Annotated in this window: 31 protein-coding genes (2 of these 31 only partly in view); 6 read left to right on the plus strand and 25 right to left on the minus strand. The window is 44.0% G+C overall.

Annotation, left to right across the window (positions count from 1 at the left end):
- The 4 genes in view from DDR33_RS07970 to DDR33_RS07985 are tightly spaced (at most 49 nt apart) and all read left to right on the plus strand, a layout consistent with a single transcriptional unit that may run on beyond the window.
- Positions 1-895 carry the 3' end of an NPCBM/NEW2 domain-containing protein gene (locus DDR33_RS07970; protein WP_202913681.1) on the plus strand. Its footprint begins 1,133 nt before the window's first position, so the window shows 895 of its 2,028 coding nt (coding positions 1,134-2,028); its start codon lies beyond the left edge, outside the window; its stop codon occupies positions 893-895.
- An 11-nt stretch (positions 896-906) separates the two neighbouring features.
- Positions 907-3,516: a xylan 1,4-beta-xylosidase gene (xyl3A, locus tag DDR33_RS07975; protein WP_109415243.1), complete on the plus strand. Its 2,610-nt coding sequence runs from the start codon at positions 907-909 to the stop codon at positions 3,514-3,516.
- A gap of 49 nt (positions 3,517-3,565) precedes the next feature.
- Entirely contained in the window at positions 3,566-5,533 is a 1,968-nt protein-coding gene (locus DDR33_RS07980; protein WP_109415244.1) for a glycoside hydrolase family 97 protein, read from the plus strand.
- Positions 5,534-5,561: 28 nt separating this feature from the next.
- Positions 5,562-8,183 carry a glycoside hydrolase family 31 protein gene (locus DDR33_RS07985; RefSeq protein ID WP_238387714.1) on the plus strand — a complete coding sequence of 874 codons (2,622 nt, stop codon included), beginning with the start codon at positions 5,562-5,564 and terminating at the stop codon, positions 8,181-8,183.
- Between the two features lie 104 nt (positions 8,184-8,287).
- On the opposite strand, the gene DDR33_RS07990 is transcribed toward DDR33_RS07985, so the two are convergent.
- The 23 genes from DDR33_RS07990 to DDR33_RS08105 all read right to left on the minus strand — a co-directional run bounded on the left by DDR33_RS07990 (position 8,288) and on the right by DDR33_RS08105 (position 50,772).
- The gene (locus tag DDR33_RS07990; protein WP_109415245.1) at positions 8,288-9,895 is read right to left on the minus strand and encodes a RagB/SusD family nutrient uptake outer membrane protein; all 1,608 of its coding nucleotides are present in this window, start codon (positions 9,893-9,895) and stop codon (positions 8,288-8,290) included.
- 9 nt (positions 9,896-9,904) lie between these two features.
- Positions 9,905-12,991 carry a SusC/RagA family TonB-linked outer membrane protein gene (locus DDR33_RS07995; protein ID WP_109415246.1) on the minus strand — a complete coding sequence of 1,029 codons (3,087 nt, stop codon included), beginning with the start codon at positions 12,989-12,991 and terminating at the stop codon, positions 9,905-9,907.
- Positions 12,992-13,313: 322 nt separating this feature from the next.
- Positions 13,314-14,000 carry a hypothetical protein gene (locus DDR33_RS08000; RefSeq protein ID WP_109415247.1) on the minus strand — a complete coding sequence of 229 codons (687 nt, stop codon included), beginning with the start codon at positions 13,998-14,000 and terminating at the stop codon, positions 13,314-13,316.
- Positions 14,001-14,039: 39 nt separating this feature from the next.
- On the minus strand, positions 14,040-15,440 hold the full coding sequence (locus DDR33_RS08005; RefSeq protein ID WP_109415248.1) for a glycoside hydrolase family 43 protein: 1,401 nt from the start codon (positions 15,438-15,440) through the stop codon (positions 14,040-14,042).
- A gap of 299 nt (positions 15,441-15,739) precedes the next feature.
- Positions 15,740-16,153 carry a hypothetical protein gene (locus tag DDR33_RS08010; RefSeq protein ID WP_109415249.1) on the minus strand — a complete coding sequence of 138 codons (414 nt, stop codon included), beginning with the start codon at positions 16,151-16,153 and terminating at the stop codon, positions 15,740-15,742.
- 75 nt (positions 16,154-16,228) lie between these two features.
- Entirely contained in the window at positions 16,229-17,860 is a 1,632-nt protein-coding gene (locus tag DDR33_RS08015; RefSeq protein ID WP_109415250.1) for a peptidyl-prolyl cis-trans isomerase, read from the minus strand.
- Positions 17,861-18,113: 253 nt separating this feature from the next.
- Positions 18,114-19,148, minus strand: coding sequence for a DUF5627 domain-containing protein (locus DDR33_RS08020; protein ID WP_109415251.1), 1,035 nt, complete (start codon positions 19,146-19,148; stop codon positions 18,114-18,116).
- Positions 19,149-19,179: 31 nt separating this feature from the next.
- Entirely contained in the window at positions 19,180-20,955 is a 1,776-nt protein-coding gene (locus tag DDR33_RS08025; RefSeq protein WP_109415308.1) for a RagB/SusD family nutrient uptake outer membrane protein, read from the minus strand.
- A 23-nt stretch (positions 20,956-20,978) separates the two neighbouring features.
- On the minus strand, positions 20,979-23,846 hold the full coding sequence (locus DDR33_RS08030) for a SusC/RagA family TonB-linked outer membrane protein (protein ID WP_109415252.1): 2,868 nt from the start codon (positions 23,844-23,846) through the stop codon (positions 20,979-20,981).
- 16 nt (positions 23,847-23,862) lie between these two features.
- A complete protein-coding gene (locus tag DDR33_RS08035; protein ID WP_109415253.1) occupies positions 23,863-25,749 on the minus strand; it encodes a RagB/SusD family nutrient uptake outer membrane protein in 1,887 nt (628 codons plus the stop codon).
- Positions 25,750-25,759: 10 nt separating this feature from the next.
- Positions 25,760-28,894, minus strand: coding sequence for a SusC/RagA family TonB-linked outer membrane protein (locus tag DDR33_RS08040; protein WP_238387715.1), 3,135 nt, complete (start codon positions 28,892-28,894; stop codon positions 25,760-25,762).
- 863 nt (positions 28,895-29,757) lie between these two features.
- The gene (locus tag DDR33_RS08045; protein ID WP_109415255.1) at positions 29,758-30,093 is read right to left on the minus strand and encodes a hypothetical protein; all 336 of its coding nucleotides are present in this window, start codon (positions 30,091-30,093) and stop codon (positions 29,758-29,760) included.
- Between the two features lie 217 nt (positions 30,094-30,310).
- Complete coding sequence (locus tag DDR33_RS08050; RefSeq protein ID WP_109415256.1) at positions 30,311-30,703, minus strand: hypothetical protein; 393 nt, start codon at positions 30,701-30,703, stop codon at positions 30,311-30,313.
- 333 nt (positions 30,704-31,036) lie between these two features.
- Complete coding sequence (locus DDR33_RS08060) at positions 31,037-33,397, minus strand: TonB-dependent receptor plug domain-containing protein (protein WP_109415258.1); 2,361 nt, start codon at positions 33,395-33,397, stop codon at positions 31,037-31,039.
- 8 nt (positions 33,398-33,405) lie between these two features.
- Positions 33,406-34,557 (minus strand): DUF4249 domain-containing protein, encoded by a 1,152-nt coding sequence (locus DDR33_RS08065; protein WP_109415259.1) that lies wholly within the window; start codon positions 34,555-34,557, stop codon positions 33,406-33,408.
- Positions 34,554-37,316, minus strand: a complete 2,763-nt coding sequence (locus tag DDR33_RS08070; RefSeq protein WP_109415260.1) for a TonB-dependent receptor — start codon at positions 37,314-37,316, stop codon at positions 34,554-34,556. Before DDR33_RS08070 ends, DDR33_RS08065 begins: the two co-directional genes overlap by 4 nt.
- Positions 37,313-38,059, minus strand: coding sequence for a hypothetical protein (locus tag DDR33_RS08075; RefSeq protein ID WP_109415261.1), 747 nt, complete (start codon positions 38,057-38,059; stop codon positions 37,313-37,315). Before DDR33_RS08075 ends, DDR33_RS08070 begins: the two co-directional genes overlap by 4 nt.
- A gap of 164 nt (positions 38,060-38,223) precedes the next feature.
- Positions 38,224-39,909: an endo-1,4-beta-xylanase gene (locus tag DDR33_RS08080; RefSeq protein WP_109415262.1), complete on the minus strand. Its 1,686-nt coding sequence runs from the start codon at positions 39,907-39,909 to the stop codon at positions 38,224-38,226.
- A 21-nt stretch (positions 39,910-39,930) separates the two neighbouring features.
- Positions 39,931-40,899: a DUF5627 domain-containing protein gene (locus tag DDR33_RS08085; RefSeq protein WP_109415263.1), complete on the minus strand. Its 969-nt coding sequence runs from the start codon at positions 40,897-40,899 to the stop codon at positions 39,931-39,933.
- Between the two features lie 38 nt (positions 40,900-40,937).
- Positions 40,938-42,692 (minus strand): RagB/SusD family nutrient uptake outer membrane protein, encoded by a 1,755-nt coding sequence (locus tag DDR33_RS08090; RefSeq protein ID WP_109415264.1) that lies wholly within the window; start codon positions 42,690-42,692, stop codon positions 40,938-40,940.
- A 30-nt stretch (positions 42,693-42,722) separates the two neighbouring features.
- Positions 42,723-45,653, minus strand: a complete 2,931-nt coding sequence (locus tag DDR33_RS08095) for a SusC/RagA family TonB-linked outer membrane protein (RefSeq protein WP_109415265.1) — start codon at positions 45,651-45,653, stop codon at positions 42,723-42,725.
- A gap of 28 nt (positions 45,654-45,681) precedes the next feature.
- Positions 45,682-47,580 carry a RagB/SusD family nutrient uptake outer membrane protein gene (locus tag DDR33_RS08100; protein WP_109415266.1) on the minus strand — a complete coding sequence of 633 codons (1,899 nt, stop codon included), beginning with the start codon at positions 47,578-47,580 and terminating at the stop codon, positions 45,682-45,684.
- Positions 47,581-47,589: 9 nt separating this feature from the next.
- Positions 47,590-50,772: a SusC/RagA family TonB-linked outer membrane protein gene (locus DDR33_RS08105; RefSeq protein WP_109415267.1), complete on the minus strand. Its 3,183-nt coding sequence runs from the start codon at positions 50,770-50,772 to the stop codon at positions 47,590-47,592.
- 691 nt (positions 50,773-51,463) lie between these two features.
- On the opposite strand from DDR33_RS08105, the gene DDR33_RS08115 reads away from it, so the two are divergent.
- Positions 51,464-53,959 (plus strand): glycoside hydrolase family 95 protein, encoded by a 2,496-nt coding sequence (locus DDR33_RS08115; protein WP_109415309.1) that lies wholly within the window; start codon positions 51,464-51,466, stop codon positions 53,957-53,959.
- 41 nt (positions 53,960-54,000) lie between these two features.
- A complete protein-coding gene (locus DDR33_RS08120; RefSeq protein ID WP_109415269.1) occupies positions 54,001-55,911 on the plus strand; it encodes an alpha/beta hydrolase-fold protein in 1,911 nt (636 codons plus the stop codon).
- 135 nt (positions 55,912-56,046) lie between these two features.
- On the opposite strand, the gene DDR33_RS08125 is transcribed toward DDR33_RS08120, so the two are convergent.
- Positions 56,047-57,624: a glycoside hydrolase family 43 protein gene (locus DDR33_RS08125; protein ID WP_109415270.1), complete on the minus strand. Its 1,578-nt coding sequence runs from the start codon at positions 57,622-57,624 to the stop codon at positions 56,047-56,049.
- A gap of 25 nt (positions 57,625-57,649) precedes the next feature.
- On the minus strand, positions 57,650-57,671 hold the 3' end of the coding sequence (locus DDR33_RS08130; protein WP_109415271.1) for a sialate O-acetylesterase. It continues 848 nt past the right edge of the window; only the last 22 of its 870 coding nucleotides appear in the window; its start codon lies off the right edge, out of view; it ends in the stop codon at positions 57,650-57,652.

The raw sequence follows: 57,671 nt of genomic DNA on the forward strand, positions 1-57,671 counted from the left end.
TGGTTGTGCGGGTAGTTACGGGTATGAAAAACAGGATGCGGAAAGTTATGCCAAATGGGGATTTGATTACCTTAAGTATGACTGGTGCAGTTATGGTGGTGTTATCAACGGCATGCCGGATAATGATCCCTATAAAGTAGGCTCTTTATCGTATCAGGGCGGCGGCGATTTGCCAACCGCTGTTAAGCCCTTTAAGATAATGGGAGATTTTCTTCGTGACCAACCACGTGACATTATTTATAGTTTATGCCAGTATGGGATGTCGGATGTATGGAAATGGGGCGGTTCGGTTGGAGGGACTTCCTGGCGTACCACAAATGATATTACTGATACCTGGGTAAGTGTAAAGAATATTGCTCTGGACCAGGACAAGGCTGCAGCCTGGGCAAAGCCCGGAAACTGGAATGACCCCGATATGCTGGTGGTAGGTACGGTGGGTTGGGGAAATCCTCATCCCAGTCGCCTTAAGCCAGACGAACAGTATCTTCACATCAGCTTGTGGAGCCTGTTTTCGTCACCTCTTCTGATTGGCTGTGATATGGAAAAACTGGATGATTTTACGTTGAACCTGCTCACTAATGATGAAGTGATTGCAATCAACCAGGATCCGCTTGGCAGGCAAGCCACTTGTGTGTATACAGACGGAGACCTTCGCGTGTATGTGAAGGAACTGGAAGATGGCAGCCGTGTGGCTGGTTTCTGCAATTTTGGTCTGGAGAAAGTAAGTCTGTCGTTCCGCAATTTTGCGAAGCTGGGTATTTCAGGCCGGCAGAAAGTGCGCGATCTATGGAGGCAGAAAGATGTTGTCACCCTTGAAGACGGGCAAAGTGAGCTGTCGTTAAATATCCCTGTACACGGAGTTCTGTTATATAAGTTTACGTCTTCGAACAAGTAAAAATTATTGTCATGAAACCCGGAAATACGATTACAATATTTTGTTTTTTGCTGGTTATTTTGTCAGCAGGCAGGCTTTCCGGCCAGGTACTTCCATATAAAAATCCTTCCCTGTCTTCCGAAGAAAGGGCCAGGGATCTGATCTCCCGTCTGACGCTGGAGGAAAAGGCTTTACTAATGATGGATGAATCAAAGCCTGTCCCGAGGCTTGGTATCAAGAAGTTCAGTTGGTGGAGTGAGGCGCTCCACGGACTGGCTAACACGGATAGCGTGACCGTTTTTCCGGAACCTATAGGGATGGCGGCATCATTTAATGATTCCCTCGTCTACAGAATATTTGATGCTGCTTCAGACGAAGTACGCGCAAAATATCATGCGGCTCAGAGACGGGGGCAGGAGAGCCGGCGGTTCCTGGGGCTTTCTGTCTGGACACCCAACGTGAATATTTTCAGGGATCCGAGGTGGGGACGGGGACAGGAAACTTACGGAGAAGATCCTTACCTGACATCTCGCATGGGAGTGGCAGTGGTGAAGGGATTACAAGGCCCGGCAAATTCGAAGTACAGAAAACTTCTTGCATGCGCGAAGCACTATGCAGTGCATTCAGGCCCGGAATGGAGCCGTCATGAGCTGAACCTGAACAACGTTAGTCCCCGGGACTTGTGGGAGACTTATTTGCCGGCATTTAAGTCATTGGTGCAGGAAGCGGACGTAAGGCAGGTAATGTGTGCCTATCAGCGGCTCGATGACGAGCCTTGCTGCGGAAATAATCGTTTGTTACAGACAATTCTACGCGACGACTGGGGATTTAAACATCTTGTGGTATCCGACTGCGGGGCCATAACCGACTTCTTTACGAGCCACAAGGTTTCATCTGATTCCGTTCATGCTGCCGCAAAAGGTGTTATTGCAGGTACCGACGTTGAGTGCGTGTGGGACAGATATGCCTATGGAACATTGCCTGACGCGGTTAAGCGGGGCCTGATACCAGAGGATAAGATTGATAAAAGTTTACTCCGGGTTCTGACAGCCCGTTTCGATCTGGGTGAAATGGATGATGACTCACTGGTGCCATGGTCAAAAATTCCGGCATCGGTCATCAATAATGACGAACACAGGAGGCTGGCGTTGGAAATGTCACGTGAATCAATGACACTCCTGCAGAACCGGAACAGGCTGTTGCCTCTTTCAGTCAGAAAGAGAAAAATTGCGGTGATAGGTCCGAATGCAGATAACGAACCCATGTTATGGGGAAACTATAATGGTAAGCCAATAAGAACGATTACTATCCTGAAGGGGATTCAATCGAAGCTTGGAGATGGGAACGTGGTGTATGACAAGGCCTGTGATCTTGTTGAAAACAAAGTGATGGAGAGTTATTTCTCAAAGACCTCTGCCGGCGGCAAAACTGGATTTAAAGCGTCTTACTGGAATAACCGGGATATGAAGGGTGAGGTGGTTACCACGCGGCAGATCGGCGAGCCGGTAAAGTTAACAACTGCGGGTCAGCATGAGTTTGCCTCGGGGGTACGGCTGGAAGCCTTTTCAGCAAAGTACGAAACTGAGTTTCAAGCGCCGGAAACCGAAGAAATCGTGTTTAAATGCGGAGCCACAGGTTACTTTGAACTGCTCGTAAACGACAGCTCTCTTGTTAAATACAATAATTGGAGGACCCTGCCTTCCAGAGTTCCCTATAAAGTGGAGAAGGGTCGAAAGTATGCAATTGAAATCCGGTATGCCCAACTGAATAACTGGCAGGCAAACCTGGAGTTTGATTTTGGTAAGGAGCTGGATGTTGATTTTACAGGCTTGATCAATAAATTGAAAGGGATAGATGAGGTTGTGTTTGTGGGTGGGCTCTCTACACTTCTTGAGGGCGAAGAAATGCCGGTATCTTATCCTGGTTTTAAAGGAGGCGACCGCACAGATATAGAGTTGCCTGAAGTGCAGCGAAATTGCTTAAAAGCACTGAAGGCCGCCGGGAAGAAAGTCGTTTTCGTGAATTGCTCGGGTTCGCCCGTGGCGCTGGTTCCGGAGACCCAGACATGCGATGCTATTCTTCAGGCCTGGTATGGAGGAGAGTCGGGAGGGCTGGCTGTTGCCGATGTGCTGTTTGGAGATTATAATCCCTCCGGAAAACTGCCGGTTACATTTTACAAAAGTACGTCTCAGCTTGCGGGATTTGAAGACTACTCGATGAAGGGCCGCACGTACCGGTTTATGTCTGATCCACTCTTTTCGTTCGGGCACGGGCTTAGTTACACAACCTTCTCGATCGGCAATGCGCATATCAGCAAACAGATAATAGACAAGGGAGAAACAGTTACTCTGAACCTGCCTGTAAAAAACACGGGAAAGATGAATGGAACTGAAATCTTACAGGTATATGTGAGAAAGGGAAATGATCAGGGCGGACCTCTGAAGACTCTCAGGGGATTTAAAAGAGTGAGCGTTGCAGCCGGAAAGAGTGCCAGTGAAACGGTTGAACTCCCTTATTCTGCTTTTGAATTTTATAATGAGGAGAAACTAAAAATGGAGGTAACTCCGGGTGAGTACGAACTTTTGTATGGAAACAGTTCTGACGACCGGAGTTTGAAGAAGATTAAAGTGTCCGTATTGTAAACGTAGGATTGTGCCGCTGCACGTGAATATCAACAAGAATTGCCTGAATATGAGCTCAACTAACCAATATAATACTGCGACGAAGCTGCGGATTCTTACTGCACTGATCCTTTTACTGATTGCTTTCCCCGGTGTCGCACAGAAGATGAATGTGTCATCGCCTAACGGAAAAATAAAAGTCTCTTTGTATTCCGCAAGCGGAACAGATGCCGGAGCCTGGTATCTGAAAGTGTTTTATTCGGACAGCGGTAAGGTACAGGACGTTATCTCACGAATCGATCTTGGCCTGGTACGCAGTGACCAGGATTTTTCGAAGGAACTGCGTTTTGTAAAGGCAGGAAAACCGTTGGCAATAGAAGATCACTATGAAGTGACGCATGGCAAACGGAAAATCTGCGATAACAAAGGAAATGAGGTGACCGTTTCTTTTCTTAACCAGGCGAAGTCGCGTTTGAATATCATTGTCAGAGCTTACAACGATGGTATGGTATTCAGGTATGAATTTCCGGAAAAGGCCGGCACTTTCACTGTTAAGGACGAACTGACCTCTTATTCTGTGCATGATTCGGTTACACGATGGATGGAACGCTGGAACCCCGCAAACGAGGGACTGTATAATCAGATGAAGGGAGAGAATATTCAGCAGAGAGAGTGGTGTTATCCGGCTCTTTTCAATACTGCCGGTAAAAGTTGCTGGTTTCTGCTGCATGAAGCAGATGTGAACAGGGCTTATTGTGGATCCAAACTAAGCAATATGCAGGACAGGTCCGGGTATAAGATCACTTTTCCTGATCAGCGGGATGGCAATGGTATGGGATCTTCTTTACCTGTCATAAAACTTCCATGGAAATCACCCTGGAGGGTAGCGATCATTGGCAGCCTGGCAAAAGTCGCAGAATCGACCTTAGTGCAGGATGTTTCTCCGGCATCCGTGCTAAAAAATACAAACTGGATCAAGCCAGGACTGGTTTCCTGGAATTACTGGTCTGACAACCACGGAACAAAAGATTATAAGACAGTATGTGCGTTTGCTGATCTTGCCGCGCGCATGAACTGGCCATACACCTTGCTTGACTGGGAATGGGATGCCATGGCTAATGGAGGGAACCTGGAAGACGCAGTCAGATATATTTTGTCCAAAGGCGTGAAGCCCCTGATCTGGTATAACTCGGGGGGAAAGCACACTTATGTACCCGCAACACCAAGAGACCGGATGCTGACACATGAGAATCGTGTGGAAGAATTTACAAAGCTAAAGAAGATGGGCTTTGCCGGAGTGAAAGTAGATTTTTTTGAAAGTGAGAAGCAGGATATGATCAATTATTACCTGGATATCCTGGAAGATGCAGCAAAATTTGAAATGATGGTGTATTTTCATGGGTGTATAGTTCCGAGGGGCTGGGAGAGAACGTATCCTAATCTCATGACATCTGAAGCAGTGCGAGGGGCGGAGTGGTACAATAACGGGCCGGAGTTTACCAACACAGCTCCCGAGCATAACTGCATCTTACCCTTTACCCGGAATGTTGTGGGACCGATGGATTATACGCCTGTTACCTTTACGAATTCTCAATTTCCTCATCTTACTTCCTACGGACATGAACTGGCTTTAAGCGTTTTGTTTGAATCAGGATTACAACATTTTGCCGATCGCCCGGAGGGCTATGACGCCCTGCCTGATGCTGCGAGAGCATTCCTTAAGGATGTTCCCAATGCCTGGGATGATATCAGGCTGCTGGACGGTTACCCCGGGAAAGATGCCATCGTAGCACGCCGGAAAGGGAATAAGTGGTACATCGGCGGTATTAATTCGGAGCTTAGGGAAAAAAGGAAAACCTTAAAGCTTGATTTTTTACCCGAAGGTGTTCGTTTTAAACTGACGCTCATAGCGGATGGAAAGCACGATAAAGTTTTGGATACCCAATATATGGTGACTGACAGCAAAGGATCTCTGGACGTGAAAATGCTTCGGAGAGGAGGTTTTGCAGCCGTATTGATACCAATGAACGAAGGTTAAAGACTTTAGTTATTTCTCTTTCTTAAACATGATGAAGAGCAGGATTAAAAATTCCATTTTTATGCTCCTGATGCCTCTTATGGGCATGGGGCAATCTTATACAGGACACCGTTTGCAAACCGACCGTCTATCCATCAGCCTCACTGACGGGGTGATGGATGTTATTCCCTTGTCTGACAAGGCGGTAAGAATTCAATGGCATAAGGGGCAATTGAGGGAGGAACGGGAGCTGATCTTTACGGAAAATGTCTCTCATCCTGTATTTAAGGTTGATGAAACTGGTTCAAAGCTTGTTCTCCGGCTAAAGGATATGTCCGTGTTTTTTGATAAAAAGAGTGGTGCAATCGACTACAGGGATGCAGGAGGGAAGATATTTCTGAGCGAGAAGGCGGGAGGTCGGAAGCTTACAGAATCTTCAGTCGCAGGGGAACCTTGTCTGGTGGCGGAGCAGCGGTTTAATTCTCCTGCCGGCGAACATCTCTTTGGGCTTGGCCAGTTCCAGGACGGCCAGTTTAACCTCCGCAATATAAGCCGGAAACTGATCCAGGTGAATAGTCAGATTGCTATTCCATTTTTGTATTCCAGCAAAGGTTATGGGATCCTTTGGCATCAATATGGTCTCACTTATTTCAACCCTGCGGATAATATTGTGCCGCTTGAGAAACAGAGTAGTGCAACAGGTGAAAATAAGGAGGTTGAGGTGACCACTACTTCAGGAACTCAACGGGTATCGCAACAGCAATCGTTATATACAGGTAAGTTTAAAGTTGAAAGGGATGGCGAGTACTCTTTTATGCTTGACCTGGGAGATATGGCCAGCCGTCATCTGCTGATTATTGATGGAGTCAGCTGTATTGATCAGTCTAACCTGTGGCTGCCTCCTGCTGCAGGAATGCTCACTCGCCTGAAGGCAGGAGAGCACACGGTGCAGGTTGTTTGCAGGGCTTCTAATAAACCGGTATTGTCCTGGAATATGGCGGAAAATGAGACGACTTTCCGGTCGCCGAACGCCCGTGCTCTGGATTATGTTGTGTTTCATGGCAAGAACGCCGACGAGGTGATTGCCGCTTACCGGAATTTGTCGGGAAATGTGCCGATGCTGCCTTTATGGGCTTATGGCTTTTGGCAGTGCCGGGAACGGTATACCTCGGGTAAGCATCTGGTTAGTACGGTTGAAGAGTTCCGGAAGAGAAAATTGCCGGTAGATGTGATTGTACAGGACTGGCAATACTGGGGGAAGCACGGTTGGGGAGTGCCGCAATTTGACACGGCTAACTATCCCAATCCGGCAGGATTTATCAGGCAACTGCATGACCTGAACGCCCGTTTTTCCATTTCTGTATGGGAAAACCTGGATAAGAAATCGGAAGTAGCAAAGGATTACATTTCCGCAAACCTTTACATCCCCAATAGTCCCTGGATTGATATCTTTAATCCGGCCACTCAAAAGACTCATTGGAATGCGCTGGATAAAAATCTTTTTAGCTTAGGCGTTGATTCCTGGTGGATGGATGCTACAGAACCGGAAAATGATGCACTCGCGGGAAAACAGACCTGGTTTGGTACCGGTGAGTTTTACAGGCTGACGTACCCGCTTTTTGTAAGTAAGGCAGTGTATGAAGGGCAAAGGGCAACGAATGATCAGAAGCGGGTAACTATACTCACGCGCTCAGCTTTTGCAGGGCAGCAGCGTTTCGGGACGATTAACTGGTCGGGCGATATAGGCTGGAACTGGGATACTTTCAGAAGGCAGATTAAGGCCGGACTTAATTTTTCGCTTACCGGTATGCCGTTCTGGACTACAGATATTGGTGGGTTTTTCCGTCCGGGAGCTACTCAGTACACCGATGAAAAGTATCATGAAATTCTTACCAGATGGTTTCAGTGGGGGGCGTTTAACCCGGTTTTCCGGATACACGGTTATCAGACGGAAACAGAACCCTGGAAGTATGGGGAGAAGGTGGAATCCGATATGCGAAAAATGCTGAATCTTCGTTACAGGCTGTTGCCTTATATCTATTCAGAAGGGTGGCAGGTTTCAAGCAAGGGAAGTACGATGATGCGGCCTCTTGTGATGGATTTCAGCGAGGATTCACGGGCTTTAGCCCAACCATATGAATACATGTTTGGAAGAGCTTTCCTTGTGGCCCCGGTTACAGAAGCAGGAATAAAAGAGAGTTCCGTTTATTTGCCCGGAGGTAATGATTGGTATGACTTCTGGACAGGATCACGGCTGAAGGGCGGACAGACCGTTAAAGCAAATACTCCGGCAGATCAGATTCCCCTTTTTGTGAAAGCCGGTTCGATCTTGCCTCTTGGAAAGGTGACACAGTATGCCACGGTGAAGGCAATGGATTCACTGGAGATAAGAGTTTACAGGGGAGCTAACGGGAAATTTACGCTTTATGCGGATGAAGGCGATAATTACAATTATGAAAAGGGAAAATACAGGCTTATTCCTTTTACCTGGAACGAGCAGAAGAATACCCTGACGATAGATGCGATGAAAGGGGACTATCCCGGAGCCCCAGGGAGATATGTTTTTGATGTTGTCTGGGTTAGCCCGTCGGCGGGAAAAGGAGATAGTTTTCCAGTAAGGAAAGAGCGGGTGATTTATAATGGAGCCAGAATACAAGTGAAAAGAAACTAGATTTCCGGGCTTCGCTTTCGGAGAAAGAAAAAGCCTTGCAGGGTACTTCTATATAAGTAATGAAGTATCCCGCAAGGCTTTTTTATGTCCGTTCGGCAAAACATTTAATTGTTCATTGCATTCCCTCTCAGGTTTTTATTATTATCCAGTTCTGCCTGTGGAAATGGATAGTAAGTAGCGCGTTCGGTCCAGCCCAGTTGTTTTAGAGGTTCAAGCCATTTCGGATCGGCGCTTCCCCAGCGAAGTAAGTCGAAATAACGGAGATATTCTCCTGTGAATTCTACATATCGTTCATGGGCGATGACGTTTTTGATGTTATTCAGCCTCACGCCATTGATAGTGGTATCTTTTGCCAGGAGGCCATCAACATCCGGAATGGTCCCGCGGGAATGCTGGTACCATAAATGAGGTTGTTCTGATGGTACGATGTTGTTTGCACGTTTTCTCACCTCGTTGATGTAAAACTTTGCCCCCGTAATGTCTCCTTTTTCATTCAGGCATTCCGCGTACATTAAGTATACATCTGCGTAGCGGAGCAGGCGGTCATTGATGCCATTGTCGAAGTCGGCAACCTGAACATCAGGGCAATATTTCCGGGTACCGTACAGATCTTTATTGGTGGCCAGGTTATTCATCCAGTCCGGATAACTTGTGACCTTACCATCCACCTGGGTATGTTTAGCACCATTTTCGCACCAGAGTGTCATATACTTACGCGGGTCTCCGGGTTCGAACTCGTCATGAGTTTTCTTGTTAGGTGCCAGGTTCCACCAGGAGCCGCCGGTGCCGTCAAACATACCGATTTCCTGCCAGCGCCATGAAGATGATATATCGTCTCCAAGCCAGCCTGGTCCATTGTGCATCTGTATTTCGAAAACAGATTCGGCGTTGTTTTCAGTGGACTCTGCGAAGTTGTCTTTAAAGTAATCGACAAGTCTGTACTCGTTGCTTTCAATTACTTTCTTTAGTTCTGCTTCCGCTTTTGCAAATTCCGCTTTCTGGCCACTTTCGAGAATCGGACGATACAGATAAGCTTTTGCGAGGTAGGCCTGCGCTGCCCCCTTTGTAGCCCGCCCTTTTTGAGCTGCATTGGCGTACAAGACGCTTCGTACAGGCAACAGCTCTGCTGCTTTCTGAAAATCGCTCACGATAAGAGCGAACACCTGTCCCTTTTCCGAATTAGTGGGATAATAGTCGGCATCAGAACTGAATGGTTTTTCGACAAGTGGAACCGTTTCTCCAAATAAGCAGGCAAGATGCATATAATGCAGTGCTCTTAGAAAATGTGCCTCACCAAGCATCCGATTGCGGCGCTGTTCATCAATCTGACCTGTGAAATTTGTTATCTTATCGATCGCCAGGTTGGAGGCGGCAACACCATTCCAGAGATCTTTCCAGGTACCTGATGCCATTCCGTCGCTGGCAGGTGTGTTGTATGTGTCCTGATACATCGGTTCCCATTTAAACGTGTGGTTAAAGTCGTCGCCGGGAGCCAGGAGCTCATAATACAAAGAGCGGGCATATCCGCCCTGCACTCTGCCGATCAGAGCCTGGTAAGCGGGTATGATAGTGGTCTCTAATTGATCTGCTGTCAGGTAATACGTATCCGTAGAAAGTTCCTGGGGGTTCAGCAGGTCCAGGTTGGGCTTACACCCTGCAGAAAGAGCCAGGGTAAGTAAAAGTATATTTCTGGTTTTTATCAGCTTCTTCATCTCAAAATATTATAATGTGAACTGTGCTCCTAAAAAGAATTCTCTTGAATTGGGGAAGGTTCGCCCCCAGGGCCTTTGCGCATCAATACCACGGGCAAGGTTATACCGTGTCTCGTCTGATCCTACTTCAGGGTCGTAACCGGAGTAGTCAGTAAATGTCAGCAGGTTTTTTGCGCCGATGTATATGCGTAAGCGATCCACTTTAAGTCTCTTTGTAACATGCTCCGGAAAGGTATATCCCAGGTTCACGGTTTTGAGCCTTAAATAAGAACCATCTTCAATGAAACGGCTTGATGCCCGCAGGTTCTGGTTTGGGTCGCCAAGGATTGCCCTTGGCATGTCGGTATCAACGTTGCGGGGATAAACCGTTTTTGCACCTGAAACCGGATTCGTGAAGACGAGTTCTTCAGCCCTGTAGCGGTTGAGGGTAGTGGCGAAGTTATTGTAATAGTGGTACATCCCTTCACCCCAGTATTTGCTGTTATTGTAAATCTCGTTGCCCTGAACTCCCTGCCAGATCATTGAGAAGTCCAGGGTGCCGAATCTCGCGGCGTAGCTGGCATCAATGTTGAATCCATAACTGAAGTCGGGGATTGGGCTGCCAATAAACGCTTTGTCCTTGTCATTTAATACATTATCTCCGTTCAGGTCTTTGAACCGGATATCGCCCAAACCCGCTTTAGGGGCAAATGCTTTGTCCTGTTCCAGCTGTTGTGGCGTGGTATAGAGGCCATTGGCTACATAGCCCCAGAACTCACCGATAGACCGTCCTACTGCAGTTCTGGTGACATTGTCGCCGCCCGGGTTTACCGCACCAAAAAGTATCTCATTATTATTACCAAGGCTTAATACTTCATTCTTCACTAATGACAAATTTGCGGAGGCGGAGTAATTGAATTTTCTCGCTGAATTCCGGTAAGTAGCAATGAAGTCCCATCCGCGGTTCCTGATATTTCCTGCATTTAGTACAGGGAAATTATCGACATAGCCGGGCACATAAGATATCGGTACATTGACCAGCATATCTTCAGTCTTTTTATTGTAGTAGTCGAGAGTAAATGACAGTTTGTTGCGGAACATTGACAAGTCTAAACCCAGATCTGTGGAGTACTGGCTTTCCCACTTTACATTTGGATTGGAAGGAGTGAGCGGAAGTGCCCCGGTGACCATTACATCATTGAGGTAATACCATACATGGTCGAAACTGACGGTCCGCTGATATTGATACTGTGCGATGTCTGAATTTCCGAGCAACCCATAACTGCCCCTGAGTTTCAGATCATCAATGAAGGAAACGTTCTTCATGAAATTCTCCTGGCTGATCCTCCAGCCTGCTGAAATGGAAGGGAAGTTTCCATACCGGTAGGCCTTACTAAAGTTGGCGGACCCGTCACGGCGGAAGTTGAACGTTAACAAATATTTGCTCTCATAGCTATAATTAAGGCGTCCGAGCATCGAATACATGGCAAACTGGCCGAGGCCCGATCCCACGACTTTGGACGAAGACATCGTGGTCAATCCGAGAATTAACACGTCCTGGCTGGGAAGCGCTCTTGCCCCGGCATTGACAGCTTTATATCTGGACTCTTCAGAGGTGATACCAGCCAGGGCGCTGAAACTGTGTTTCCCTATACTTTTATCATACGACAGAGTGTGCTCAAACAGCCACCTGTTATTCTGATTGCTTGAAATATTCAGTTCATCCGGATCGTGGTTTTGATACTGGCCAACTGAATAGGCTGAAATATAGCCCTGTCCCCGGAATCGGTTTAGATCCAAACCTAAATTAAACTTATACTTCAGTCCGGGAATAAACTCATAGGATGCCCATATATTTCCGTTTGCAAAGAAAGTCTCGTTATTGTTTTCATTGAGATAAGCATTTGCGAGGGCACTCGCAACGTCTGTTCCGTTTCCTGCTCCGGCAAAGCCTGTGGTGCTATTAGGATCGTAAAGGGGCAATGTGGAGGACCATCTCTGGGCATCAATCAGGTTCTTATCACTCCAGGTGCGGCTGTTAAAGTTGAGCAAAACGGTTTCGCCAACCTTTAACTTTCCTTTAGTAAAATCGGAGATGAACTGGGTGGCATAGGTCTTTGAGTTATCCCGGATGAGAATGGGCTTATCTGTTGAATAAATGCCATTGATACGGAATGTCGCGTTCTCGGCACCGCCGCTTATAGAAAGATTATGCTTCTGATAGGAGCCTGTACGCAGAAGAGCATCCACCATATTATATCCCTGACCAATAGATTCGGGGTTTGATAAAGCGGGAAGATAATCGGTTCTTGACGGGTTTTGATTATACATTTCCTCATTGATCAGCTCCGCCAGTTGCTGGCCATTAAGTGTTTCCACGTTGTTCGAGATGGCTTTGGTGCCACCAAAGCCGAAATAATCGATTTTAACAGGTCCTGTAGCTCCGCGTTTGGTCGTGATCAGGATAACGCCGTTTGCTCCACGTGAACCATAGATTGCACTAGAGGCTGCATCTTTCAGGATCTGGATGCTGGCGATGTTGTTGTCGTCTGGAATAGCACCGCCAATCATTCCATCGACAACATATAAAGGGTCCGTATTATTAATTGATCCTACCCCTCTGATCCTGATGGTACCTGCGTTAACCTGAACACCCGGTACAGAACTCTGCATGACCGCCTGAAAGCCTCCGGGCACTTTTAACAGATCTTTTGTTTCAACAGTGGCAATAGAGGAGGAGAGATCGACCTTCTTTTGTGTACCGTAACCGATAACCACTACTTCCTCCAGTGTTTTTTCGTCGGTTTTCATCACAACGTCAATTACTGTCCTTCCTCTTACCGGAATTTCGAGTCTTGTGAATCCGATGCTTACAAATTCAAGTGTTGACGTCGCCGGAGCGCTAATCCGGTACTTTCCTTCCTGATTGGAGACCGTTCCTTTAGATGTACCTTTAATTTTGATACTTACTCCGGGAAGTGCGCCCGAGGAGTCGCGTATTGTTCCGCTTACGGTAATTTCGTTCCCCTGGGCATTTACTCTGCAGGGGTAAAGCAGTGGCAGGATAGCCACAAAAAATGTCAGGACAAACCCTGAGCCAGGTTTTAGCTTTAGCATAATTTGCGAATTTAGATTAGTTTAAAGTAGCTGAATGTAATGGTATAGTTTTCGGGATAATGGTTCGGAAAGTATCAGGGGCCTTCATTCCACTTTACGTCTGATAACGTTTTTTTGTCCGGATCATCATTCAAGTTATGGTTCTGTTTGACAGTTGTAAATCGGGTAGAATTCATGGTTATGTTGTTTAAGGTGACTGCACAAAAAGGTATTATATGATTTTAGAGAGCGTGGTTGGTTTTTTTGTATAAACAAAGCTAACCACGCCGGGTGAAGGCACCGGATATAAATGATTAAAAAGGTAGCAAAAATGTTTAGGTGGTTAGCTTCTTACAGTCTTCCTGTTGTTGCTTTTTGCTTCCATTGATTCGTTTATATGAACAAGCTGATGCCGGAGACACGGCATGAGAATAATACCTGCAACATCTTTCTTTCTCCAGAAGTCTATCAGCCAGTTTGCGGATTCTACATTGTCAACGGCGCCTTCATCGAGTATCCGTTTAAGGTTGTCCTTGTAAATCTTTCTGTGCAGATCTTCCTGCTTCAGGTTCCGAATTATGTTCTCCGAATTTCTTCCTACTTCTGTTCTGTATGCCTTAAGTTCCGTTATATCTATTAATGAAGAGAAATTCATGATTTCAGTGCTGCTTAAAGAATTTCCTGTATGCCGGACCGGTGATTTGATCTTTTCCTCCCATTTGTCTTTTTCAAAAAGCTGATCCCTGCCTGCAACCAGAAGATTCATAGTGATATCCTCAATCCTGGCTGAATGCCATAGGCCGTATACAATCGTTCTTCCTTTTTTATTTACGGCGAAGCGTAGTGTTTCTTCATCCAGTCCATCCCACAATTCGTCTTCGAACGTGGTATGGACTGTTCCTGACATTTCTGAAGTAAAAACCATTGCATGGAGCTTTAAAGCAAGCTGCTTTGCTGCGTCTATGTTCTCTTTACTTTTAAACATCGAACGAAGTTCCCCAAGGGCTGAGTTCCAGGCTGGTTTATTCATTTTACAAAAATAAGGCGAATAAATATATTTGTGTGGAGGCTATCGCTTAAAGATCCAGCTGCCGAAATTAAAGAGCTTCCTGCCTGCGGTAATGTTCTGGCCCTTGAAAACAAAATAGAGATCATGGATTCCCGTTACCTGCTGACTTACCTTCTCGTTAAGTGTTTCCCATGAGTTCCAGCCACCAGTTCTTGGTATGTTAACAGAAGCTATTTTAAGGCCATTCAAGCTGTCAGTATGCACTTCCAGGATTCCCCCGTCAAGGCCGGCAGCGACAGAAGCGTGAAAGCTTGCTGGTGCCGTTGTTCCGAAATCGACAGAGCGGACTTTAATAAAACCGCCTGTCCGGATGTCAGACACAAACACGTTGCCCTTTACGTCTTGTTCTGTTCTGCATTTTTCTGCCCAGGCTATCGTTGCAGCTTTTATGAGTTGGTAAGGATCAAGAGTGCCAAGGGGCTGTACTCCTTCTTTTGTAGCGCTGATTAAGGGTATAGTTCCGTCGGTATTATACCTAAACTCTTCTATGGATGTTGCACGTCCATAGCTGCCGCCGCCGGGCAGCAACCCTGTATGGTAGAACAAGTAGGATTTGCCCTTAAAGTCGATAATGCCTCCATGGTTGGTAAAACTATTTGTGGCTTGTTCTGTCATGATCTTTCCCTGATATTTCCAGGGGCCGGTTGGATTGTCGCTCATTGAGTACGATAAGCTTTCGCCTCCCTTGCTCATGCCTGCAAACATTTGGTAGTATTTACCACCTCTTTTATAGAACCATGGACCTTCCACAAATACATCCTTAGGCCTCTCGGCGTCTTTGTTATCAGGGACCCTGGCTGTCCTAACTCCTCCAAAAGATTCAACAGTTTGAGGCACTTCCACGATATTTCCAGACCATGAGACCATATCTTTATTTAATTTTACATAGTAGAGACTGCCGTTTCCCCAGTACAAATAAGCCTGACCGTCGTCGTCAATGAAAACTGTCGGATCTATATTAGACCAGCTTCCCGTGGTGATTAATGGTTTTCCCAGAGCATCTTTAAACGCGCCTGCAGGACTATCGGCAACAGCGACACCTATTGCCATGTTATTCTGAGTGGTTTGAGCGCAGATATACCAATAAAACTTGCCATTGCGTTCAATGCACTGAGCGGCCCAGGCCCGGTCCCGCGCCCATGAAAATGATTCAAGTGAGATGGGTGAGCCATGGTCTATCCAGTTCACCATGTCAGGCGAAGAAAATACCCTCCATTTTGTCATGTAATAAAAATCATAACCGGGGATGTCGTCACCTGTATATACATATACTTTATCCTTATAGACCATCGGTGCGGGGTCGGGGGTATAGTGGGTCTGTATTACGGGGTTTTGAGCCTGGACAGTGCTGTTTATACTTAGTATAGCAAATAGGTATGCGACGATTTTATATGGCTTCATCTTTGTTCAATTATATATCGGTGCTTTAAATGCGTATTCGGGTCTGTCATGTCTTTTAAATCGACAGGCTTTTTTGTAACCATGGTCAATTCAAGGTACAGGGTAAAATTATTCAGGCGTATGGTAATGAGATGATCTGTCTGTCAAAAAGAATAGGATAAATGTCAAGTGGATTGCTTACAGGCTGTTTTAAAAGAAAGCGATAGTTTCATGAAATAGGCCAGTTAAACTTCGAAAGTTTAACTGGCCTGTATTAAACAAATAGCCGGTGATCAATGAAAATTATTGAATGTCTGAATTTAATACCAATCAACTGTAACGGTACCAATTCCACTTGAAATATTCATATATACATCTATCGTACCCCAATATGAATAGTCCGATATGCTATAACTGAAGTTGTTTGAATTGGGAGTGTTAGAGCTTATCAAGTAGAAAAAGATCGCGGGAGAATACCCAGACCCTGAATTGTTATAACTCCCGAGATCAAAATAAGTATCGTTAGGATTGGAAGTATAAGTTGGATTGAAACTTCCTGAAATATGGAGTTCATTACAGTAAGAATTAATGTTTACATGCATTTGATCAATTCCCTCTTCTCCTTCATAATACGGTTTGCGCCAGGGAGAGGTATAAGACTGAGAGCCTGCAAAAGCCAAATTGCTTGAGAATAACGCGAAAAGCATTGCGAGAATTAAAAATGTTTTTTTCATGATTTTTAGATTAAATGATTTATAATTGACCGGCTATTGTTTAATTCTTTGTTGAATAATCTACTGCTGTTCAAGCTACTTACTGCTGGTTTGTGATAAGTATCCGTTTATGATGTTTTTTTCTTCAGGGTACTTGACTTTAAGCTTCTCTGCTGTTTGAGCGCTTAATTGTTTCTCTTTTTGCGCATACAATACTTGCTTTATTTGCTCTTTGATGTAGCTAAAAGGTATGGTACTGGTGCCGTTTCTGGCTGAAACAGATATTAACAGATAATCACCATTCACTTCTACTGGAGGAGAGATCTGGCCAGTTTGTAATGCTAAAGCGGCTTCCACGAGCTTGGGATCATTTCCCGGATCGTTGATCTTTAGTTCCATAACTCTAGCGTCAGGTAACGGTAGATTGTTAGATACAACGTTATTTTTTCCGGTGGGTGCGAAACCTTGTAATTTGCGGGATAGTAACATCCGTCCCTGAAAGGCTTTTTGAAAGTCTTTAAATTTGTAGATAAGAACCGTTGCTGATTCAAACGTCCGGAACTCGCCGTTATGTTTACGATAATAATTATGGAGTTCTATTGGATCAATAACAATCTTTGGATAGATATAATTTCGCTTGTAGTATTCGAGAAAGATTCTTTGTTGATAATCCTTCCTGAATTGTTGGTAGTCCTTATCGTCCTGTATATTCATTTTTTGTGCTTCGGCAAACAGATATTGTTCGTTAATATAGGAGTGAAGCATTTTTTTAACGTCTTCCGGCTTGCTGAGAGACCCGAAGAACACGGGTTCATTTTTTACAAATTCATCAAAATCTGAGACAGTATAAGACAGGCGTTTTCCTTCAAGCGTGTATTTCATCACTATGAGTTTGGGATTAACTCCCGGCCAGCTTTTTTCTATGGCGTTAAACTTTGAAGTAAGTTCCCGGATGACAGAGTCATTTATTTCGGGATTAGCCTTGCTTAAGATCTGCTTTTCGCTTTCCCACATATACTTCCTTGTTAACATGGAAACCATATCCTTTTCAATGCTTTCCTTTTCCTGTTCATAGGTATTCTGTATTAGAGGTTTGATGGCTGCCACATGTGCTGCCACATATCCTTCTTCTGTTTCAACAGGCCCCAGCACATCGCCTGCTTTTGCATTTTCAATATCCTTTACATAAATACTAAGCGGAGAATAGGGAAACCGGGATTGCATAACCAGAAACCTGAGACTTCCGTTAGATGATGCCCGCTGTTTTAGAATATTAAAATCTTTTTCAGATGTAAGGTGGTTGTCGAATAGTTTTTTATCCTGAGTTTGGATTACCTCTATTGTAAGCTCACGGGTCCTTTTCACATACGCCCTCCTGAGATCTTTTTCTGTGACCTGAAGTTTAGGCTTCTCTTTTTTGTTCCACACAAAACCATCCACCCTTGAGGCACAAGAGCGTGATGCATATTCCAGCAACTTGTTTAAAGCACCGATAGTATCAAATCGATGGTCCAACGCGAAAGCAAGTATTCTGCCTTCTTCAATCAGTTTATCCTGGAAATCCTGATCGGTTAGAGATCTGTATTTTTCATTTTTCCTTTTGGCTTCAAGCTCGGGTGCGGTGAGCTTGTATTGACCAATTTTGAGAACTGTTTCCTGAATGTTCTTTGTATTGCAGCTAAACAGGAGGATAACAGATAAAATGATATTTAGTGGTTTCTTACACATGTTAAAATAATTATACCATACATCTTAGATACCTATAATTGTAAGGGTACACGGCCCCCTGGACAGGAGTATTTCAAGGAAAAGGATTCCGTGAAATTAGCGAACGATGATCTGCCCGGTTTACTATGTATTATGTTCTTCAGTAGCTTTTGGGAAATTTATTCCATAACCCAGGTTAAAATACAACAGGTCAGTATCTATATCCGACCTGCTGTACGGTGATAATAATGCATGATTAATCAGCAATTAATTCTCACCTTTTTTCAACGTCAAAATACTCAGCCTTTATTCCCCTGTCCCTGACAATCAGGGTGTCTTTAGTTGCGTATCGTAAATTTAAGTTCTTAAAATTAACGGTGTAATCCAGATAAATCGCACTGCGGTCTGAACCTCCTATACTATTTTTCTCTCCTTTTGAGATAAACTTTCCGCTTCCTGCTATTTCAAAATTTGCGGAATTGCTCCCTACAGTGCATGTTCCGTCATCGGCAAAATTTAAAACCAGCGTAAATGGAACGTTAGTACCCGAACTGTTCTTGATCGCTAGTGGCAGATTGGCTGTTTTCAGTGATCCAGTAGAGATACTGACAACCTCATTGTTTTCGACATAGGGTGTATGGCGAACAACGGAAGTTACAGACCCATCAGCTTTTGTAATCTGGTCCGCTCCTTTTCTCAAATAATTCCCGTGCCAGGGATTTACGTACTTAACGGCATAAAGGACATAATCTTTGGGTCTTGTTATCCAGTTTTGCATGATAAAGCGGGAGGGATTAGCAACGGCTGGGTTACCCTTAAGAATGGAATCTGCGCCGCTTAGCCCGGTCATCACCAACGGAATTACATAGGTTCTTGAAATGGAGCTGGGGTCGGCAAAGAAAGCATCGGTTAGCTGAACCTGAACCCCTCCCAGAATACTGCCTGATGGAATCGTAATCTGATTGGATGCAAGTGTATAATAGTTTGATGGCATAGGAATGATTTTGGCTCCGCCATTATTAAAATATAAACCATCCAGAAGCGATTCATCAACTTTTATGTCAATTACAACATTTTCCCGGTTCTCGTAAACTCCTCCTATGGTAGCTTTAATGTCTACTTTATGTTGATTGTCGAGAGAGTTGTCTACTAACAGCTCTTCTCCGAGGACTACAGTTCTCAGAGGATATTGCGTGGCGAAATAGGCGGCTTTATAATTGAAGTCGGGATAAGCAACCTCCTCGTTTTTACAGGATACAAGCAAAGTGATCGCAACGGTTAAACCCCTGCATATTCTATTAATTTTCATGTTTATCAAGCATTTAATTGTCGTTTTATAACTACTTCCATCCCTGATTTTGCAAAAGCTGGCTATACTTCCGCACTTCTGAATTAGGAATGGGACCGTAATACATGTAATTCTGATAAGAACGTGTTTCAACGTTGAATGGGACGAAAACGCCAGCCTTCAGATCAAGTCCCCGGGTGGTTTCATTGAGCTTGGCTATGTCCACTTTCCAGCGGCGAAGGTCCCAGAAGCGAAAACTCTCAAAGCATAATTCGAGACGACGTTCGTTCCGGATCAACTCCCGCATTTTATCTTTATCTGTTTTAATTTCCTCCAGATATGGATCATTGTTTAGCCCTAAAGCCCTTTTACGAATAGCTTTAATGATATCATAAGCTGAATAGCCATGACTGCCCTGACCGGTTGGCCCCCACGCTTCGTTGGCTGCTTCTGCATAGTCAAGGTATATTTCTGTGTATCGGATCCGTGGAGTGTAATGTGTTTTACCGCTTAACGAAATCGGGTTGCGGTTAACATCCATCCTAAGCCGTTTTCTCATATAATACCCTGTACGTGTAGAGGTTGACCTTGCGTTAATTCCGTCATCGGTTCCCGATCCGCTGCCAGTCAGGATTGTTGAATTTGATACACCAGCCGCACTTCCATTATAAATAATATACTTTGCGAGTCTGGGGTCTCTTTGAGAAAATGGATTGGATGAATTGTAGGTTGAATTTGGATGATCAATAGGAAAACCATTAGCCATTGGAAAGGCCTCTACGAGGTTTTGTGTCGGATTCATCCTGCCGTTACCAAAGAGGGAAGGGGGGAAGTTTTCTGCTTCGATATCTCCGTTGTTTGTTTGAATATTTTCTCTCCAGATAATTTCGGGCGGGTTAGCACCGTTACTTATTCCGTCAACCTCATTGGAATTGAAATTAGTATAGTACACGAGACCACTTGCCGGTAAGGCGTTAGCACCTCCCTTGTAGTCAATTACGGCTGCAGCATAGTTAGCCGCATCTGCCCATGTCACGGTGTTGGAACTGTGCTGGAAAGCAGGACTTGCTGCTAGTAATGCCAGTCTTGTGCGGAATGATTTCGCAATTAATCCATTGAACAACTGCCTGCCCGGTTCGCCCATCACCCGGTTATATGTTTCTGCGTTTTGTGTAATTGTCTTGAATCGATCCGGGATCTGAGACGCATTTACGTTATTATATTCTATGGGCAGGTAAGCTTCAGCACTGTCCAGATCCTTATAAATTTGTTTCACACAGGCGTCGAAATTAGCACGGGGTATATTGAATTCCGACTTGATAGTCTGATATTCAGTGATAATAGGTACTCCCATTAGCTGCCCATCGGGGGTGAATCCACCGTGATTACGTAACAGAAAATACATATAGAGACCGCGCAGGCCGAAAGCTTCGCCTCTCATTCTCATGTTGAAAAGCTTTGCAGCTTCCGGATCTTCCGCCCATTTTACTTTTCCCGATTGTTCAAGGAAAAGATTAATATACTGAATCGCTTCGTATGAACGGTTCCATAACGAAGCAGGATTGTTGGATGCAGTCCAGGAGCCCGTGGTCATTTGCAGCCAGCCGTCACTGAACTGATTAGTTACAGCATCATCTGTCGCGTAATCTGAATTATCATAATAGCCCGGAATAGTTCTGTATGCATTGACCACAACGCCCTGTGCATAGTTCACGTCAGTATACATCTGCTCAATGTTCTTCAGATTCTCAGGTTCGGGATCCAGGATATCCTTGCAGCCTGTAAAAACGAGAACTGCCAATCCAATAAATATTATATTAAATTTCATATAATTACTCATTACTTTGTTCATTAAAAAGAAGTCCTTATACCCAGATTAAAGAACCGGGTCTGTGGTTCCAGCCCTATATTCGTTTCCATTAGTTCGCGCTCGCGGGATATAACGAGGAGGTTATCACCCTGGACGTACAAGCTGAGTCCATGGATAAACGAATTTTTAAAAACATCCTGGTTAAAGTCGTAAGTAAGTTGTACCCTGTTCAGATCAAAGCGGTTTGTTTTATACATCCAGAAAGTGGAATTCCGGAAGTTGTTGCTGCTGTTTGTTGTCAGGCGCGGATAGGTTGCGTTACTCTTCGTGGATTCCGTCCAGCGGCCCCACACTACATCTGAGTATTTTCCGGTGCCACCTACCCAGTAATAAGAACTGTTTTTAAAGCCGATCGCTCCCCTGTTACCCGAACCTAAAGCAAAAAATGTAAGGTTCTTCCATTTAACAGTAAGGTTTAACCCATAGGTAAATGGCGACGCTGCCCAGCCTGTATGTCCCAGATCTATCTGGTCCCTGCTGTCAATCAAACCATCGTTGTTGATATCTTTGTACTTGATATCACCTGGCTTTACCGGACCGAATGTTTGTCTTGCATGATTGTCTATTTCAGCCTGGTTTTCGAAAAGGCCCTCGCTGATATATCCATAATATGCATCTAATGATCTTCCTGTCCTTGCAAGATAACTCTCCTCCGGAAGCTCATCCCTGCGTAACACCTTAGACGAATAGATCATTCCAACAAGCCCCAAAGAGTATTGCACTTGAGCAATGTTTTTGTTCAGGTTAACAGAAAAATCGAGACCAGACCGTTTGTCCTTATTGAAGTTAATCCATGGCCGGAAATCACCTGAACCGGAAAAATAAGCAGGATATATGCTAACACCCCTGGCTAGTAGTCCGTCTGTAGTCTGAGAAAAGTAATTGACATCAAGGCTTACCAGGTTTTTCCAGAGAGCGCCTTCCATGCCAACTCTGAATTCTTTACGCTTGACGAATGTGAGGTCCGGATTCTCTGCTTGTCCGGAGAGTGTTGTTCTCCCGCCTGCTACGCCGTCACGCCACTGATACCATCCCCCGAAGGTTGCAGTGTTGCTATAATAGCCCTGATATAGATAATGATCCACAGGTTCGCTGGTATTGTTGGCCCTGTAGCCAGTAATGTCTATGTCCTGATTAATAGATGCATAAGATGCCGTAATTTTCAGGTTGTCGACGAACGAAACGGTGTTTTTGAAAAATTCTTCGTCACTAACACGCCAGCCCAGTGTCACCGCTGGGGATAATGCGTTCCGCTTTCCTGGAGGAAGTTTAGCAGAGTGTATAAGTGCAGCAGAAAAATCGGCATAGTATTTTTTTTGATAATTGTAACCAGCCTGGAATCCGAGATTTGTATTTTTGAATGGCTGATAATCACTTCCTCCCTCGTTGTCGGGATCACTCGAGAATTGTCTCTTGTACCACCAACCCAGTAAAGCAGCCGTCACATTATGCTTTCCCGAAAAGTTGCGTTCATAGTTGAATTGGGATCTGACAGACATTGTCTGCGTGTAAGTAGACCTTCCTATAAATTCATTGGTTGAGTTCTTGTCCTCTCCAAATGGTTCCAGCGCCGTGATTAAATCCTGACCATTGACAGTAGCCCAGGTAGGTCTGTATGTTCTGTAGGGAAGTTGATAGGCTTCTGAAAATACGGAGGTATAATCCATGCTGTTAGCTGTTGTAAATGATAATCCTTCCAAAACCGATCTCAAATCAGCGGTTGCGTTCAAATTATACATGAATGTCCGGTTCCTGGTCTTAATATAGCCGGATGCCAGCATATCAGAAAAAACGTTAGTTGGATTAGTGCTTTGGCCGCCGAGAAGATATTTCCCGTCGATTATATGATTGCTCGTTTTAACAATGGCCTGTAGCTGGCTATTTTCAGGATCGAGCATGCTGATAGGGATAAACGGAGAAAAACGGTTGAAATTGGGTGCTATTGTTGCTGCAGATGACCAAAAGCTGCCTCTTCCTGCGTAATTATTAGAAATAACCGCCACAGCATCTGCGGAGGCTTTCAGCCATTTAGCAATGTCCATATCCACGTTCCCCCGTACATTAAAAGCAAAATCATTGTTTTTCTTTTGTTCTCCGTACTTCATCAGGCTATTATTGTATGCCAATCCCAGGTTGGTATAATAGCGTGCATTTTTATCTCCGCCGGATATTTCTGTTGTAATGTCAGATCTTGAATATGCTTTTTTAAGATACTCGGAACTGAAAAAATCGATATCCGGGTATCTGTAAGGGTTGGTGCCTGACCGCGTATTATCAATCGCCTCCTGAGTATACCCGGCACCACTTGTTGCTATTCCGTCATTCGTTAATGCTTCGTTATATAAGGTCATATAGTCAGCCGCGTTAAGATAATTGGGGTATGATTTTGGGACAAAAAGTCCCGTATTAGCCCTTACATCAATCGTCAGAGGTTTTATGCTTCCTCTTTTTGTAGTGATAAGTATGGCTCCCCTGGAAGCGCTGCTTCCATACAATATTACCGAACTTGCCCCCTTCAGTACAGTGATGGATTCTACTTCAACCATGCGGATATCAGAGGCCCGGCGTGGTATTCCGTCTACCAGTATTAAAGGGGCTTGTCCCCAGATATTTCCGGTATAACCGCCTACAAAGCTTTGAAGGTTATCAAGGCTATACGTCCCATAACTCTTCTTTAACAGATCAGGAACATTTACAATCGATATAGTACCGGTCAGATCCTCTCTGGCTATAGTACGAAAGGCAACATTTACAAGACTGTCTTGTTCTATCTGTGCGTGTAATCCTGTAAGTCCTGTAAAGAATGCTGCAATCAGAACAAAGCAGGTTTTTATATTTCTTTTCTTCATTTTGTTGACATATTGGTTACCAGCCCGGGTTTTGCTTAAATTCCTTATACATATTCACGTCTTGTGTCCGAAACGGAAACCAGTAGTGCCGGTCTCCCAGCTGCCTTTCGAATAAAACTACTTCTCTAAGATTACGGACCTTTGCATTTACAGGGTCGGCATATACCTGGGCATTTGGAGTTGCGCGATCGAATTCAATAGCTGTCTTTAGAGTGTAAGGACGCTGAGTCAAAAGCAGCCACCGGCGCAGGTCATTAAAACGATGTCCCTCAAAAGAGAGCTCAACCGCCCGTTCGCGACGAAGCTCCTGTAGAAAATCTGCGGTTGAACCGAGGTATTTTTCCGCAACCCCGGTAACTCCTGCGCGGTTACGGATTTTGTTTACTGCATCTGCTGCTGATAAATTGTAGCCAGGCGCCATACTTTGAGGACTCCCATATCCCACTGCTGTGGCTTCAGCATATAATAAATACACGTCAGCCAGCCGCATTAAACTCATTACACAAGTGTTGTTATCTCTGTATCCATCAAACTCATTGGAAAGTTTGGATATATACTTGGCGAGAAGATACCCTGTCCACACCTTCTTATTGTCATCTGCTGTCCTGAATAGTCCGTTAGTAAAAAGGCTGGCGTATTGTCTGTACTCATTGTTGCCGACACTCTGAGCACGTACAACAGTTTTTTCTCCGTCGAACAGGATATCATTGTAGAAACGGGGATCGCGGTTTTTCCATGGATATTCCGGATCGTAACCCGATTCTGGATCTTTCGTTGCAAGGTCTTTAATCGGAAGGCCGTTAGCCATCCCATAATAATTAACATAATTAGCGGTAGGATAGACCTTGATTCCGGTTTGATTAATAGTGTTTGGGCGGTAATCATTTACCTGGTTATAACGCCAGCGACCGCTTGCTTCGGTCAAATTTTCCAAAAGAATAGATTCCTTAAGCCCTGGTAGCTTACCCCCTGCATTCCACGTATAGAATACTTCTCTATACTGCGAAAATGATGCTAACTCATAACGTTTGGTTGATTCTATTACATTAAGCGCCTCAGCAAAAACATCAGCTGCCTTTTTACAATATCCGGGATTGTAGTCACTGCTCCCTGTAGATTCCCTGTTCATCAAAGGACTTCCAGCCCATAAGTAATTTTTGCCAAGAAAAGCCAGGGCCATGATCCTATTGATCCGCTGGCTGTTCCTTCCTGTAGTTTGCTTTCCTGCTTGTGTCTGATCCCAGTCAACAGGAAGAAGTTCTGCAGCCTTTTGTAAGTCTTCTGCAACTTTATCTGCCGTTTGCTGATAGTTTAGCCGTGAAAGCTTAATGACCTGGTCGGTAGGCAGAACCTGGTCAATATAAGGTAGACCTCCCCAGTATTCCATTAAAACAAAATGGAAATATCCCCTGAAAAAATATAGCTGGCCGGCAATAAGATTTTTTTCTTCCTGGGTTGCATCTGTAAGCTTATCGAGATTTGCAAGTCCCACGTTGGCCTTACGAATGCCGTACCATGAGAGCTGCCAAAGCCGGCCTTTTTTGAAGCGATCTGTATTAGAAGGATCTCCTCCGTCTGCCTTGAAGAAATTATAATAAGCACTCTCCCATGCCCGGTAGTCGCCCTGGTCAATAGCATAAGCTATTACCCTGGTTTCGCCCACCTGCCAAAATTCTTCCTCTCCCAGATTCCAGCTACTATGGTATTCATTCCCGGAGAGCATTGGAATACAATTATACAATTCCTCAGTGAATCCCTGGAAGTTCCTGAAGTTCTTATAAGGATCCGTTTCGGCGATATCAGCTAGTGGAGATCTATCTAAATATTTCTTACATGAACTAAGTGTCAGGGTCGCCAGTAAAATGGCGAGCGGAACTAATATTTTTTTAAAGAGCTTCTTCATCCTTAGTAATTTATAAGGTTATATCAATACCTAAATTGTAACGTCTCATAGTAGGGTAGGACCCTCCGGAGCCGAATGGGTCTGATCCAAAATTGGCCTCCCGGTCATCCGGCATCTTCGTCCACAACCACAAATTGTTCCCGTTTAAATAAACTCTGCAGTTCTTTAAACCAAGTTTATTTATATGTTTAGCTGGTAAATTATAGGCTATTTCTGCATTTTTTAAACGCCAGTAGGAGCCATCGTACAGGTATCTCGTTCCTGAAGCTCCGTCAGGATCGTTCGTTGTGAACCGTGACAGCGGAACTTCACCGCCCCCGTTTTCTAAATTAAAGAAAGGCCTTTCTACAAAAACGACATTGCTTTTCGCCTGAAAGTTAGGGAACGAAACCGGACGAGTTACGTTGTTTACTCCATAAAACTGCACAAACAAGCTTAGCCGCTTCCATTCAAAGCCAAGGCTTGCGTTATAGGTGTTCTGTGGAGTAGGAGTGTAACCGTATGGTGCTGAATCATTGACGTCAATAACCCCGTCTGCGTTAAAGTCAATAATATTATAATCTCCCGGAAGCTTGTTCTGGTTGTTTGAGGAACGGGTGGTACTTCCGAAAACATCATCCCAGCTTTCAAGGAATCCATGATCAACATGAGTTCTTGTTTGGCCGATTGCGTACCCAGCTTGCTTCCGGTATGCAGGAGTGAGCTCAGGATCATCCCTGAAATTTGTGATATTAACAGCATGAGTTAAACTGGTATTGGCCCAAATGCGAATGTTTTTAAACGAATGGTTTAGTTTGAGCTCGAACTCGTAGCCCTTACTTGTTACTTCTCCAAGGTTTACTGTCGGAGCAAGACCACCAAAGCCATAAAAAGATGGAATAGCGCGGTCACTTCCGCCGATTATAATATCGGTCCTTTTGTCCTTGAAAATGTCTACGGATCCCGAGATCTTTCCCTTCAGAAAACCATAATCAATACCTAAGTTTCGTTTTTCAACATTCTCCCAGGCGAGATTTGGATTCCCCAAAGCGGTTATACGATAAAACGTGTATGGTGTATTCGCTGGAATGTCGCCCATTTGAGTGTTGCCCGAATAAGCATAAGCGTCTCTGAAAGGCCAGCGCGGAAGCCACGACGGGATACCATCATCTCCAATTTTTCCCCAGGAACCGCGAAGCTTCAATATGTCCACTAAGCCCAGGCTTTTTAGAAAATTTTCGTTACTGATCATCCATCCCGCTGACAGGGAGGGGAAAAATTTGAAGCGCTTTTCTGGCCCGAATTTTTCAGAACCATTATAAGCGCCGTTTGATTCAAAGAAGTACTTTAATTTATAGTTATAAGTTGCTCTGAATACCCAATCCTCTCTGAATGACGGGAACACGCCGCCTCTGGCCTGCCTCTGTCGTTGAAAAAGCCCCATTGCCGTGAGATCATGGTCTCCAAAAGTCCGTGCATAATTTAACTGAAACTGATAATTGGTGTTCCGGTAGGTGAGGTCTTTATTTACCTCACCATTTGCAACTCCCCAGCTAATTCTTTCGTTAAAATCGAACTGTGTGCCGGTATCTATTTTCTGCTCATAGGTGACCAGACCTGTTACAGGATTGATATATTTGCGTTGAGCTGGATTATTCCGGTCGTCAATTCCGCGCCTTCTTTCCTGGAATGTATTGTCCATAGAAAGACTCCCTCTAAAACTGAGACCTTTGGTAAGTACATCCAACTGTTGCTGGAGTATAAAATCTGTGGTCAACTGTGTGTTTGTTCGTTTCTCTAAACCCGAATAAGCAAGCCAGAATGCTGCGTTAGGCTGATCCTGGGCTGATGTTGCATAATATCCATATGTTCCATCAGAATACCTTGCACGGAAGATGTCAGGAGATGTCCGGTAGGCCGAAGACCAGTATGCCACATCATTGTCTCCCATCTCATAAGGAACTTTCCGGACGCCGTTTGAACCAAACAACTTGGTAGAAAATTTAGTCGTTTTGGTGAGATTGAAATCCAGATTGCTTCTTATGTTAATACGGTTATATCCGAAGCCAGCTTCATAGCCACGGCCGTTTGCCATTGTTTTGAACAAATCACCTTCCTGGGTAAAGTCAAGACCGGCGAAATAATTGACAAATTTAGATCCCCCAGATATATTAGCGGCAGTATTGTAAGACATTGCCCTATCTTTAAACAATTCCTTCACCCAATCAACATTGGGATACCTGTCCCAGTCCTCCACACTCGTTGGGTTCCGGTATTTGTCTATTCTTTCCTTTGGTGTATACGCCGACCATGCATTAAGATCAGCCAGTGCTTCCCTTTCGAGGACCAGGTTCTTAATCATCAGTGCATCATAGGAGTCGTATTTTTCGGGAAGCTTTGATGCTTCTTTTACTGTCATGTTAGAGCGTATCTGAATCTGTGCTTTTCCCGTTACCCCCCGTTTAGTGGTAACAAGGATAACTCCGTTTGCACCTCTAACACCGTAAACTGCGGTCGCGGAAGCATCTTTCAGTACAGAAACGCTTTCAACAGAAGAAATATCGAGAGAGCCGAGTGGCCGTTCTATTCCATCCACCAGGATTAGTGGAGAACTATTATTCCACGAACTCTGACCCCGAATGAGAATCTGCGGGTCTTCATTGCCTGGCATACCGTTGGTGGATGACGTAACCACTCCCGGAAGGTTTCCGGTTAACGCCATTCCCAGATTGGTAACCCCTCCGGAACGTTCGAGCACTTTTCCTGTTGTCTGCGTGATAGATCCAACAACGCTTTCCCTTTTTTGCTGTCCATACCCCACAACAACGACTTCTTTGAGAAGCTTTACATCGTCTTCGAGAACGATTCGGAGGGTAGTGTTGCCTGCAACTTTTACTTCTTTAGTTACCATACTAATAAAGGAGACGTGCAGGGTCACATTGTTATTCGGAACGATCAGGGTGAATTTTCCGGCCTGGTCTGTCATGGTACGCCTCGTATTGTCTCCTTTAACACCTACTGTGGCACCAGCTATTGGCTGGCCGTTTGTGTCTGTAACAGTTCCTCTCAGTGTTATTCTGTTCTGTGCGTTAATGGTAAAAACACTGAGAAGCAGGAGCAAAATCAGATACGTAATCTTTTGAAATTGCTTTTTTTCATTTTTCATTATTATCAGATTTATGAGAATAAATAAGTAATGCTTTAATAATTTGACGGGCGATGGCGTTCGGATGAAAGACCTGAAAGGTTTCCGTGCCCTAGCATCGGACTACGCTTCGTTTCTTATTAAGTATCTTTTTTCATGCAAGTAATTCTTGGTTAATTAAAATCAGGTTTATAGGTGCACTATTGCGCCCTTCTTGTGGTTAGTTAACCGATTATTAGAACAAGCCGTGTTTATGATGGCAGGCTATGACATGTAAGCAAAATGCTGGTTTAGCTATTTGAAAGAGTAATGTAGTTTTGTTTTCATACACACTAAAGTTTAATTACGCTGGTTTATTCTGGTTGGCAATTTTTATCGAAATGCCGAAAGTTATGTAGGTGCTTTCATTTTAATTTTTTGAGGTTAAAGTCAGTTTTATTTAATTCAAAGTTTGACACAGACTCTTTTTCTGATGCTCCTGTTACCATCTTTGAACATCTCAAATTTATCTTTGGTCTCCTAAATAGAGTGATCTCCATGTCGAAAAAAGTAGTATAAATGTCAATTGTACACTATAAGAGATAGCATTCTCTCTGAATAAACGAAGTCGTTGCATCCCGTTCAGATTCAGTGAGAGCATAAATGATTGTTTTCGGCCGATCAGCAGTGCTTCTGGTGCATGCGGGTCTGGTTAAGTTCCCGAACCCATGCTGCCACTAATGAATATCCCTCTATAGAATATTTACTGTTAAACGGCACTAAGGGTGGATTTAATGTTTAGTATTTAGGATTAATCAAATTGATACAACGAATCAAAGGAGCGACCGGTTATATCAGTATTCGGAATGTAATAGAACCAGATCTTAAAAATTATACGCGAAAGTTTACCAACGCAGGCCGGCGCCTCCAGTAACGTTGCCGTAAGCGATATAATGCAATGTCACCGTGTAGAATATTCCGGCATGTACGGAAGAATATTGAGCCTGATTAGTTGTTGTAAAACTATCAATAAGTTGACTCGTCTGATTGTTTAATATTGTACAGCTTCCCCAACCTTGATACCAGTAGCAGAAAAAAGATATCTCTGCCGCTCCATTAATATTTATCGTTTTTGTAACATCTGTGGGCCCAGAGGCCGTGACACCGTCAGAATAGTTGTATGCGAAACTGTTTGCAGATGCCGAAAAAATAACAAGGATAATTATTAATAACTTTTTCATTTTTTAGGAGTTAAAGATTTAAAAATTGATCTGGTTCTAATTTAATGTGCTTTATTGTAGTAAAGTTCGTACTGTGTAGTAAGTCAGCACTCTATTTGCACGAGCGCATATTTACTGGTAAATAGAGCCGCCTCAGTTTCGATTGAGACGGCTTTTATACGCAACCGAAAATCATTTTGTTAAAGAGAATAATTGGATAACACTATGAACTTTGTTGTTACCATCGTAACTCTGCTAGCCCTATTGCATTTGAGGCGCAGGAAATTTTTAGTTCCAGTGAGTACCAATAACCTGTAAAGGCTGCGTTTTTTCCGGCACTAAAAGGCGCATAAGGTATTCTTTCAAAATTGAAATAGTCTATCAGTGTTCCTCCATGTTTTAAATACGCGTAGGCACTGGAGGTTGAGGAAACACCGAGGGCGCCGCTGGTAAAATTACAGCGGAATTCAATCTCAGTATAGGAGTTTATGTTGATGATTTCAGTGTCTTCTGTTGGTGATCCACTGTTTGAGTCAGATGACGCTGCAAAAATTCCGACACCGTTTTCGTAAGCGAAGCTACTTGCGGCCCCACCCAAAAGCATAAAGAGTAACAAGACGATTTTTTTCATAATACAAAGTTTAATTAATAATGATTGGAGAGATATGATGATTTTTCGGTTGTGCTTGACTGTACGATCAGTATTTTTTCCTGATATCTTTTCCGGACATGGATGTCGTTTATATCCGGTTCCATTACTGATTTATGCTTCAGAAACGAATATTTATCAATTAAGAATGATTTGAACACACCTTTCACGTCCTTTGAATCTTTAAGTGAACCGATGAGAACTGGTTGGCATTGCATCAAAAGAGGATTCATTGGCTTTAAATATTTAATTTCTCATTCCTGTAGTTAATGATCTGGACTTAGCAGGCGGCTTTTTCGTAGCTCCATTTTATCATTATTTCGTTATATTTATAGTGAACTTCGCTGAGCCAGCTTTTCCATCATCTGAAAGAGCTTGGACATCAACGGTGTACTTTCCGTCCATGTCAGATGTGAAAAAACTCAACTCCGATTTTCCTTGTTCGTCAGTGCGTTGATCCGCACTCCAGAATAATGTAGTTCTGTAGTCGGGAGTACGAATAAAAGTTGAGCTGTCTCCATTGTACATTGGAGAGTAGAATTCTCTTTTTTGCTGAAAACCACTAAAGTCCATTACAAATGCTTTTTTCGGCAATTGATAGTTAGCCAGATCTCCATTATATGAAAAGAAGCTGGCGATACCGGAAAAGATATTGCGGCCGTACAAATAGCTATTGGCCACTATTTCCAGGCGTTGTATTTTCAATGGATCTATCCTTGTAATAGCATTGCCTTCATCAAATAAGGGTATGCCGTCGATCAAAATCAGGGGTGTGCTGTCGTGAAAAGTTCCTGCTTCTGTGTTGTAGATCCGCATATGGTAAGCATCCTTCTTTGAAGAGATCAGAACTTCAGGTACATATTCCCGCAAGACTTCTTCCATGGTGGTGAAACGTACATAATCGTCAAGAATGTAGACCTTATCCGGATTTACGTAAAACGGTGTGTGTCTGTTCTCAGCGGCTGGTTGTCCGTTGGGGGGCTTCGAATGATAAATGTTACCGATCTGCATGGCAATACTCTGAGCGAGCAGTGCAACCGTATCTTCCCTGAGATTTAATTCCGGGACGCTTCGGTCTGCGTAGTTTTCTGAATATGGCTGGTAGATTTCGATTTCAGCCAGACTGTCGGTACGGGAGTCTGTTTGTGCTATGAGTTCATGTGTACGAAGGAGGTTCTTTGTGAAGAAGCTTACCTCACCGTTTGAGTTTGAGGTAGCTGTATAAAAATGAGGATGCTGGCCAGGGACTGATAAAAAAGCCTTCCTTTCAGGTAGATATGTATGTGAAACCTGATTGGTGATACGCCCACGGATGATGTGCCCTTCGATCTCCGGGAGGTATACGTGTTCCGGAACGGTCTGTTGCAATATGTCTTCCCATTTGAATCGGCGCCATCCGTGGGTAAGCATCACCAGATCTGTTTCTGCAGATGTGGCGTGATTGAAGTACCAGTCAGCGTTGTCTATTTTCCCTTTGAGTTCAGACGTGAGCCATAGACTTGTTTCTATATTCTCATTTGAAGGCGAGGAGGTGCCGGATTTGTAAATAGATACGGAATAATTCCCTTTGACCGGCTGATTATTAAGCATCTGACCGATTTTTAATTGGACTTTCTCCCGCGTACGGTAACTGTCCTTATCAGCCGCTACCTCAATATGTAATAGATTTTCCGGCTTTTTAAAATATAAGCGTTCACAAAGAGCTTTGCCGTCACTGCTAAATAAGGTAAAGTGAGATATACCATCTCCCAACATCTTCACCGGAACATGAAACCCTTTTTGAATATCAGCTGCATCAAGCGAATCGAGAAACACGATGCGTTGCCCTGAGTGGACGAAGAGCACAAATTTTTTAATTACCGGAGTATTACTTTGTACAGAAAGTGATATGGAGTTTCCATCTTCTTTGGCAAGCATGACCACTCCTTTTTCAAAAACCCGTGGCAGTGAAGTACTGAAAACCGTTCCTGAAGCTGACTTGGCCCACACCCTATAAGTTTCTCCGCTTTTTGGCCTGAAATTGAAACTGCCCAAACCCGACTCCAGGGAGTGAAATTTTACGATGGTGTCGTTGGTGCTGTTAATTACTGCTGCCTGGAAATTGAAACCTTTCCCCCTTTGATCAGTTGCTTTGAAAGCAATATTACTGGAAAGGTTTGTAACAAGGTTTCCGCCTTCAGGAAAGAACTGGATAGCATAAGACTCTTTTTCCTGAGTTGCCGGAGGGGCCTCTTCTCTTAGTGTATTGTAAACAGGTATATCTTTATGAAAGTAAAAGTCTGCACTGAAGTTTTTCATCCAATTGGTATAGCTTCTCAGTGTATAATATCCCGATGGCAAATCAGCAGGAATGTATAACGCTCCGTTCCCCCTGCCATGATTTAGTGCAATGGTTGATTGCATTATTGGCTTTTTGTTGCTGTTTATCAGTTCTATGTAGGCGACGCTGCTTGTTTTCGCCGGAAGGTTAGTATATGCTTCTGCATAATATATGCTAAACCAGATGGTTTCGCCAGCCAGGTAAGAGTTTCTGTCTGTATGCACGAAAATCTTTTCCTGGAAGCTATTCTGCAGGTAAACGCTAAATTTAGTTTTGATCTCTTTGAGATCCTGGGCAAAACACCAGCTTGCTGGTGAGAGGTTCAATAAAAGGATAAAAACAGTAATATTTCTCATATTGAAGTTTAATCAGGCCAATAAGCCGGTTTTATGTTCGAACCCCGAAGCCGGCAATCTATACAGTCTTCACGCCCCATGGTGTAATTGATAAAAATACCTCCATTGTCAACTGGCCGTCTGTTTTCAGAAATGATCAGATTACGTGCATTCAGGTAGTAAATCAGGCTGTCCCTGGAAGAGGTGAATGGTTCACATTGCCGACTGTACATCCATTCAATCCCTACGCCGGTTTTGGGTTTATCTTTATAGCTGATAAAGATTCTTTTTTGTGTAGTCGTTCCTGCACTAACCCAGCCAATTACCTGCTCTTCCGGATCAGAGATGCAGGTAATGTTTCCGCCGAGTTCAGAGGGCAGCGCGTCAAAAATTGTCCCGATCTGTTCTGTATTCTTCTTTATGTTTTCCAGGTACTGATAGGCATCGCGGGTCAGTCCATACTGTCTCACCAGGATACTATACATATAGGCCACTTTGTCTGAATTCCCCAAAACATGATTGATGGGCACCATTGTCAGTTTGTCCTCTGAGAGACGTTCAGAACTTCCGATAAGAATGGCAGAAGAATTATTTGACGCCCAGCAATACTCAATATTAATATTCTGATCCCGGGGGACGACCTGTCCGTTTTTGTATTCAAAAGCAGAAGGAAAGGCTGAGTGGATTTCCCATGTTTCGGTGAAGTTCCAATTGTAGTACCTGGTTTGATTGCTGTTGTCGTGAGTATTGACATAGATCCGGAATCCATTATTCTCTATCCGGAAATTAATATTGTCAATCTCCGGGCTTTTTTTGTTCTCAAGATATCCGGTCAAGTAGGTTTTTCCTCCAGTGACGATCTTAAGACGGTACCGTTCAGTCAGACTGAGGTTCTGTGTGGCTAGTTCACATGATCCGTTGACGTCGGATCTTCCGTTTAAAATGGTTCCTTTGTCTCCTTCTATAACTACTTCTGCATTTTTTTCAGGAATAAGGGACTGCCAGTCTTTCAGATCTCCTGTACGGCTCAATTGGATAGTCGTTATGCCTCCGATCTGAATAAATCCTTCTGTTACCAGCAGATTCTTATATTTAGCTTCAACATTGGGTACGAACGGATCCTTGCATGAGCAAACCGCCGCAAAGAAGCCGGATAGAACCAGGATGAGTGTTTTTTTCATTTGATTCGGATATTATAGTTGACAAATGGTATAGCTGTACCGAAAATAGATAGCTGATATCCATTGATGATCTTATTTTCACTCGCAAAGAACGTAGAGAAGATATTTTTCCTTCCTGTGACATTGTATATCCCTAAAGTCCAGGAGTTATGGGCGAGTTGCTTTTTTTTATGATTCCCCAGTATATTCAGAGATATATCGGAACGGAAATAATCGGGTATCCTGTACTGGTTTCGTTCCGAGTACAGTAACCTCTGGCCTCCCTGGTAGAAGTACTTCCCAACCGGAAGAGTAATAGGACGACCCGTATTATATGTCAGGTTAAGGGAAAAACTTACGCGGTGGGAAAAGCGATAATTTCCTATAAACGTAAAATCGTGCGGTTTATCATAATTTGCGGGGTAATAATTGCCTCCATTTATCGAGTTGTTCCCGGTCGTATCGTTAGTTTTAAGGAAGGTTCGGGAATAGGTATAGCTTAACCATCCGTTCAGTTTTCCCGAAAGTTTCTTAATCATGAACTCTGCTCCGTATGCTTTGCCCTGAGTTGGCAATACGTCTTGCTCTATCTTATGATTAAGGATGAGAAGGGCTCCGCTCTTATAGTCCAGAAAATCATCTATCCGTTTATAATAACCTTCAACAGAGGCTTCTATGGTATTGGATTTGAAATTTCTGTAAAAACCAAGAGATACCTGACGCCCGCGTTGCGGAGCGATGTTCCAGTCACTCAATTTCCATACATCGGTAGGGGAGATGGAGGTAGTGTTTGACAGCATATGAATATATTGTCGTTGTGTGTTGTAACCTGCCTTAACCGAAAAATCAGGACTCAGCGTAAATCTTGCTCCCAACCTGTATTCCGGTCCATGGTATGTTTTGATGATATCCCCCTTTTTATAGCTATTGGTCGATTCTATACCTGCGTCATTTCTGACCAGTCCATCTGCATATTTATTTACAATTGCTGGCCCCAGATAGCTGAAGAGGGAGTAGCGAAGGCCTGCATTGATGGTAATTGCTTCCGTAAGGTTATACTGTTGTTCCGCATATACGGCGCTCTCGAGAGCTTGTTCTTTCTGTAATATGTCTGGTATAACCAGTGAACGTTCATTATATGGTTCTAAAGAGCCTGGTTTATTTTTATAATAAATAGTTCCGGCGCCAAAATCAATATTCCACTTTGCACTGGGGAAATAACTGAAGTTTGTTTTTAAGTGAGTTTGTTCTATACTGAATTTTAAACGGTAATCAACCTCGTCATTGTAATTGCTGTAATTATCGTAGGTGTACTGGTCGTACCCGCCCGACAAAACTCCATATAACTTATTGTTAAATGTATGCTTCCAGCTTAAAGCCATGTTTCTGTTATTGTACTGAAAGGTGGTATCTGTTGCCAGATTAGATTTATCACTGCTCAGATAGGCCGTTGCATAAAAATTGTTTTTCTCATTATGCTGGTGGCTGACCTGAAGATTCACATCATAGAAACTTGCTTTTGCATTGTGATACCCTGCATTATCCGGCAAAAGCTTCATAATCCAGTTTGAATACGTGGTTCTGCCTCCTAAAATGAAAGAAGTCCGGTCTTTGATCAGAGGGCCTTCTATATTTAGCCGGCTGGTGATCAAACCTATTCCCGCTGTTCCGGTAAACTGTTTTTTATTCCCTTCCCGGCCTGTGAGTTCAAGTACAGAAGACAGTCTTCCGCCATATTTAGCTGGAATGCTGCTTTTATATAGTCTGACGTCTCTGATTACTTCTGGATTAAAAGCCGAAAAAAAACCAAAAAAGTGGGATGGATTATAAACGGTAGTATTATCGAAAAGGATAAGATTTTGATCTGTTGATCCTCCTCTGACATTAAATCCGGTACTGGATTCGCCTACTGATTTTACTCCCGGCAACGTGAGAATGACCCTTAGAATGTCAGCTTCTCCGAAAACAGTCGGCACCTCTTTGATTGTTTTGATGTCAAGTTTCTCAATACCCATCGCAGTACGTCTGATATTGGAAGTTTTATCTGTCGTTATAACCACTTCCTTTAAGGAAAAAGGTTCGTCCTGCATAGCAATGTCTAGTTTTCCATCACCATTTAACTGGATTATACGGCGAGTATCTTTTAATCCAACTGATTTAACACTTAATTCATGCCGTCCCTTAGGCAGGGTGAGTGAATAAAAGCCGAAAGCATCTGTTAATGTGCCAATCCGGGGTTTACCTGTAAAAATTGCTACACCGCTTACGGGTTCTCCTGTACCTGCATTCTTGATATATCCTGCTATCGTTGCGCTGGTTTTTGTCTGATTAAAGTTGTTTCCAATAGTATATAGCTTGTGTTCTATTGTTGCCAGGGTCGAAACTGGCTTTGACTGGGGATTTGTTGTAGGCAGTGGGCTGCCGGACATCTTTTCTGGCATACGTTTTCCTGTGAACTGAGAGGGGAGGAGCGTTTTTACCGGTGTGTCCCTGGTTACGAAAATAACATGCCCTAAAAGAGCATAACGATAGCGCGTTCCAGAGAATACGCTGTCAAGAATACCTGTTACTGAAGTGTTTTTCAAAGTCACGGAAATGATCAAACTATCCTCAACGAATGCTTCGTAGTAAAAATGGCAGGCAGTCTGGGATTCGATCTGTCTTACCAATTCCCGAAACGGTTGATGGCTGAGACTGACATTGATCGTGTTATTTTCCTGTCCTCTTAATCCTGATATAAACAGGATAAGAATGGTGATTAGAATATAAAATCTCTTCATAGGTTCGGAGGGATAGAGTCATGATGACTCAATAGTCTTACCATTGAATCCTCGAAGTTTTTTTTAAAATCCAGATGCTCCTTCTTAATATAGTTCTGATTCTCGTTTTGGGTTCGGTGCAGGAGTTTCAGCAGATCTTTTTTGCTTTTAACCTGGGTATAGGCGGAGTCTTTTAAAATGTAATATTTGCTTTTCTCGGATATGTTTTTTTTGACCTTATATTCGTCAGCTGTTTCGCTGATTGTTTTCGTTCTTTTTGCCAGTAATCTTGTTTTTCCATCATAAATTAAATCGTAATAGCCGGGAGGAAAACCGGTATGTGGGGAAGAGTCTGGCTTTATATGAATAAATTTATGCTGATGTATACTGAAGGAATCTACGTATTGAGGCCAGATTATAATACCACCAACCTTATCGTAATTCAAAAGTACCAGCTGATCCCGGAACAGATCATACATAAGGTTTAAATCTTTGTAAATGCGTCCTTCATATACGATTGAACCCCTGGAATACTGGTTACTCTGAAATAAGGTATGGCCTCCATTGTCCAGATTTAATAATGGCCTGTACATTTTTCCGTTGTATATGCGGGCTCCGCTGTTCAGTTGTCCAGCGTATATTTCAGAGATATGTTGTTCTGCCCTGGCTACGAATGTACTGTCAGTTAAAGTCTGTGCGAAAATGTAACTGGCTGAAACCGGAAGAATAAGAACACAACCGAGGATTTGCCTGATGATCTTCATGACAATGTAGCTTTATAAAATAATGGTTAGTATAATAGTTAAGCCGCTTCCTGGAGCACACAAAAGGGATAGAGTTAGTTGAAGGAAAATAGTAAGAGATAAGTTAAGATACCGGGAGAAATCCCTGAAGACACTCCCGGTATTACAAACTCAGAACAGTTCTGTTACTTACCTTTTAATCCTTCTGCAACACCGGTATATGCCGGTTTGCGTGTAAAGTCCTCTGTCCATAAACCGACCGGCTGACCTGCACGCCAGCTTGAATTAGCAGGGCTGTCAGTCGGGCTCCAGATTGTGAGCCCATATCGTTTGCTTGCTGGAATGAGCTCAAAGTATTTGTCGATTACATATTTGTACATATCAGCCTGCGCTTTGTATTGCTCAGCTGTTGCAAGGGCTGCAGTGACGTTTTCACCCAAACCAATATCCAGTTCTGATACTTTAATATACTTACCCGTTGCAGCAAGCAAGGTGAACATTTCTGCAATTTTACCTTTGTCACTATTAATTGATATATGCATTTGCGTACCTATACCGTCTACTCGTGCACCCTTACTTTCTATGTATTCTACATAAGCAATGAGTCCCCGGCATTTATCCAGACTATATTCCAGGTTATAATCATTTATAAATAATTTATCACCGGTATTACAGTGTTCCCGCGCAATTTTGAAGGCTTCTGCAGCATAGTCTTTACCCATGTAATCCTGCCAATAGAATTCATCTGCAGCCAGGGTCTTTCCTAATCCGGTTTTCAGCTCATTAGGCCGCCCGTCATCCATAGGTTCGTTTACAACATCCCATGCCTTCACATAGGATTTACATGTATCAACCATACCGGAAATGAATTGCTGTAAAGCATTCGTGATAATGGTTTTCTTTTCTTCCGCAGTTCTTTCAATCGTTTGAGCGCCTCCGGTTTCATCGTACTTCTTCAGGGTTATATTATCAAAGTAGTAGTTGGTGGCGTTTTTTCCCAAATTGAAGGCAATGGCTCCGCAGTCTGCCATGTTCGTGGAAACGGTAATTGTTTTGGTATATCTTGTCCAGGAACTTGTGAATGGGATGCTTCCAAAAAAATCATAATGTTTATATGAGTAGGGGACGACATGCGCTTGGGTGGGAATACTGACATTTGCATCTGCCCTGACATCCATGCTAAGTTCGTACTGTTCTCCTGTTTTCACAGCAGGGCTAAACTTGATAAAGAACTGGGCGTCCCAATCGTTTGGACGAACACTCTCATTGGTTATTTTCAAGGCCCTTCCTTGTCCTCCAGCTCCCTGTCCTGCCGCTGTAAAGGATAATATCGCATTAGTGTTCGCTTCGTAATTTGAACGATCGTCTGACTCAAAATTATTGCTGGTAACCGGAACCCATGCAGGTATACCGTTTCCCGGTATTATAATTGGTGCGATTAATTTTTTTAAATAGGAGGCATTTTGATTAGCATGCCAGCAGAGCGTGTGTCCATAAACGTCTATTCCTGCATTCTTTGCAGTTTTTAGTAAAGCCTTTATGGTTGTCAGATCTAATCTGCCGTTATCTCTCACCACTGCGCCATGTTTCATCTCATAACCCAGCACTATTTCGTTAAAATTGGTATTCGCCAGGCGATACTTCACTCCTTTATTTTCATATTCTGTAAGAGAGAGAGCTACGCCGAATTTGAAACCTGGGTTCGCTTCCGTATTCAGATAGGTTTTTAGGGGCTGATAAGCATCGATTATTTCCTGCTGATCAAAACTTGCCGGTTTGTCTACATGATAATCTGCAAATTCATGTTTACTGCAGGAAGCCATCACCGCAGTGAAGGTAACTCCTGCTGCTATTTTATATAAATATTTCATTTCGATATCTTTAGTATAAAACTATTGGCTAACGGGGGTGAAAGTTTCCATTTTAACTCCGCGGTCACGCATGACGAGGGTATCAGCTGAAGATACATGCATGTTTGTCAGGTCAACTTCATATTGGAGGTAAAGTGCGTCTCTGTCCTTCGCTCCCCAGCTGTTTTTTTCCCCTCTCTTTAAAAATTTTCCGCTCCCGCTGGCCGTGAAGGTATTATCTCCGTTTGTAATAGTACAATTGCCCGATCCATCGAAATTCAGGAGGAGCTTACATGTAATGTTCTGGTTATTCTGATCTTTAAATATCACAGGAAATTCTGCTATTGCAAGCGACCGTGTTTTGAGGGCGGAGACTTCATCATCTTCCACATATTTCTGGTGTCTTGTGATTGTCTTATTTAATGCATTGTTGCCGTTTTTCCCGGTTACCACATCTTTGCCTCTACGAAGATAGTTCCCATGCCACGAATTAATATATTTTAATGCATACAGCACATAGTTCTTACCTGCCAGCATCGAATCCGCATTTGTTACATTCATCATTTTTAAAGGAATAACATACGTGTTCTTTAACGAAAGCGGGTCGGCAAAAAAGGCATCTGTTAACTGTACCTGTATGCCACCTGTTATTTCCCCTTTGGGAATTACAATCTTGTCGGAAGCTAAAGTATAGTAGTTTGACGGCATGGGAATGATGTTTCCGCCACTGTTAAAGGCCATATTTGCAGCAATAGAATTATCTACACTTACTCCGATAGTTACGTCCTTTTTGTTTTCGTATACCCCTCCTAAGGTTGCCATGATGTCACACTTATGTTCATTATCGAGTGAGGTATCAAAAACATCCTCACCCAGTGTGATTGTTCTCACTGGTCCCTGGTACGCAAAATATACCGACTGAAACTCATAATCGTCAAACTCCCAGTTACTGTTTTTGCAGGAGCTCAAAGAAACTGAGGCTGCCAGCATCATCCATAATATCTTTCTCATTATTTCTAAGTTGTAATCTACTCTTGTTTAATTAATGGTTATCGCCACCCTGCATTTTGAACCAGGTTATTGTACTTTAGCGTCTCACTGTAGGGTATAGGTCCGTAAATCATATAGCTTTGATATGCCCTGTTTTCCACGTTGATGGTGTTGAAGTTGCCTCCGGATATGCTCACACCTTTTACCTCTTCGTTTAAATTCGCGTTCCATCTCCGCAAATCCCAGAAACGAAAACCCTCAAAACATAGCTCCAGTCGTCTTTCGTTTCGGATCAATTCTCTCATGGCATTTTTATCACTTTTAATCGATTCCAGATATGGATCTCCGTTAGAAACTCCTACGCCTGCCCGTCTTCTGATCGCTTTGATCACGTCGTAGGCAGAGTAACTATGCCCTCCGGTTGCTAACGGCCCCCATGCTTCATTCGCTGCTTCTGCATAAGCCAGGTAAATCTCCGTATACCGGATATGCGGATTGAAGTGTTTCTGCGTCGTGGTAGAAGTGGGATTAAGATTAACATCCTGCCTGAGCAACTTCTTCAGGTAATAACCAGTACGCGTAGACGTCTCTACTTTATTTAAACCGTCATTGGTCGTTCCGTCTGCAGAAGTATTGATCGGCGTATTGGATGTTCCTGCAGTACCGCCATTTATAAGAATATACAGGTTTAATCTGGGATCACGGCCGTTATAAGGAGACGAAGCGTTAAAGCCGCTGTTGGTTAAATCTGTAATCGGGTATCCATTTGCCATTGGGAAGGCATTTACCAGGTTTTGAGAAGGGTTAACCCGTCCGTTTCCGTTCAGCGTTGGGGGAAAATTATCCCTCTCCAGGTCGTTACTGGTACCGACATTTCCTCTCCACAATATTTCAGTAGGATTAGCGCCTGCAGCCAGACCGTCTATACCACCGGTGCTGTTGTACCAGACGAGGTCGTTGCTCGTCATATTAGTTATTCCCCCCCTTAAATCAAGGACTTCTGCTGCAAAATTAGCCGCCTGCTCCCATTTGGTGACGTTTCCGGTATTATAAGCGGGACTTGCAGCCAGCAAGGCGGCTCTAACCCTGATGCCTTTAGCAATGCGGGCTGTCATACGACCCATGAAACTCGCCCCGAAGACTCGATGATAATCATCGGCGCTCGTTCCGGTGTATTTAGCCGGCACTGGTGAATCGTCTTTGTAATCCAGGGGAAGCAGTTCTTCCGCCTTGTCAAGATCAGAGTAAAGCTGTTGTAAACATGCATCAAAAGTTGCCCTGGGTTGGTTAAAGTCTGATGCAACGGTTTCATTCTCCTGCAATAAAGGAACTCCGAGCAATTCACCGCTTTCTGTTTTTCCTCCATGGGATTGAAGAAGATAGAACATAAACAATGCCCTGAGTCCGTATGCTTCACCTTTCATCCTGTCGTTGAACATGGTACGGATAATTGGTTCTCTCGCCCAATCTACACTATCGGATACTGCAAAGAACTGGTTTAGATACTGAATAGCTGACCGGCTGTTTCTCCATTGATCTACCGGGTTATTCATGGCGGTCCATTGTCCTGTTGCCATCTTAAGGAAACCATTGTTCCTATCGTTACTTACAGCGTTATCAGTAGCCACGTCATTAAATGACCATGAATTTGTCGGGAGCCTTGTGTACCCGTTAAGCAACAAGCCCTGGGCATAGGCCGCATTATCGTAGGCGTTTTTCAGCTCAAGATTGTTTTCTATTTCCGGTTCAAACATATCCTTGCAACTGCTGAATACAAACAATGCTGATAAACAGATTAATACTATTTTTTTCATGTCTTTACATTTTATTATACCGGAACTGACTTAAAATAATGCCTTTATTCCGAGATTGTAAAACCTCACCTGCGGCGCAGAGCCTACATTCATTTCCATGATGTCTCTCTCCTTTGCTATGGTAAGAAGATTAAACCCATTCACATACGCTCCGAGCTCTCTGATCAGTCCCTTTCCCAGAATGCGGGCAGGGAACTGATACGATATCTGTACTTTTGCCAGATCAAACCTGTCGGTACTGTAAATCCAGAAATCCGAACTCCGGTAATTATTATCAGCAGTACCGGTAGTAAGCCGCGGGAAAGTGGCAGTGCTTTTCGTTTCCTCTGTCCACCGGTTGCGAACAACCGCAGAGTATTTATCCTGGCCATCTACCCAGAAGTAGCTGTTGTTTTTCATTGCCTTTGCACCGAAGCGCCCTGCACCCAACGCAAATAACGTGAGGTTCTTCCATTTAGCCGTCAGGTTGACGCCAAGCGTTAACGGAGAACCAGCCCAGCCTCCTCTTCCCAGATAAACCTCATCACGTGTATCAACGATACCATCATTATTCTGGTCTTTATACTTAATGTCTCCGGGTTTAACGCCACCGGATGCTAATGTCGACTGATTCGGCGAGTTGGCTATATCATTATAGTCCATGAAGAAACCATCACTTTTCAATCCAAAGATGGCATCAACGGGTTGTCCCACCCGTCGTTGGTAAGCATCTGCATACTCGGCATCCGATGCCCTGACGCTTGCTTTCGTATGATAATAAGTGCCGTTGAAACCAAGTGTCCATGCTATTTCTCCAAGCTTTTTGTTAAAGTTGAGGTTGAAATCAAAGCCGTTTCGCCGGTCCCGGTCATAGTTAGCATATGGTACATCTGAATATACAGGCCATCCTGTTGAAAAATAAACAGGATATAAAGCTGTTAAAGGCACCACGTTTCCTTTGGTCTCACTAAAGAATGCATTTCCACTAAATCCTATTGCATTATTCAATAGCGATCCTTCAAGTCCGAAACTTATTTCTCTTCTTTGGGGAAAAGTCATGTCAAAGTTGTTCCCTCTTCTTCTGTCGAAGCTGTGCACTAGCTGGCCATCTTTCCAGCTATGCCAGGCGGCATCGTTATAGGTATAATATCCCTGGTAAAGGAAATAAGAAGAGATATCCAGATCTGTATTTAGTATACCTGCCGATGCAGTGACTTTTAAGTTGTCAAAAACGTGTGAGTTCTTCAGGAAATTCTCTTCACTGATTCGCCATCCCAGGCTTAATGTAGGGGAAAATGCACCCCGGTTACTTGCAGGAAGCTTAGCTGAATAAATGTATGCGCTACTGAAATCTGCATAATACTTATGATCAAAATTATAAGCTAACTGAAGTCCGAGATTGGCATTGTTTGTTGCGTGATAAACTTCAGATTCTCCGATGTAAAACCCATAACCCAGTAAGGTGCCGGTAAAATTATGTTTCCTGTTAAAGGTACGATCGTAATCAAATTGCCCGAAAAACGATATATTTTGCCGGTAACTGCTATTACTGATATTTTCTGCCCCCGTTTTTGAATCATTGCCATATTTTGTCAGTCCGCTGATTTGCTCAAAACCAGCATAGGTATTCCACCCAGCTTCGTAAACCGCGTAATTATTATTGTAAGATTGGGTAAATCCGGTCCGGTAATCGATTGCGAGTCCTGATTTAAAGGAGAATCCCTCCAGTAACCGGCTTAGATCAAAATCCAGTCCGGTATTAAACTGAAACTGACGGGTGATGTTCTTGCTGGACCCCCCTGCATAAACAGAAGCGAATACATTGGTTTGGTCTAATTGCGTTCCGCCAAGCAGGTATTTTCCATCTATGATATAATTACTGTTATTTACATAAACCATAGAGGGATCATCTCCTTCTTCCAGCATACTAATTGGAATCAGAGGAGAGAATCTGTTGGGCCTGACAGTTGCAGAGCTGCCCCAGTAGTCAGCATTTACACCTTTCCCTGTATAAAAACTAGCTGAGGCATCGACGTTTAACTTAATCATCTTATTCAGTTTCACGTTGATATTTCCCCGCAGGTTGAACCTGTTCGATCCATTGTTGTCAACGGCTTCTCCGAAGTTCAGCAAAGAGCCGTTGGACCAGAATCCCAGGTTAGTATAGTATTGCGCTTTATCATTTCCTCCTGATATTTCCGTTGTCAAATCAAACCGGTTATAGCTGTCTTTCAAATATTCTGAAGAGAAAAAGTCGATATTTGGATACCGGAAAGGATTTAAGCCCGCAGAATGATTGTAAATAGCGCTGGTGCTGTAAAGATCCGTTAAACCATCGTTTCTGCGTGCCTCATTATATAAGGTCATGTATTCGGCAGAACCGAGATATTCCGGATAAGCTTTGGGAACGTTGATACCCGCATTGGCTCTTACATTCACCCGCTGACTGTAGTTGCCCCCTCTCTTGGTAGTGATGTATACAACTCCTTTTGCAGCCCTGCTTCCATAAAGAGCAACATTTCCTACACCTTTCATAACTGTGATCTGGTCGATCTCTGTGGGCATAATATTGTCAGCATCCCTGGGGAATCCATCTACAAGCACCAGATAGCCGCTGTTTCCCCAAATGTTTCCATTGTTTCCAAAGATGTTTCCGTGGACCCCTGGGGTGAGAGCATCAAGATTTTCGAGGCTGAAGGTTGAATAATTTTTCTCCATTAAGCTGGATAGATTAACTACCGAGACTCCTCCCTGGAGGTCCTTTTTATTCACTTTCCTGAATGCAACCTGAACGAGAGAGTCTTTTCCGTCATTTGCTGTAGTTATAGAATCCTGCTGCCTGGTTCTAAGGGCAGTTGCATCCGTGGTGATGATCTTGCCTGATTTACTGTTTATATCGAAAGCACCCTTTGCCTGCGTCAAGCCGGATAAGCCCGTCGCGACCGTGAGGCAGAATGCTATTCTTATTTTTATTTGCTTCATTTTCGTCTCCTTTATATTTAGTCAGTGGTTACCAGCCGGGGTTTTGTGAGAATTCCACGTACATGTTTACGTCGACATTTTTAAGTGGCAGCCAGTAATGTTTGTCGGAGAATTTCCTCTCCAGGATTGTCACTTCCCGTAGATTTGCTACGCTGTTGAGACTGGCATCTGTTTGGTTAAACGTTCCTGTACGGTCGAATTCTACAGATTTTTTCAGGGTATAAGGTTGTTTGGTTAATAAAAGCCATCTTCGCAGATCGTTGAAACGATGTCCTTCAAACGAGAGTTCTACAGCTCTTTCCCTTCTTAGCTCGGGCAAGAAGTTATCCGGTGCACCCAAAAACTTGGAGTTGACCTTTTCTACGCCAGCCCTTTGCCTGATTATATTGACCGCATCTTCTGCCGTTTTACTGTAGTTAGGATCTTTGCCGCTTGACGATCCATATCCCATTAACGCAGCTTCCGCATACATCAGATAAACGTCAGCCAGCCGCATGTACGGTACGTAAATATGGAGATTATTACCCCAGCTGTAAGCATTATCATACTTGTTTGCTGTTTTCGGAACGAATTTGATCAGTACATATCCTGTACGGCTACCGGTACCCACATTCCGGTAGCTACCGTTAGTGTAAAGATTTGCATAGCGATTGGGTTGCTCATCGACATTCGGAATTGCTCCCTGAACAAATTTAACCCCGTCAAAAACGATGTCACTGTAAAAACGTGGGTCCCGGTTTTTCCATGGGAAGTGCGGGTCATAACCCGATTCTGTATCAGGCTGGGTAATGTCCGGAATAGGAAGTCCGTTTTTCATTCCATAATAGTCTACATAGTTGGCCGTTGGAGTGAATTTGAGATCTCCTTCGGAAACCACCAGAGGTGTATATTGCTTACTGGTGCCCCAGTTGGAATTATTTGCCGAATAATACGGACCTCTGAAAATGGCTTCGGTGCTGCCCGGAAGTGCCCATCCCTCGCCTGTTGTATAGAAGTTTTTATAGTAGTTTGCAAAAGTTACAAGACTGTATGGCGTGACTCCGCTCTCAGTAAGGCCTAAAAGCTCTCCAAAAGCAGCAGCCGCCTTTTTGCAATATTCAGTATTGTAGGTTTTGCTTCCCGTCGATTCGAAGTTCATCAAAGGACTTCCTGCCCACAGGTAATTTTTACCGAGATAGGCAAGTGCCATAATTTTGTTGATCCGCAGCTGGTTTTTTCCCAGCGTTCTTTTTCCCGGAACGGTTTCGTCCCAGTTCACGGGTAGCAGATCTGCTGCTGCTCTGAAATCGGCCGCTGCTTTATCTGCACATTCACTGTACTTAAGACGGGGCAGACGGATGTCGCCCGTACTGGGTAATACATAATCAATGTATGGCAGGCCGCCGAAATATTCCATTAAACGATGGTGAAACCATCCTCTGAAAAATAGCAACTGTCCTTTTACCAGATTTTTCTCTTCCTGTGTGGCATCTGTCATTAGGTCCATATTGGCCAGGCCGATATTTGCTTTTCGGATCCCATACCATGCCGCGTTCCAGAGATCTTTGTTGAACCGGTTGTCAGGAGTTGTACTGGTGGTAAAATCAGACTGGTTCATCCAGCCAGATCCCCAGCCATCAAATTCAGATTGCCATCCCCAGAAATTTCCGTCATCTATTTTATGAATAAAGTGAAAGTTCCCGGCAGTCGAGGTAATCTCATCTTCTCCCCAGTTCCACGAGTTTGTCCAGTAATTGTTGCTGAAGTTGACTATACAATTGTATAGTTCTTCTGTGAAGCCCTGAAAATTAGTAAAGTTCTTAAACGCTTCCTTTTCTGAAATATTAGTCTGATCGTCTTTATCCAGATATTTTTCGCAAGACGAAAAGCAAACAGCTGCCCAAACGACAAAGCAGGAGATAATCGTTTTTATATATTTTGTTCTCATAAAATATCTTTAAAAAATAATGTTTGCACCCAGGTTGAAGCGCTTAACAGTTGGATAGGCGCCTTGTGAAGCCCAGCCGGTTCCTGCAAAGTTCGACTCCCTGTCGTCAGGCATTTTCGTCCACACTGCCAGGTTGTTTCCGTTCAGGAAGACTCTCATACTTGCTATTCCAAGTCTTTTGACGAAACTGTTCTCCCTTTGGAATGTGTATGCTATTTCCGCATTCTTTAAACGGATATAGGACCCGTCAAACATGTACCTGCTTCCTGCATTATAGCTGCTTGGAGTCGACAACCAGCGGGGTAATGGTACGTCGCCGTCGGTGTTGTCTTTAGACCAGTACGATCCTTCATCATATACCAGGTGATTTTGACCTGATAAGCTGCCAAACACTACCTGCCTGGTTACATTATTGACACCATAGAACTGTACGAAGGCGCTGAAACCTTTCCAGTCAACACCAAATGTCGCATTGAAAGTATGTTGCGGAACAGAAGGGAATGCATAAGGAATGTTATCTTTTGCATCAATTACTCCGTCAGCATTGTAATCAAGGATGTGATAGTTCCCGGGTAGTTTTTGTTCATCACCATTGTCTGCTATGGTGCTCGCATACAACTGATCCCATGTATTATAGTACCCGGCACTCACGTGGGAGTAAGTCTGGCTGATTTGCTTGCCGGCGCGTTTCTGATAATCCGGAAGCAATGAAGCATCATCTGCCTCAATCACTTTATCCTTCGCCCGGGTATAGTTCATGTTCGCCCAGATATGCCAGTTCGGATTTAGCTTTTTGTCCATGGCTAACTCCAGCTCATATCCCTTATTTTCAACAATACCCAGATTCTGTATAGGAGGCAAGACTCCATAATAGGAGGGGATCGCACGTCTGTCGCCAGTAAGCAGAATATCAGAGCGCCTGTCTTTGAAGAAATCAAATTTTCCTGAAATAAACCCCTTGAAAAAGCTGAAATCTGCGCCAACATTCATTTTTTTCACTTTTTCCCATCTTACATCTGGATTTCCCAAAGCGCTTTGCCTGTACCACACATACGGACTTGTTTCAGAGCCTTCACCGGTAACCCCCAGTTTAGTCTGTCCGCCATAGGCCCACTGAGTCAGATACAACCAACGTGCCCCACCGCTGTCATCACCTATCTCACCGTATGAACCCCTGATCTTCAGGTTGTCCACAAAGGTTAAAGGCTTCATGAATTTCTCCTCTGAGATTGTCCATCCCAAACCTCCTGATGAGAAGAAAGCGAAGCGGTTTTCAGGACCGAATTTGGATGAGCCGTTATAAGACCCGTTATATTCTAAAATGTATTTGTTGGCATAATTATAAGTAGCACGGAAAACCCAGTCCTCGCGGTTAAAAGGGATTTCGCTGCCGGTTGCGTATTGGTTACGATTGAATAAGCCCATGGCCGTAACATTGTGCTTGACCCCTAAGGTTCTGGAATAGTTTAACTGAGCCTGGTAGAAGAGACGACGGTATGTTAACCAGTCTTGAACCGTTCCGCCCACAGTAGCCCAGTTGATGCCGTTTTGAAAGTCAAAACGATTGGTCGCATCGAAGGCCTGCTGATAGGTTGTTTTTCCGGTTTCCGGGTCAATCCACTTCGCCTGGGTATCATTATATAGATCGTTAACACCCCGGCTGCCCTCGATAAAAGAATTGTCAAGTGCTATTGTCCCCTTGAAATTTAGTCCTTTTACAAAACTTGCGAGGTCCTGATCCAGCGTAAAATCTGTAGTGATCCTGTTAGTTGTGGTATATGACACGCCGCTCACAGCCAGTATTCTGGCAGAGTTAAGTCCGCGTTGTACATTGGGTGCATGATAGCCCCAGGTTCCGTCTGAATATTGGGGCATAAAGACGTCAGGAGCCGTCGAATAGGCTGATATCCAATAGGAATAATCACTGTTCGACGCGCCCCATGGCATTTTCTTTACACCTCTTGAACCAGACAGGTTTGTCTTCAGAATAGTAGATTTTGATAGTTGAAAGTCAAGGTTGCTCCTCATATTGAGGCGATTAAATCCATACCCTGGTTTATATCCACGGTCATTCTCAAATGTCCTGAATAAATCGCCCTCGTAAAGATAATCAGCACTTGCAAAATATTTAACCTTGCTGGTTCCACCGGAGATGTTAAGATTAGCATTATGTGACATGGCATAATCTTTAAAAAGCACTTCATCCCAGTTTACATTTGGATAACGTTCTGCTTCTGTCTGATCTGCCGGATAACGGTATTTATTGATGATGTCCTGGGGCAGGTAGTCGTTCCAGCTTTCAGGTCTGAGGGCAAGTTCATATTCAATTACCTCGTTTCTGATCCGGAGTGCGTCATAAGCATCATATTTTCCTGGTAGTTTAGAAGGAACTTTCACGACGTTGTTGACTGTTCCGCGCACACTGGCCTGGCCTTCACGTCCCCTTTTGGTTGTAATCAGGATGACTCCATTTGCACCCCTGACGCCGAAAACTGCTGTAGCAGATGCATCTTTAAGTACAGAGACTGATTCTACCGAGCCAATATCCACACTCGTCATCGGCCGCTCTATACCATCTACTAGAATCAGAGGATCATTGTTGTTCCATGTACTTCTTCCTCTAATGACGATACGTGGATCCTCATCGCCAGGCATCCCTGTACTTGCTGTGGTAACAACACCAGGGACGTTTCCGGTAAGCGCCGCTCCTATACTCGATACACCACCTGCTCTTTCGAGCACTTTTCCGGTAGTTTGTGCAACTGCGGCGACGACACTGGCTTTCTTCTGTGTGCCATAACCCACGATTACCACTTCTTCCAGGCTGGCTGCGTCATCCCGCATTGTTACTCTTACTTCTGTTTTGCCTTTCACATCAACTTCCTGCGGGTGCATGCCTACATATGAAACCACAAGTATCTGCCTGTCTGACGGAACAACAATTGAGAATTTTCCGTTGACATCTGTTAGTGTTCGTGTTGAGGTGCCTTTAACCGTAACGGTGGCCCCTATAACTGAATTATGCTGCTGATCTAAAACTGTCCCTTTCACTGTATGCCTTTGTTGGGCCGCTGTATGGAAAACCAGCAGGAGCATAATGAGGTGCGTAAGATGTAATCTTGTTAATAAGCGCTTCCTTAGCGAAAAATTATGGGTTACGCTCTTACTTTCTTTTAGTATCTCTTTCTTCATTCTTGAAATATTATTAAACGGGAGTAGGTTGATTAAAAAACGGTGTGTTCCTGATGATCCCTGTATCCTGATTTAAGAATTTAAGGAGGGAGGAGTGAAATTGGATTGGTGAGTTTCATTTTGTTTTCGTTGAGTTCATTGTGATTTGTTTATTCCGCGTTGATGTAAATAGCGCGGATGTTCCATTACCGGCATCGGGTGTTATGTAGGATGTCTCATAACTGATTGGCTTTACTGGTTAATTTTATTAGTTAGTTTATTCGTTCCCTTGCGTATTGAATGCAATAGCAGGGGGTATATCTGTATTTTTCAGACTCTTCAAAGTTATTTCCGGCTTTGTATGCTGAGTGATCCTCCTGTCAAAAAAAGTAGGATAAATGTCAATTGTACATTATAAGCGTATTCTGAAATTAAAAAAAATACAGCCTGAATGTATTAAAAAAGCTTTTTCCTTTGAACTATGGGGGAGCTGGCTAGACAATTTTGCTATCTTTTTAGTGATTCTTATCCTTACTGCGGCCAATGACTATCTTAGTTTTGAATATTCCCTTTTTTACAGCAGGGACGTTTTTTTGATCACCGTTATAAACAATGAATGGCTTACCCCCGTGCCTGAGTGACCGTGGCTTGTAGACAAAAAATCATGGGAGCAGGAGAGGGGGAACCCGCTTACACAAACAATATTGAAAAAATGAAAAACCGATACAATGCCATAATCTTTAAAATTGGAATACTTATCCTGCCGGTTCTTTTCTTTCCGGAAACCGAAGCCTGGTCGCAAAGCAATACAAATTTGAAATTATGGTATAACAAGCCTGCAGGCAGCACCTGGACAGATGCATTGCCACTTGGTAACGGCTTCCTCGGAGCAATGGTTTACGGGAATCCGGATAAGGAAATCATTCCGATTAATGAGGGGACCGTCTGGTCGGGCAGCCCGAACCGGAATGACAATCCAGATGCGTTAAAAGCTCTTCCCGAAATAAGAAAACTGCTTTTCGAGGGAAAATATGCGGAAGCCCAGAAGCTTGCCGGTAATACGATGATATCTAAGACCAGCCACGGAATGAAATTTCAGCCCGTCGGCAATTTAAATCTCGATTTTAAACAGCAGGGGCACCCAAACCAGTACTACCGCGAATTAAACATGGAGGACGCCGTTGCCAGAGTGATTTATGAGGCAGACGGCGTCCGGTTCGCGAGGGAAATATTCACTTCCTTTACCGACAAAGCCGTTGTCATCCGCTTAACAGCAGATAAACCCGGGAGACTTTCTTTTTCTGCGTCCTTTTCCTCGCTTCATAAGTCTGTCAGGAAGATCGACCCGCAGGGGCGGATTGTTCTCTCCGGTACAACATCAGATCACGAAGGGGTAAAGGGGAAGGTAAACTTCAGTGCGTTGGTCAAAGTATTTACAGAGGGCGGATCAAAGTCTGTAAATGATTCTTCTATTAACGTAAATGCTGCAAACAGCGCCACAATCTATGTTTCTGTCGGAACAAATTTTAATTCATATAAAAATCTCGAAGGCAATGCGGCGGCACGAGCTGAAGATATGCTCAGATCTGCCTCGTCAAAGCCCTATCAGCAGTTGTTGAAACAGCATATCGAACACTATCAGAAGTATTTTAAACGTGTATCGCTCGATCTTGGCACCAGTCCTTCCGCGAGTGAGGCAACAGATGTGAGATTACGTGGTTTTGCCGCAAGAAATGATCCGCAATTAGTCAGCCTGTACTTTCAGTTCGGACGTTATCTTTTAATATCCAGTTCTGCCCCCGGCGGCCAGGCCGCCAATCTTCAGGGAATCTGGAATGGTTCCATGAATCCCCCCTGGGACAGTAAGTACACCATTAACATTAACACGGAGATGAACTACTGGCCGGCTGAGAATACAAACCTGAGTGAAATGCACGAACCGCTGGTCAGTCTTATCAGAGACCTTTCTGAAACCGGAAAGGAAACCGCACGGGTAATGTATGGAGCAGGTGGATGGGTAGCCCATCATAATACGGATATCTGGCGGATCACGGGTCCGGTGGATGGCGTTTACTGGGGGATGTGGCCAATGGGAGGAGCATGGCTCTCTGACCATTTATGGGAGAAGTATTTATATACAGGAGATAGCAAATTCCTTTTAACGGCATTTCCAGTCATGAGAGGAGCAGCAGAATTCTTTCTTGATCACTTAGTTGCAGAACCTAAGCATGGTTGGCTGGTCGTTGCTCCGGGCATTTCCCCTGAAAATGAACCTAAAAGGCCCGGTTTCAATGGGATATCCCTGACATATGGTGCTACAATGGACAATCAGATTGTTTTTGGTCTCTTTTCTGATGTACTTCGGGCAGCGGAGGTTCTTAAGGTTAAGGATCCCGCTTTTATAAAAAGAGTAAGAGATGCCAGGGGAAAGCTTCCTCCTATGCAAATTGGCAAATACAGCCAGCTGCAGGAGTGGCTGGAAGACTGGGATGATCCCAATGACAAACATCGTCATATTTCTCATCTGTATGGCTTGTTTCCAGGGAAGCAGATTATCTCCGGCCGGTCGCCTCAGTTGTTCGAGGCTGCCAGGAATTCACTGGTTTACCGCGGGGATGTATCTACCGGCTGGAGTATGGGCTGGAAAGTCAACATGTGGGCGAGATTCCTCGATGGAGACAGGGCTTATCAACTGATAAAAAGCCAGCTTACTCCGCTTGGAGTTAATAAAGACGGCGGCGGGACGTATAATAATTTGTTTGATGCCCATCCTCCTTTCCAGATTGACGGAAATTTTGGGTGCACAGCCGGAATAGCTGAAATGCTGATGCAAAGCCACACAGGCTCACTTCATCTCCTCCCGGCTTTACCAGGTGATTGGAAGAATGGAAATGTGAAAGGTTTGAAAGCACGCGGAGGATTTGAGATTGTGGAAATGGTTTGGCAGCTTTCCAGGATCAGAAAGCTTGTGATTAAATCAAATCTGGGAGGTAATCTGCGTTTGAAAGTCCCGAATTCATTAAAGGGAGCGCCTGGTACAATCCTTAAAAATGCTGCAGGAAACAACGATAATCCCTTCTACTATATTGATGAGATCGAAAAACCACTGGTATCTCCGGAAGCTAAGTTCAGGGGGCTGGCTCAGACTGAATATACCGTATACGATGTCCCTACAATCAAGGGGCGGGTGTACAGTTTTACCAATTAACAGCCATTTAAAAAGCTTATCAGCTTATTTATATAACAAATATGAAACGGATATTTTTCTCTTTTGCGATTTTCTTAGCCTCAGGTATTGCGGTTTCGCAACCGGTTGTAAAACAGGCACCCGCAGGCTTTGATTCTTTACAGACCGGTATCCCCCACGGGAGGATTGATACGGTATCTTATTCCTCTGCAACGGTTGGCTCTGTTCGCAGGGCCTTAGTTTACACTCCCCCGGGATTTTCGAAAAATAAGAAATACCCGGTTCTTTACCTGCTGCATGGTATCGGCGGTGATGAAAAGGAATGGTTCAGACATGGGAGTCCCCAGGTGATTCTGGATAATCTGTATGCTGAGAAAAAACTTCAGCCTATGATTGTAGTTTTGCCTAATGGACGGGCGATGAAGGACGACCGGGCAACCGGTAATATTATGGCTCCGGATAAGGTACAGGCTTTTGCTACGTTTGAGAAAGATCTGCTTAATGACCTGATTCCGTTTATTGAAAGAAAGTATCCTGCGCGTAAAGACCGGGAAAACCGCGCCATAGCGGGGCTTTCCATGGGGGGAGGGCAGTCTCTGAATTTCGGCTTAGGGAATCTGGATAAGTTTGCCTGGGTTGGCGGATTTTCATCTGCCCCAAATACGAAACTCCCGGAACAACTGGTTCCCAACCCGGATGAAGCGAAAAAGAAACTGAAATTACTCTGGATTTCATGCGGAGATAACGACAACCTCATCTCATTCAGCAAACGTACTCATGATTACCTGGCCAAAGAGAAAGTGCCTCATATCTTTTATGTAGAACCTGGAGTGCACGACTTTAAGGTTTGGAAGAATGATCTTTACTTATTTTCACAGTTTCTGTTTAAGCCTGTAGACCAATCCCTCTTTTCGAAATTTACGGTACTCGGAATACCGGCGTCTACCAATGTCAGAGCTGCTGGTTATCCGCAGATTTTGCCGGATCACCGCGTGATATTCAGGATCAACGCGCCGGAGGCGCAGAAAGTTCAGGTAGACCTCGGCCGCAAATACGACCTGGTAAAAGGAAATGCAGGGGTATGGGAAGCCACTACAGATTCAATTGGAGAGGGATTTCATTATTATTCCCTTCTCATTGACGGAGTGGCTGTGGCTGACCCGGCCAGTGAGACCTTTTATGGTATGGGGAGGATGGCAAGCGGGATCGAAATACCCTTTGACGGCGGCGGCTACTATGCTGAGAGAGAAGTGCCTCATGGTGAGATCAGAATGAAGCGTTACTATTCGGAGGTCTTAAATACCTGGCGTCGTTTTTTTATCTATACTCCCCCCGGTTACGATCAGAGCGCGGCAAAGTATCCTGTTTTGTATCTGCTGCATGGAGGGGGAGAAGATGAAAGAGGCTGGGCCATGCAGGGAAAAACAGATCTGATCCTCGATAATCTTATTGCGGATAGTAAAGCAAAACCAATGCTGATAGTCATGATGGACGGAAATGTAAGCTCCGGCAGGTTTAACGAACAATCTCTTCGCACCTTCGAGGCTGAGCTTAAAACATCTGTTATTCCTTTTGTTGAAAGTAACTACAGGACAGAAGCTGGTTCTGCAGGCAGGGCACTCGCTGGCTTATCACTGGGAGGGATACAGACACTTTATGCCGGGATTAAAAATACCGGTATGTTCTCTTATCTCGGTGTGTTCAGCTCCGGCTGGTTTGCGGGTCAAAATGAGATCACCGATCCTCAGTATAAGTTCATTGCAGAAAATATATCTTCGATCAACAGTAATCTGAAGTCGCTCTGGATTGCAATGGGAGGGAAGGAAGACATCGCTTATAACAACTGCAAAACTATGATGTCAAAATTTGATGATCTGAAGATAAAATATACTTACTCCGAATACCCTGGAGGGCATACCTGGCCTGTATGGCGTAATAATCTCTATAATTTTGCGCAGGTGTTGTTTAAGTGAGATATGAGTTCATACATGCAGATCTGCTTAAGCAAACCGGGGTGTATGATATAATTTAGCTTTTGTAAAGCTCAGGGTCTTTTGGGTTAAATTAAGTTGTCAGTCCGCCGGTTAAGTCCGGCGAACTGATTTTTTTTATTTCCCCGCGCTTAGCTTATCCCCAATCCTGAAGAAGTCGAAATCCACATGGCCTCCGGTTGATTTGGTTGCATAGTTGAACAGCCCGAAACGATAACCTATAAATTGAGGGATAGTGTAGGCCATCTTCAAAGGGGAGCCTGCTGCAGTCCATGTTTTTCCATCAAGGCTATAGTAAAAATAACCTTTGTCGGCACGGTCTTTAAAGTTGCATTCTGCCTTAAGATAAACTGTTTTCTGTTTCAGCGGGATACGCTGTTCTTCAACAGGTTTACCGGAATCTGCGTTTATCATTACAATACTCCGCTCTCCGTCTGCGCCTGCTTTTACACCAATCCATGCATACTTTGCCTGCAGAAGCACGAGGCCTGCGCAATCGCCGTCTTTCATCCCCGATACGTCGATCGCTGTGATTCCTGAACATTCAGGTCCGAAAGTTCGTTGCGTCAGCGTATTACGCGCATACAGGAGAGAGGTATCTGTTCTTCCTGTGGTAATACGGAAAAAACCGGGACGCTGCGTTAACGACCAAAACCTGTTATCCGGATTGTGATTCCATTGCCATACAAGGGGAAACGATTTCTCATTCTGTTTACGGGTAAAGTTGTCAGATGCGACGATACCAGGGATGTAGCCACGGCTCGGGGGAAGGTTAAGTTTATCAGGCGCCTTATTTCCGACTCCAAGAATGGGCCAGCCATCCTGCCAGGTAACGGGCACCAAATAAGGGATACGGCCTGCTGCGCCAAAGTCGCGGAACAGGTAAGAGTACCATTGACCCTGCGGAGTACTGATAAGTCCCCCCTGGGCAATACCTTTGTCCTGGAGCGCCACGCGTCCTTCATAGGGGCCGGTAATCTTATCCGCCCGGTGTACGATCACTGTGCGCATTCCTCCGCGAGGCCAGTTTATATTGAACAGATAATATTTCCCGTCAATTTTAAAAAGTTGTGAACCCTCCGCTGGCAGGCCTGTATTAGGTCCGGTTGGGGCTCCGGCATCATCGATGATTACTTGTTGCGTGGTCCCCGCTTTGATCCCAGAAAGGTCTTCACTCAGCTCAGCCATCATTATCTTTCCACTGCCGTAAACCATATAGATTTTTCCGTCATCATCGAAAAAGAGCGAATGATCATGTAAGGATGGTTTAAACGAATGTGCCTTCCATGGCCCTTTTTCAATGTTTTTCGTTGTATAGATGTATGTTTTGCCTGTGTTGCCCGCAAATGTGGAGACATAAAAGACCCCTTTGTGATAACGCAGGCTGCTGGCCCACGATCCCCGTCCATATGCATTTTTTCCATTGGAAAGGTTAAGATCATCAGCATCTTCCAGCTTATCGTATGCATAACTGATGAGCTTCCAGTTCACAAGGTCTTTTGAACTCATTATCGGCACCCCCGGGTTCATGTGCATAGTAGTACTGCTCATGTAATAGGTGTCACCTACTCGTATCATAGCCATGTCCGGTACATCGGCAAAGATCACAGGGTTGGAAGCGCTCTGTGCAAAGAGGCTTAGTGGGAGTAAGAGTTTTGCCAGCACCAGGCAAAAGAAATTGACTGTTTTTTTCATGTATCCAAAGAATGTATAACTGCCTTTAGTTTGTTTTTTTTCCTGCG

This window comes from Pararcticibacter amylolyticus (assembly GCF_003130405.1).
Classification (GTDB): Bacteria; Bacteroidota; Bacteroidia; order Sphingobacteriales; family Sphingobacteriaceae; genus Arcticibacter; species Arcticibacter amylolyticus.

What these genes read in the sequence shown, in the direction of transcription:
- xyl3A (WP_109415243.1), top strand. Translation starts at nt 907, where the DNA reads ATGAAACCCGGAAATACGATTACAATATTTTGTTTTTTGCTGGTTATT.
- DDR33_RS07980 (WP_109415244.1), top strand. Translation starts at nt 3,566, where the DNA reads ATGAGCTCAACTAACCAATATAATACTGCGACGAAGCTGCGGATTCTT.
- DDR33_RS07985 (WP_238387714.1), top strand. Translation starts at nt 5,562, where the DNA reads ATGATGAAGAGCAGGATTAAAAATTCCATTTTTATGCTCCTGATGCCT.
- DDR33_RS07990 (WP_109415245.1), bottom strand. Translation starts at nt 9,895, where the DNA reads ATGAAGAAGCTGATAAAAACCAGAAATATACTTTTACTTACCCTGGCT.
- DDR33_RS07995 (WP_109415246.1), bottom strand. Translation starts at nt 12,991, where the DNA reads ATGCTAAAGCTAAAACCTGGCTCAGGGTTTGTCCTGACATTTTTTGTG.
- DDR33_RS08000 (WP_109415247.1), bottom strand. Translation starts at nt 14,000, where the DNA reads ATGAATAAACCAGCCTGGAACTCAGCCCTTGGGGAACTTCGTTCGATG.
- DDR33_RS08005 (WP_109415248.1), bottom strand. Translation starts at nt 15,440, where the DNA reads ATGAAGCCATATAAAATCGTCGCATACCTATTTGCTATACTAAGTATA.
- DDR33_RS08010 (WP_109415249.1), bottom strand. Translation starts at nt 16,153, where the DNA reads ATGAAAAAAACATTTTTAATTCTCGCAATGCTTTTCGCGTTATTCTCA.
- DDR33_RS08015 (WP_109415250.1), bottom strand. Translation starts at nt 17,860, where the DNA reads ATGTGTAAGAAACCACTAAATATCATTTTATCTGTTATCCTCCTGTTT.
- DDR33_RS08020 (WP_109415251.1), bottom strand. Translation starts at nt 19,148, where the DNA reads ATGAAAATTAATAGAATATGCAGGGGTTTAACCGTTGCGATCACTTTG.
- DDR33_RS08025 (WP_109415308.1), bottom strand. Translation starts at nt 20,955, where the DNA reads ATGAAATTTAATATAATATTTATTGGATTGGCAGTTCTCGTTTTTACA.
- DDR33_RS08030 (WP_109415252.1), bottom strand. Translation starts at nt 23,846, where the DNA reads ATGAAGAAAAGAAATATAAAAACCTGCTTTGTTCTGATTGCAGCATTC.
- DDR33_RS08035 (WP_109415253.1), bottom strand. Translation starts at nt 25,749, where the DNA reads ATGAAGAAGCTCTTTAAAAAAATATTAGTTCCGCTCGCCATTTTACTG.
- DDR33_RS08040 (WP_238387715.1), bottom strand. Translation starts at nt 28,894, where the DNA reads ATGAAAAATGAAAAAAAGCAATTTCAAAAGATTACGTATCTGATTTTG.
- DDR33_RS08045 (WP_109415255.1), bottom strand. Translation starts at nt 30,093, where the DNA reads ATGAAAAAGTTATTAATAATTATCCTTGTTATTTTTTCGGCATCTGCA.
- DDR33_RS08050 (WP_109415256.1), bottom strand. Translation starts at nt 30,703, where the DNA reads ATGAAAAAAATCGTCTTGTTACTCTTTATGCTTTTGGGTGGGGCCGCA.
- DDR33_RS08060 (WP_109415258.1), bottom strand. Translation starts at nt 33,397, where the DNA reads ATGAGAAATATTACTGTTTTTATCCTTTTATTGAACCTCTCACCAGCA.
- DDR33_RS08065 (WP_109415259.1), bottom strand. Translation starts at nt 34,557, where the DNA reads ATGAAAAAAACACTCATCCTGGTTCTATCCGGCTTCTTTGCGGCGGTT.
- DDR33_RS08070 (WP_109415260.1), bottom strand. Translation starts at nt 37,316, where the DNA reads ATGAAGAGATTTTATATTCTAATCACCATTCTTATCCTGTTTATATCA.
- DDR33_RS08075 (WP_109415261.1), bottom strand. Translation starts at nt 38,059, where the DNA reads ATGAAGATCATCAGGCAAATCCTCGGTTGTGTTCTTATTCTTCCGGTT.
- DDR33_RS08080 (WP_109415262.1), bottom strand. Translation starts at nt 39,909, where the DNA reads ATGAAATATTTATATAAAATAGCAGCAGGAGTTACCTTCACTGCGGTG.
- DDR33_RS08085 (WP_109415263.1), bottom strand. Translation starts at nt 40,899, where the DNA reads ATGAGAAAGATATTATGGATGATGCTGGCAGCCTCAGTTTCTTTGAGC.
- DDR33_RS08090 (WP_109415264.1), bottom strand. Translation starts at nt 42,692, where the DNA reads ATGAAAAAAATAGTATTAATCTGTTTATCAGCATTGTTTGTATTCAGC.
- DDR33_RS08095 (WP_109415265.1), bottom strand. Translation starts at nt 45,653, where the DNA reads ATGAAGCAAATAAAAATAAGAATAGCATTCTGCCTCACGGTCGCGACG.
- DDR33_RS08100 (WP_109415266.1), bottom strand. Translation starts at nt 47,580, where the DNA reads ATGAGAACAAAATATATAAAAACGATTATCTCCTGCTTTGTCGTTTGG.
- DDR33_RS08105 (WP_109415267.1), bottom strand. Translation starts at nt 50,772, where the DNA reads ATGAAGAAAGAGATACTAAAAGAAAGTAAGAGCGTAACCCATAATTTT.
- DDR33_RS08115 (WP_109415309.1), top strand. Translation starts at nt 51,464, where the DNA reads ATGAAAAACCGATACAATGCCATAATCTTTAAAATTGGAATACTTATC.
- DDR33_RS08120 (WP_109415269.1), top strand. Translation starts at nt 54,001, where the DNA reads ATGAAACGGATATTTTTCTCTTTTGCGATTTTCTTAGCCTCAGGTATT.
- DDR33_RS08125 (WP_109415270.1), bottom strand. Translation starts at nt 57,624, where the DNA reads ATGAAAAAAACAGTCAATTTCTTTTGCCTGGTGCTGGCAAAACTCTTA.